Source organism: [Anoxybacillus] calidus (assembly GCF_013760845.1).
Lineage (GTDB): Bacteria > Bacillota > Bacilli > Bacillales > Anoxybacillaceae > Paranoxybacillus > Paranoxybacillus calidus.
The window spans coordinates 180,891-238,561 of sequence record NZ_JACDUU010000004.1 but is presented as its reverse complement, the minus strand read 5'-3'; the positions used below and the strand labels follow the sequence as shown (position 1 = coordinate 238,561).

The following is a 57,671-nucleotide window of genomic DNA, read 5'->3' as shown; positions in this document are numbered from 1 at the left end:
CAGCTAAATCCATTAATGTACGGGCGAAAGGAAGGATGCGTGCCAGTTTCATTGTTTCACCACTTCTTTTTTATAGAATTTTCCTTGATAGCTGTCGCGGCGCTTTAATTCCGCATCGATGGCGTTTAGCACTTCCCACTTGTTTACGCTCCACATCGGTCCAATCATTAAATCGATTGGTCCGTCGCCGGTAATGCGGTGAACGATCATTTCCGGTGGAAGAATTTCTAATTGATCGCATACAAGATTGACGTATTCCTCAAATGATAAAAATTGCAGCATTCCTTTTTCGTATTGTTTTACCATCGGTGTCCCTTTTAAAAGATGCAATAAGTGGATTTTAATTCCTTGTACGTCGAGGCTGGCGACCGTTCTTGCCGTCTCCATCATCATGTCGTAGTCTTCCAGCGGCAGACCGTTAATGATGTGCGAGCAGACGCGGATACCATGCTTACGAAGTTTGTTTACACCTTCTACGTAACATTCGAAATCGTGGGCACGATTAATTAATAAAGCTGTTCGTTCATGCACTGTCTGTAAGCCGAGCTCGACCCATAAATATGTCCGCTCATTTAATTCCGCCAAATACTCAACGACGTCATCCGGAAGGCAATCCGGACGAGTGGCGATGGACAAGCCGACAACCCCTTCTTGTTTTAATACTGTTTCATATTTTTCACGAAGTACATCAACTGGTGCGTGTGTATTGGTGAACGCTTGAAAGTAAGCGATATATTTGCCGTCTTTCCATTTTTTATGCATTTTTTCCTTGATTTTTTTAAATTGTGTTTCTAAATCATCGGCGCGGTCGCCAGCAAAATCGCCTGAACCTGCCGCGCTGCAAAATGTACATCCGCCATATGCCACCGTACCGTCACGGTTCGGGCAATCAAACCCACCGTCAAGAGCCACTTTAAATACTTTATGTCCAAACGTCTGGCGCAAGTGATAGTTCCATGTATGATAGCGTTTATTGTCATGTGCATATGGAAAGGGGTTTAACTGTTCCAAGACAGTTCCCTCCTTACTTTAAATAGTACCATCTTAACATTGTAACACGATTTTAAAACGAAACTCAATGAAATTGAAGATTTACCAATAATTCACGTGATAGAGGGGAAATAAACGAACAAACTATATGTTGATGAAGACATTTTTTAATTTGTTAGTTGGAGGGAACAATTATGGCTACGCGGCAATCAGTCGATGAATTTCTTCAGCGTTGCGAAGACGTAATTCGCTATGCAAAAGAGCAATATACGGAAGCACAAAAACAAGAACATTATAACGATACGGAATATACAAAAGCGCAACAAATGATCGAAGAGGCGAATAATGAGCTTGCACATTTAGCATTAAGCTGTAATGCGCAACAGCGTGAACAATTGCACCGTATGCGCTTACAATTGCAACAATTACAAAACGAAATGGTTTTATTAGACCATTAATAAGGGGAGAAAACTAATGAAGAAACGTTCTAAGCAAAACAATCCGGAACAAAAAACGCGAAACGGTGTCAATAATAACGACATTGAAATAGGAAAAGAGTTTGATCCTGTCAAACAGGCGAAAAAAGCATACGAGCAAACGGGCGGACAGCCGCAAAAATCGAAGCAGCGTGTCGAATAGCAATATAGAAAGAGTTTGTCGTAAGTGCGGCAAACTCTTTTTTATTAAAAATTGTAAAGAGATGTGTTTTTCGTTGCGCTTACCTATTCAAACGAATACAATTTATTTTGGAACTCGAAATAATTTTAGGAGGAATACATATGCCCCGTGCTCTTTGGGTACTTATTATCGGAATGACCATCAATGTAACAGGGTCATCTTTTTTATGGCCTTTAAACGCCATTTATGTCCATGAGCATCTAGGAAAATCAATGTCGATTGCTGGACTCGTATTGATGATGAATTCAGGGGCAAGTGTAATCGGAAATTTAATTGGCGGTGCGCTTTTTGATAAAATCGGCGGCTTTAAGTCTATGATGCTTGGAATAATGACTACTTTAATGACCCTAATTGCACTCGTCTTTTTCCACGATTGGCCGCATTATGCGATTTTTCTAACGATGATTGGCTTTGGCGTCGGCATCATTTTCCCTGTTTCCTACGCCTATGCGGGAGCGATTTGGCCTGAGGGAGGAAGACGCGCATTTAACGCGTTATATGTGGCGCAAAATATCGGCGTCGCTGTCGGTTCTGCGCTTGGAGGGGTGGTTGCGTCTTACTCTTTTGATCTTATTTTCGCGGCAAACGCGTTCATGTACATCATCTTTTTTCTGATTATATATTTGGGATTGAAGGATGTAAAATCGGTGAAGGTACATCAACAAAAAGAAACGCGGACGTTGGCGGCAAATGCAGGAAACTTGGCAAACTGGCACGCTCTTCTTACGCTTTGCATCGGCTATTTTTTATGTTGGCTCAGCTATGTGCAATGGTCGACAACGATTGCCGCGTATACGCAAAAGCTTAACATTACCTTAAAGCAATACAGCCTTCTTTGGACGGTTAATGGTGCACTTATTGTTCTTGCGCAACCGTTGTTATCATTAGTATTAAATCGTTGGATACGTCGGTTGAAGCGGCAAATGTTAGTCGGTTTTACGATTTTTGTTGTTTCGTTTTTCATTTTATTCTCGGCAAATTCGTTTTCGGATTTTGTGTTGGCAATGGTCGTTTTGACAATTGCGGAAATGCTTGTATGGCCCGCGATTCCGACTGTTGCCAGCAATTTGGCGCCGGAAGGAAGAGAAGGCTTTTACCAAGGGTTTGTGAACAGTGCAGCAACAGCAGGAAGAATGGTCGGTCCCGTCCTTGGCGGCTTTATCGTGGATATGGCGGGGATGAGACAATTGTTTCTGATGCTGATTGGCTTTTTGCTCATTTCTATTGTTACAACGGCGATATATGATCGCAAATTAAAGCGGGCTACAAAACAAGAAAAAGAGACAGCTACAATCGGATAAAACACTCGGTTCATCCGGGTGTTTTTTATTGTTGATGAATTGATTGACAAAAATTTTATATTAGATAATAATCTAATTAGATTTTTATGAAATTAGATAATTATCGAATTAATTGGAGGTTGTTATGCAATTAAACCGTCTCGTATCGTTTTATAAAACGATTGGCGATCCGACACGTCTTCGCATCATTAAATTGCTCGCAGAAGGGCCGCTGCATGGTCAAGCGATTGCTGGGAAGTTAGGTTTAACCCCACCAACCATTACGCATCATTTAAATAAACTAAGAGAGGTGAATATCGTTTATCAGCGGCGTGATGGCAATACGATTTATTTTTATTTGAATGAGTCTGTTGTAAAGCATTATGCAAAAGCATTAGCCGACTTAACGGAACAAAATGAGGTGAAAAAAGAAATGAAAGAGGCGATCACAGAGCGGCAAAAAGTGATTGAAAATTTTTTTACAAACGACGGTCGTTTAAAAAACATTCCTGCTCAGCGGAAGAAAAAGTTGATTGTGCTTGAACATATGTTGAAAGGTTTGCAAAGAGGCAGAAAGTACGAGGAAAAAGAGTTAAATGAGTACATTAAACGTTTCTATGACGATTATGCAACAATCCGCCGTGAGTTTATCATCAATAACTACATGTACCGTGAAAACGGCATTTATGAATTAAACCCAGAAGAAATGTGGGCGAAGATTTGAGATAACACTTATTCAAAGAATGTTCATATAATAAAAATTAACAAATCGTCATCTAGGCTTGTTTTGATGGTTGGAACGATTTTTTCTCTCTTGACTTGCAACAATCCGACAAATTTTTTAAAATAATATAAAAAAATACTGACAAATAACGGTGAAAAGGAGTAGTAGTGAACAAAACGGAATGCAGAGAGTTGACGGTCGGTGCAAGTCAACCGAAGTTTGTTCACGAACTCGCCTTTGAGTTGCGAACGTAAACGGCCAAGCGCCTAGTAATGTTCGCCGTGAATCTGCGTTAAGGATTCGAGTGAGCATACGCTTTTGTATGCTAAATAGGGTGGTACCGCGGGAAATTCAACCTCTCGTCCCTTTTTTAGGGCGGGAGGTTTTTTTCATTCATCTTTTTGTTAACAATGGTCAATAGAAAGAGACAGATAGGAGGAAAGAAAATGAGTTTCAATCACCGTGAGATTGAAAAGAAGTGGCAAAAGTATTGGGAAGAAAATAAAACATTTAAGACGACAGAAGATGACGGTAAGCGTAAATTTTACGCGCTCGATATGTTTCCTTATCCGTCCGGTGCGGGACTTCATGTTGGTCATCCAGAAGGGTATACGGCAACTGATATTTTAGCGCGCATGAAGCGCATGCAAGGGTATAATGTTCTTCATCCAATGGGATGGGACGCGTTCGGTTTACCTGCTGAGCAATACGCGTTAGATACAGGAAATGATCCTGCGGAATTTACCGAGAAAAACATCAATAATTTTCGTCGACAAATTAAATCATTAGGATTCTCTTATGACTGGGATCGTGAAATCAATACAACCGATCCGAATTATTACAAATGGACACAATGGATTTTCTTAAAGTTGTATGAAAAAGGATTAGCCTACATGGATGAAGTACCGGTCAATTGGTGTCCGGCATTAGGAACGGTTCTTGCGAACGAAGAAGTGATTGATGGCAAAAGTGAACGAGGCGGTCATCCGGTGATTCGCAAGCCGATGAAACAATGGATGCTTCGCATTACAGCGTATGCAGACCGCTTGCTTGAAGATTTAGAAGAGTTGGATTGGCCGGAAAGCATTAAAGAAATGCAGCGAAATTGGATCGGCCGTTCAGAAGGAGCGCACGTTCATTTTGCGGTTGACGGTCATGATGAAACGTTTACGGTGTTTACAACTCGTCCAGATACATTATTTGGCGCAACTTATACAGTATTAGCGCCTGAACATCCACTTGTGGAAAAAATTACAACACCTGAACAAAAAGCGGCAGTCGAAGCGTATTTAGAACAAATTCAAAGCAAAAGCGACCTTGAGCGCACGGATTTAGCGAAAGAAAAAACAGGTGTATTTACTGGTGCCTATGCGATTAATCCAGTCAATGGTGAAAAATTACCAATTTGGATTGCCGACTATGTATTAATGAGCTACGGCACAGGGGCCATTATGGCTGTTCCTGCTCACGATGAACGCGATTACGAATTTGCGAAAAAATTTAACTTACCAATCAAAGAAGTCGTTGCTGGTGGCGACATTTCAAAGGAAGCATACACAGGAGACGGAGAGCATATCAATTCTGACTTCTTAAATGGTTTAAACAAAGAAGAAGCGATTAAGAAAATGATCGAATGGCTAGAAGCAAACGGCAAAGGAGAAAAGAAAGTATCGTATCGTCTTCGCGACTGGTTATTCAGCCGTCAACGTTACTGGGGCGAGCCAATTCCGATTATTCACTGGGAAGACGGCACAATGACACCGGTTCCGGAAGAAGAACTTCCTTTAATGCTTCCAAAAACAGATGAAATTAAACCGTCTGGCACAGGTGAGTCTCCACTGGCGAACATTGAAGAGTGGGTAAATGTAGTAGATCCGAAAACTGGTAAAAAAGGACGCCGTGAGACAAACACAATGCCGCAATGGGCGGGAAGCTGCTGGTATTACTTGCGTTATATTGACCCGCACAACCCTGACCAGCTTGCTGATCCTGAGAAGTTGAAAAAATGGCTTCCAGTTGATATTTACATCGGTGGTGCGGAGCATGCCGTACTTCACTTGTTATATGCTCGCTTCTGGCATAAATTCCTATACGATATTGGAGTTGTGCCGACTAAAGAGCCGTTCCAAAAGCTATTTAACCAAGGCATGATTCTTGGTGAAAATAACGAGAAAATGAGTAAATCAAAAGGAAATGTTGTCAATCCAGACGATATTATCGAGAGTCATGGTGCGGATACATTGCGTCTATATGAAATGTTCATGGGGCCGCTTGAAGCATCCATCGCTTGGTCAACAAAAGGTTTAGACGGTGCTCGTCGTTTCCTTGATCGTGTATGGCGCTTATTCGTTGAAGAGAACGGGGAATTGAATCCAAAAATCGTTGATAATCCTGAAACGGACACGCTAGAGCGCGTATATCACCAAACGGTGAAAAAGGTAACAGAAGACTATGAATCGCTTCGTTTCAACACAGCTATTTCACAATTGATGGTATTCATTAATGAGGCGTACAAAGCCCCAGTTCTGCCAAAAGAGTACATGGAAGGTTTCGTAAAATTGTTATCTCCGGTTTGCCCACACATTGCCGAAGAATTGTGGGAAAAACTTGGGCATACGAATACAATTGCTTATGAATCATGGCCAGCATATGACGAAGCAAAACTAGTAGAGGACGAAGTGGAAATCGTCGTGCAAGTCAACGGCAAAGTGCGCGCGAAATTGCATGTGCCAGCAGACGCTTCTAAAGAGCAATTAGAACAAATCGCAATGGAAGACGAAAAAATTAAAGAACAAATCGAAGGAAAAACCGTTCGTAAAGTCATTGCCGTTCCAGGAAAACTAGTGAATATTGTAGCGAATTAACATAAAAAAAGTCCCTCACGATGATGAGTGGGGGACTATAATTAGAAAGGGGATTTCATAATGGAAGAAATCAAAGAAATTACAACGGAAGAACTAAAAAAGAAACTAGAGAGCGGAGAAAAATTAAATTTAATCGATGTGCGCGAGGATGAAGAAGTAGCACATGGCATGATTCCGGGAGCAAAGCATATTAAAATGGGCGATATTCCTAACCGTTTAGACGAATTCAACAAAGAGGAAGAATATATCTTCATCTGCCGTTCCGGCGCTCGCAGCGGAAATGTATGCCGCTATTTGCAAGAATTGGGCTACAACGTACGCAACATGGTCGGCGGCATGCTTGCATGGGATGGGGAGGTAACGAAATAGCTAAAAAAGCGACAAAATAATAAAAAGAGGCGATCTCATCATGTCGAGACGCCTCTTTTTATTTTGCATGAAGGAACTTTCGATGGGGATACAGAAAGATATTTTTAAAGGAGGATAGACAATGAAAAAGGACGAAACATTAAGGGTGTTTCTAAACATTTCTTTCCATCGTATGTACCATCATTATTTACCTAAGTTGTTGCAAGCTCTTCAAGCTTTAAATAAAGAAGAACTCTGGATGCGTGAAGCAAAGGAACTGAACACAATTGGTGGAGTAGTTCTCCATATATGCCAGCATATTCGAAGAAATACGTTGCAGTATACAGATTCAACGATCCAATTTTCTAAAGGGATTGAAGAATATTTTCCGCAGTTTGACTGGTCATCGGAAGAACTATGTGAACATGTTCAAATGACTTTTGATAAATGGAAAAACGAAATAATGAAGTGTATGGATAGCCTTGATTCGAATGTCGATATTCACCGCTTGTATCATCTCGTCGAGCACACTGCTTATCATCTTGGGCAAATTATTGACCGTGTAAAATCAATGAAATGTATATCCTTTCAGTTTTGCCAAAAAGGGTTGAATGAAAAAGCGCTCAGGGAGATGGTGGAAGAAAAATGTATAAAGTAAAAATATTTGATGAAGAGCACGAAAAAGATTTAGAAGCTGCAGTCAATAAGTTTTTGGCAGGTTTGAAAGAAGGTCAGCTGGTTGACATTAAATACGACGTTGCAGCAATGGAGTCGGAAGGGGAACAAGTTTATTGTTTTTCGGCAATGGTTATTTATCGTGGTTGACTCGACAGTAAAAGTGTCTGTCTTCTCCAACGCTGTATGAATATGTGATGGTCGGAGGGAGACAGACACGTATGGGCATCATTCTTCATTTAATGCTCGTTTGGCTGCATTTAAACCAGCAAGCCTTCCTGTTACAAGTGCGGCAGTAATGTTATATCCGCCTGTGTAGCCATGAATATCTAAAATTTCCCCGCAAAAATAAAGTCCCTTCATGAGCTTTGACGACATTTCTTTCGGATGAATTTCTTTGACGGAAACGCCGCCACCGGTGACAAACGCTTTTTCAAGCGGCAATGTGCCGTGTACATAGAATTGAAATTGTTTGCAGTCACGCACGAACGCGCGCAACTTTTCGTGTGATAGAGTGCTTGCGGTTGTCTGTGGATCGATATCGTTTTTCTCTAATAAAAACAGTAAGTATCGTTCAGGCAATAATCCTTTTAGCACGTTTTTTACTGCTTTTTTTGGCTCTGCTTTTAATAATTTCACAATTTCTTGGAAAATTTCTTCCGCATTTTTGTCCGGCATTGCATCAATGCTCATCGTCACCGTATTCGTTTTCGATTTTTTTAGCTCTTTCACAACAAATTGGCTGCAACGGAGCGCTGCTGGGCCAGAAATGCCAAAATGAGTAAAAATCATATCCATTCGGTGCGTAATAATCGCTTTTCCTTTTTGATTGAGTACACTTAACGCCACATTGCGCAAAGAAAGACCTTGCAAGGTTCGCTCTTTAATGAATCGTTCCTCTGAAGTAATGGGCACTTCTGTTGGAAAGAGCTCTGTAATCGTATGTCCCGCTTTCTCTGCCCAAGCATAACCATCACCGGTTGAGCCGGTCTGGGGAACCGATTTGCCTCCAACAGCGACAACAACGCTTTTAGCAGCGATAAATTCTCCAGTCTTTAGCGTAATGCCGACCGTTTTACCGTTTTCATACTCAACATCGGCGACGGGAGTATTAACACGAATATGAACGTTTCGTTTTTTCAATTCATTCACAAGCGCGTCAACGACTGATTGCGCGTTGTCCGTCATCGGAAACATGCGGCCATGGTCTTCTTCTTTTAGACGAATACCAAGACGTTCGAAAAAGTGAATAATGTCTTCATTGTTGAATACGGAAAACGCGCTGTATAAAAAACGGCCGTTTCCCGGGATATGCTTTACAAGTTCATCGACAGGAAGGCGGTTTGTCACATTGCAGCGCCCACCGCCGGAAATCGCCAGCTTGCGTCCGAGCTTGTCCCCTTTATCAACAAGCAATACTTTTGCCCCTTGCTCTCCGGCCGCAATTGCTGCCATTAATCCAGAAGGGCCGCCACCGACGACAATCACATCATACTTCATTTTTACATTCACCAACCTTTCAATCGCTTTCCATTATAAACGAATGAAGAAAATTTCTCGACTTGAACAGGAATATGGTAAAATACTATAGTATTTGAAAAGCTTTCGTGCTAAGGAAGGGATGTTATGTCATCATCAAAATTGTTGCGCGGAACGCTCATTTTAACCATTGGTGTTATGCTGTCGCGCTTGCTCGGATTAATCTATGTGTTTCCGTTTGAAGCGCTTGTCGGCGATCGAGGCGGTGCGCTATACGGTTATGGTTATGTGCCATATACGATTTTTATTAGCATTGCGACAATGGGGGTTCCGCTTGCTGTTTCTAAATTTGTATCTAAATATAATGCATTAGGGGAATATCGCGTTGGGAGAAGGTTGTTTAAATCGGGCTTGCTGCTAATGTCCTTCACGGGTTTTTTGTCATTCGCTATATTATATACCATTGCACCAATGATTGCACCATTGGTTATTAACGACGGCGGAAATGGAAATACAGTGGCAGATGTAACAACCGTCATTCGTGCCGTTAGTTTTGCCCTTTTGCTCGTCCCACTCATGAGTCTGATTCGCGGTTTTTTCCAAGGACACGAATCAATGGGACCTACGGCCATTTCGCAGGTCATTGAGCAGCTTGTTCGCATCATCTTTTTGCTTGCAAGCTGTTATGTCGTGCTGAAAATGCTAGATGGCTCTTTAGTAACAGCGATCAGTTTGTCTACATTTGCCGCATTTGTCGGGGCGTTAGGCGGTTTAGGGGTGTTAATTTGGTATTGGTTCAAACGAAAAGACGCTTTCGATCAATTGTTACAAAAAGATAAGGGACAGCTTCAACCATCACTGTCGGATATGTATAAAGAGTTGATTATGTATGCTGCGCCGTTTGTTTTTACCGGCTTGGCGATGCCTCTTTTTCAATTAATTGACCTATTTACATTTAACCGGGCAATGGCAAGCATTGGGCTCGCTGCTATTTCTGAGAAGGCTTATGCGATTTTTAATATATGGGTGCAAAAACTCATCATTATTCCTGTTACGCTGGCGACGTCTTTTAGTTTAACGTTAATTCCAGCCATTACAAAGTCATATATTGAACGTGACCAAAAGTTATTAAGAAAACAACTTAATCAAACATTCCAAGTAATGTTATTTTTAACATTGCCGGCAGTTGTCGGCATGGCATTATTAGCGGAACCAGTATATACCACCTTTTACGGTTATGATGAACTTGGGAGCGAAGTGTTGCGATGGTATGCACCAGCAGCGATTTTATTTGCGCTCTTTTCGGTTACCTCTGCGATATTGCAAGGAATTAACCAACAACGATTTACCGTCATTGGCTTAACAATCGGATTGTTTGTAAAACTCATTTTTAACTATTATTTCATTACCAAATTTGCGACAATCGGGGCTGTTTTGGCGACTACTCTTGGTTATTTCGTATCGGTGGCATTCAATTTATGGATAATTAGAAAGTATGCAAATTACCGTTACCGCCTCGTTTTGCGCCGAACGTTGTTAATGGGAATTTTTACAGCGGTGATGTGTATTGTAGTAAGTGTTGTTGTTCCTGTATTGAAGATTGCTTTACATTATAATGGCGGTAAGTTCGATTCGATTGTTATCGTTTTTATTGGTGCACTTGTTGGCGCAGCTGCTTATTTTTATATGAGCTATCGTTCCGAATTGCTTATGTATTTGTTCGGCGATCGCTTTGCGTTTTTAAGAAAGAAAAAAGAGAAGGCTGTTTCGTAACAGCCTTCTTTTGCCTTTAAAAACTATCAGAAAAAGGTAAACCGAGTTGACGCTCTACTCGTTGAAGACGGCGGTTTAAACGGTTTAAGCGTTCTGTATGACGCTCTAGTGTTCTTTCGATACGTTCAAGGCGTCGTTCGATATTTACAGGAGGTGGAGCAGCAAAGGTTCCTGGATAGCCACCAGGTGTTCCTGGATAGCTAGGTGTTCCTGGATAGCCAGGTGTTCCTGGGTAACCAGGTGCTCCTGGATAGCCGCCAGGATAAGTTGGTTGTTGCTGTTGTTGTCGATAGTCCATGCTTAGGAGCTCCTTTCTGTTGTTTCTTCTTAAGCAGTGTATGTGATAGTGATAAAAGCGGACTAGACGAATGCCTAAAAAAACAAAAATTTCACGAAAGGATGAAAGAAACATTGAGTTTGCGGATTGATAAGTTACTAGCAAATATGGGCTATGGAACGCGTAAAGAAGTAAAAAAATTGCTAAAGTCAGGCGTTGTAAAAGTAGACGATGTAATTGTGAAGGATCCGAAGATGCAAGTGAATCCCGATGAGCAGGTTGTAACGGTGTGGGGGGAAGAAGTTCAGTATAAAGAGTTTATATATTTAATGATGAACAAACCGCCTGGAGTCATTTCTGCTACTGAAGATGTCGCGCAAGAAACGGTTATTGATTTGCTTGAAGAAGAGGATAAAATTTTTGAGCCATTTCCGGTTGGACGCTTAGACAAGGATACGGAAGGACTATTGTTATTGACGAACGATGGACAGCTCGCTCATCAGTTATTGTCACCGAAAAAACATGTTCCGAAAACCTATTTCGCCGTCATTGATGGTGAGGTCACAGAAGCGGATGTTACAGCGTTTCGTCAAGGGATTGTTCTTGATGATGGCTATGAGACAAAACCAGCCGAGCTTGTGATTTTAAAATCGGGCATTCGCTCTGATGTAGAAGTGACGATTACAGAAGGGAAATTTCATCAAGTAAAACGAATGTTTCAAGCTGTCGGAAAACGTGTCGTCTATTTAAAGAGAATTCAAATGGGCCCCCTTTCACTCGATGAGTCGCTTGAACTTGGAGAATATCGAGAGCTAACAGATGAGGAAGTGGAATTATTAAAAAGCTTTCAACAAACGTAACGACAAAAAAACGGAACCTTTGCAGTAGGTTCCTTTTTATATCAATATTTTATTATTCACTGTTTGGCATGTTGAGGCTAACAGCTTGGCGTGTTGAATAACCTCTCACCTTTTTCTCTAGAGAATCCCAATTAAGATGACATTTTCACCCTCTTATTGGTTGTTGTCCATTTGCCCTTGCTTGGGCTGCGAACTAGGTCATTATATGCTAACACGTTCAAATCTCGTTGAATCGTTCTTGGGGTGATGCCAAATTCATCAACGAGTTCCTGTGTTGTTACTGTTCCACGTTCATTGATGAACATGTAAACAGATTTAATACGAGTTAGCATCCGATGAGTTGAAGGTTTCAAAAGACCACTCCCTATCATTCGTAATTCGCATGGCTCAACACACTTCAACCTAGATGAGAGATTATTTCTTAAGATGTCTCTTTTACTATCATTTTACACGAGCATAAGTGAAAAATGCCACAGACGTTGGACAATTAACAAAATATTTACATATTTCCAGCATTTCCTTATGCTGATGTTAAAATGATATTTACATTATAACAAAAATAAAGAATAATTTTAAAACTTTTCTTACTTTTTATTAAAAAATGTGTGAACAATTTTAGGAATTTGTCAAAGTGTAAGATAAATATATATGAAAGAAATGTAAGCTGTTCTACATACTTCTTCATTATTTTGACATTTTTAGGATGGGTATGATACGTTGGCAGTGGAAGAACTTTGAAGGAAGGGATTCATAATGAGAATTAATTGGATGGAAGAAGTGTTAAAGAGAAAAGAAGAACTCATTCGTGATACACAGGAGTTTTTACGCATTAAAAGCGTGTTTGATGAAGCAAGTGCTACGGAAGAAGCTCCACTCGGACAAGGTGTATACGAAGCGCTTCAATATTTGCTTCGCCGCGGAGAGGAAGAAGGTTTTACAGTGAAAAATGTGGACGGTTTGGCAGGGCACTTAGAGTTTGGACAAGGGGAAGAATTGATTGGGGTTTTATGCCATGTTGATGTTGTTCCGCCTGGAGATGGATGGACAAGTGATCCTTTTTCTGCGGAAATTCGCGATGGAAAAATTTATGCCCGTGGAGCAATTGATGATAAAGGACCAACAATGGCGGCTTTTTATGCGATGAAAATGGTGAAAGAACTAGGATTGCCATTAAATAAACGGGTGCGTATGATTATTGGCACGGACGAGGAAAGCAATTGGCGCTGTGTTGACCATTATTTTAAACACGAGGAAATGCCGACGATGGGATTTGCCCCGGATGCGGATTTTCCAATCATTTATGCAGAAAAAGGAATTGCTGATTTTGATTTGTGTCAGAAGCCTGTCCAGACAAATGAAGATGGTGACATTCAATTGCAATCCTTCCAATCTGGACGCCGTTATAACATGGTTCCAGATTTTGCTGAAGCGGTATTGCTTGTGAAAAACGGACGAAGTGATGAAGTCAAACAGCATTTCGAACAGTTTCTACATACGAACAGCCTAAACGGTCAGGCAGTGGTTAAGTCTGAAACAGTCACATTGCAGCTCGAAGGGATTTCCGCTCACGGTATGGAGCCGAACAACGGAAAAAATGCAGGGTTATTTATGGTGAGCTTTTTAGCTCAGATACCTTTAGATCAAAATGCACAAGCATTTATTCGTTTCATCAATGATTACTTTGTCGGAGATTCGCGCGGTCGTACTCTTGGTGTTGCTTATTCAGATGATATTACCGGTGATTTAACCATTAACGTCGGTATTTTATCGTATCGTCAAGAAACAGGCGGGAAGTTAGGGTTAAATTTGCGTTACCCGGTAACGAATGATATTGAACAAACGAAGAAAACGATTGAACAAGTTTGTGAAAAGCACGGATTTACGCTTGAAAACTTCAGCGATTCCAAGCCGCATCATGTTGATAAAAATCATGTCCTTGTAAAGACGCTGCAACGTGTATATGAAGAGCAAACAGGAGAAAGCGCGTCTTTAATTTCGATCGGCGGCGGGACGTATGCCCGTTCACTAAACGCTGGTGTTGCTTTTGGACCGCTGTTTCCAGGACGGCCAGATGTAGCTCACCAAAAAGATGAATATATTATTATCGAAGATTTATTAAAAGCGACGGCCATTTATGCCCAAGCGATTTATGAGCTTGCGAAATGATTTTATTTCCAATATATGTTTGATGATGTATAGTATTATATAGAGAGAGGCTGTCTCAAAAACAAAGACCCCTCAACCGCAATATATATGGGTAACGGAAAGAAAAAGCCCTAAATATTGTTATGGTTTGAGGGAGTCAGACCTTTATGAGACAGCCTCGTTTTTATGATGAAAGAATGTGGGGGAAACATCATGGAATTTGCGTTAAAACACGGAGAACAACAAAGCAAATGGACATTTCAATTGTTTTACTTTTTAACGTTCTTTGCTTTTGGCTCATTATTTCCGCTCTTGTCGGTTTATTTAAAAGAGACAGTGGGACTATCAGGGACAGAAATTGGTACGATTATGTCGATTAGCCCAATCGTGATGATTTTTGTTCAGCCGTTTTGGGGAATGATTAGTGATTATACACAAAAGCCAGTTACTGTTTTGACGATTACATTAATTGGGACAGCGTTAATCGGAGTGATTTATTCGTTCGTGGATCAATACATATGGTTTCTCATCATTGCTGCTTTATTAGCATTTACTCAAAGCGCGATTGTACCGCTGTCGGACAGTATTACACTTAATTATGTGCAAAAGTCGAAAGGAAATTATGGAGCGATTCGCCTTTGGGGAGCAATTGGTTTTGCTGTTTCGGTGCTTGTCGGCGGCTGGCTATCAGAAATGTTTTCTATTGATGTGATTTTTTATTTGTTCGCTTTTATTTTATTCTTAGCTGCACTGTTTGCCTGGAAGTTGCCGCGTGAGAGCCAAACGATGAGAGTGCGTGTTTTCGAAGGAATGGCGAAATTAATTAAGATTCCGAAGTTTTTATTGTTTTTGTTAACGACTTTTCTTGTGTTTGGACCTATTTATGCAAATAATTTTTATTTTGGTGTATTTATAAAGGAAATCGGTGGTACGTTAACTGGAGTTGGTATTGCTTTTTTATTGGCTGCGGGAAGTGAAGCACCGTTTATGAAAGTGGCAGATTCATTCATTCGCCGCTATGGCATGGTACCGATTTTATTATTTGCTGCTTCGATTTCGGCATGCCGTTGGCTATTTTATTTTTTTGAACCGTCATTAACACTTGTTTATGCAACAACGATGGCTCAAGGTTTTTCAGTTGGCTTGTTCATTCCCGCTGCCTTGCAGTATGTTCGTGATATAGCCCCTGATGGTGTGCGTGCTACAGCTGTTTCTATTTATTCGGCGGTTGGCAACGGATTAGGAAGTTGGTTTTGCACGTTTGTTGGCGGTTATATTCTCGATCGATGGCATGTCGGCGGTGTATATTTATTCTTTAGCATTTTAACGTTTATCGGTTTGTTGATTTTATTTACGATTATGACGCTAGATAGAAAAAAGCTCTCCGTTCATAATGATTGATTCCTTGGAAGATGTAATAGGCTGATGTGTCTATTATAAGGTGAGAGGAATTTATTATCGTTGTCTGTAAAAATGAACATGGAACGGTTGTTTATTTCAAAACTTTGAAGAAAACATGAAATTTGATAAAATTAGGAAACAATCCTATTCGTTTAAAAAGAAGGTGTCAAGGTTGTGAGAAAGAATCATTATTTTATCGCTGTACCGATTCCGATAGAGATTAGCGAGCATCTCGCATGGTTACAAGCTGAGCTGAAGGAATTACTTCCGTTTCGCAGCTGGGTACATAAGCAAGATTACCATATTACACTTGCCTTTTTAGGAGAGGCCTCCTCCGTCCAGCTAGAGCAAGTGAAGCAGGCGATGGAACAAATAGCAAAGTCACATTGTTCTTTCATGCTCACATTGGATAAAATCAGCACGTTTGGCAATCGTTTGGCACCAAGAATTTTATGGCAAGGGGTAAAGGAAGAGCCGAAATTGCGTAAACTTCGAGAGGATGTTTATCACGCTTGTATTGATATCGGCTTTTCTTTAGATCAACGTCCGTTTGCTCCTCATATTACAATTGCGCGCAAATGGCAAGGAGAGACAGAGTTTGCATTAGAAAAAATAAGAACGATGACGGCAGGAAAAGTGGAAAATGCCTCATTTCTTGCGTCTCATATTGTATTGTATCAAACTCATTTAGAGAGAGTACCGAAATATGAGCCGCTGTTAATATGTCCGCTTTCGCAATAACAGTAGAGGATTCGTGAAATATGGATTATATTAAAAGGGAGAATGCTCTTATTTTGGAGGGGACTTGGTGGGACAATTAATTAAGCTTCAAGATTACATTTCACGATATGAACAAGATATTTACCGTTATCCGGGTGAATTTATTCGTCTAAAGAAGGCACAATGGGAAAAAGTAAAATACGCATGGGAAAATGAGATGCTGGATGCTTTTTATTCATCTGAAGTGCAAATGCAGGAGCCAGAGGAATGGTTAGAGGAGAAAAAATCGTTCTTTTCCACGTTGAAAAATTGGTTTAGGCGCTCCTCTCAACCAGATGAAGGAACAAACGAGAGTACAACGGAGAATAACGAAGAAGATCCTTTTTCCTTTACCACTGAACCGAATACGTTAGATGATTTAAAAGCCTTGTTTCTTGAAAAACTATTCCATCTGCAGCTTCGGTGGGCAAGTTCTACATTAAGGGATACATCGATGATCGATCAAAAATATTACGATGATGAAGATTTAAAATACTTTTTGCAAAGATTTCCTGATACGTATTTATGTTTATATAAACCAGTATTTCGCTTGAAGAATGCTCCAATTGAATTAGAAGTTATTTTATTGAGCCCGGTGATGACGTGGTGTATCACCCTTGTTGAAGGGAAAGAGGACAATATTATCATCGGTTCGCATGAACGTTTTTGGACAGAATTAACGAATAGCCAAGAGAAAAAAATCGTAAATCCGCTTATTGCCTTGAATCGAACAGAAAATATTATTAAAAAAATTTATCAATCACATCATGTACAATTCCCGGTAAAAAAGGTGATTTTAAATCGAAAAGGATACTTAGACTATCAGTATGCTCCTCAGGATGTTGAATGGATTGACAAGCGCAATTATGAACAATGGTTTTCTTCATTAAGAAATTTGACTTCCCCATTAAAACATATTCAACTAAAAGCCGCTTCAGCATTATTGAGTTACTGTCAAAGTCAATACAACGAACGTTTAGAATGGCAGGAGATGAATAAAAATGAAGAACAAGGGGCTGACACTTTATTTTAGGTCAGCCCTATCAATCTATGTTCTTAGGAGATGAGGTTGCTTGTTGCAAGTGAAGCGAACATTTGAAGCGTATTTAGACGAAATGAATCTTATTACGATTTTAATTCCGAAATCGTATTTTCAAGGGGTGGCCAGTACATTTACATTAGAGAATGAACATGGTGAAAAACGAGATTTGCCGATTCATCGAAAAGTGGATTTGCCTTCTTTTTTGAAGTATGAATGCCGCTTCGATTTTCCAATTGAAATTGGCAGGCGATATATCATTTATGAGGAGCACGGAGCATTTACTGATTTGCAAATTGGTGCTGTCACTCGCACAACAGAATTTGATAACAACTATTACTATGATGGTAACGACCTTGGAATTACGTATAGCGAACATGAGACGATATTTAAACTTTGGGCTCCGACGGCAACTGAAGTAAAGCTGAAACTATGGAGAGAAAAAGAAGACGTACAAATGATACCAATGGTGCGTCATGAGAAAGGAATTTGGAGCATTTCGGTTGCGGAGAATTTGGAAGGGTATTATTATACATATCTTGTATGTGTGAATCTTGTTTGGCGTGAAGCGGTTGACCCATATGCCGTGGCAGTTTCTGTAAATGGTGAGTATGGCGTGGTTATTGATTTAGCAAAGACAGAGTTGTCCAAACCAGCTTTGCCCCCATTATCTTCACCAACAGACGCAATTATTTATGAAATGCATATTCGCGATTTTACGATTCATCCAGAAAGTGGAATTGTGCATAAGGGAAAATATTTAGGAATCAGCGAGCAACATACAAAAGGGCCAAACGGAACGAGCACGGGACTTTCGTATTTAAAAGAGCTCGGAATTACCCATGTTGAATTGCTTCCGTTTAACGATTTTGCTGGAGTCGATGAACGAAATCCAGACAAAGATTACAACTGGGGCTATAATCCATTGCACTATAATGTTCCTGAGGGGAGTTATGCAACGGATCCTTCCAATCCGTATGTTCGCATTCATGAGTTAAAGCATGCCATTAAGACGCTGCAAGAAAATGGAATCCGCGTTGTTATGGACGTTGTCTATAATCATGTCTACATTCGTGAACAATCTTCTTTTGAAAAGATTGTTCCTGGTTATTATTTCCGCCATGATGCCTATGGAATGCCTGCCAATGGTACAGGTGTTGGCAACGATTTTGCCTCTGAACGAAAGATGGCTCGCAAATTTATTATCGATTCAGTTCGATTTTGGATGCGGGAATATCATGTCGATGGTTTTCGTTTTGATTTAATGGGGATTTTGGACGTAAACACAATGAATGAAGTCCGTAAAGCGGCAGATGCAATTGACCCTTCGATTCTCATTATAGGAGAGGGTTGGGATTTAAACACGCCATTGGCACCTAAAGACAAGGCGAATATGCAAAACGCTGAAAAGATGCCACGTATTGCTCATTTTAATGATCGTTTTCGTGATTGTGTGAAAGGCAGTACGTTTAATTTATATGATAGAGGATTTGTGCTTGGCAATTGTCATTATCGGGAAGAGGTAAAACGAGCGATTGCTGGAAGCATTTGCTTAGGAACAGGAAAGAAAGGATTGTTTAAGGAGCCTGTTCAAACCATCAATTATGTAGAATCTCATGACAATCGTACATTTTGGGATAAAGCTGCTGTTTGCAATGCTTTTGAAAGCGAAGAGATAAGGAAAAAGCGGCAAAAATTAGCGACCTCTATTGTCTTATTGTCTCAAGGAATTCCGTTCTTGCATAGCGGTCAAGAATTTTATCGTACAAAGCAGGGAATAGAAAACAGCTATAATTCTCCAGATTCAATTAATCAACTGGACTGGGGAAGAAAAAGCGAGCATGAGAAAGATGTCGGTTATATTCAAGGATTGATTGCATTAAGAAAATATCACGGTGCTTTTCGCTTAGCGACTGCTGACGAAATACGAACACATATGAAATTTTTAGAAAATGTTCCTGAGTCAATGATTATATATCAGCTATGCCATGTCAATCAATATGGCCCATGGAAACATATTTTAATCATTCATCATAATGAAGAGAAGAATGAGATTTTTTCATTACCGGATACGGACGTATGGCATGTTGTATGCGATGGAGAGCGAAGCGGTATCCAATCTTTATATACCGTAAACAAAAATATGCAAATTTTTGGTATTGCGACGTTTGTCTTATATAAGGAATAGACTTATACTTGACGAAAAAAGCGTTTGAAAGATAAAATCTAGTAAGACAGCGATTGTCTGAAAATAAGCAGTCAGGTGATGCTGTCTTTTTATTTTTATGAGTTGAAGGTGAACTTGCTTGGAACAGTTATTGGGTAAGGAGTGGGAAATAACTCCTGCTGGCGGTGCTACTGGAGATGCATATTTTGCTGAATATGAAGGAAAAAAGCTATTTTTAAAACGAAATTCTTCACCGTTTCTTGCTGTACTGTCAGCGGAAGGAATTGTTCCTAAGCTAGTATGGACGAAACGGATGGAGAATGGAGATGTTATTACAGCTCAGCAGTGGCTGAATGCGCGGGAATTAAAGCCGCGTGATATGGGGAGCGAACAAGTAGCAAATTTGTTGCGGAAAATCCATCGCTCTAAAGAATTATTGGCGATGCTGAAGCGACTTGGGAAAACCCCGTTATTACCGGCGATGATGATAAACGAACTGAAAGTGTCCATCACTCCAGATTTGTTGGAGACTTATCCAATGATTCAGCATGCATTAAGCTGGCTAGAGCAAGAGCTTGCCTCTGTTGATCATGAAGAATTGGTCGTTTGTCATTGTGATATTAACCATAATAACTGGTTGCTTACAGAAGATAATCAACTTTATTTAATTGATTGGGACGGGGCGATGATTGCTGACCCAGCAATTGATATTGGCATGCTTTTATATTCCTATATTCCTGAAGAGCAATGGGAAGAGTGGCTGCGTATTTACGGCATTCACTTAACGGAGCATTTACAGATACGGATGAAATGGTATGTTGTATCGCAAACATTATTTTCGTTTCTTTGGTATAAAAAGAAAAATGAAGAAAAGGAAATACAACGGTTATTGCATTTCCTTGAAAGAGTTTTGGATAAATAGGTTTATGACAATTGGTTCATCCACTTTGTTAACTGCTGTTGGTGAGAAAGAATATGATTATCTAAATGAGCACTATATTTTCCAGTTTGTCCGTACGCATATATATCAGGCAGCACATTTTTTACTTGTTGCTGTACGTGCTCATTTGTCATTAATGATTTGACAAGCCGTTCGATTTGTTCGCATTCTGAAACGGTCCCGCAGCAATCTGTTTGATGATTCGATAAAATATCTTTAAGTATCGTCATTTGATGTTCATGGTTTAGCGGCATAAACACACTTCCTTTTTAAAATAAAAGTTAGGCTACTATTTAATTTGTACCATCGACATGAATTTATACGACATATTACAACAGTCGTTTGTGCGGCTGTTTTTTTGTTGATAGTATTCTTGCGCTTTCATTATGTTCATGATATCTTTTACAACGACAAAGAAGAAATTGAGGTGTCTATACTATATGCGCTTACGAAATAAACCTTGGGCAAAAGAAAAAATCGCCTCGTATCCACAATACGTTATACCAAATCCGGAGCAGTATAAAGGAAAATGGAATGAACTGTTTGGAAACGATCACCCTCTTCATATAGAAATCGGAACTGGGAAAGGTCAATTCATTGTCGGGATGGCGAAAGCAAACCCACATATTAACTATATTGGTATTGAGCTTTATCCAAGTGTCATCGTTTCAGCGCTTGATAAATTGCTTGAGAATGATTTACCGAATTTACGGCTGTTAAATGTGAATGCCAAAGACTTGGAAAGCTTTTTTGCCAAAGGAGATGTTGAGCGAATTTATTTAAATTTTTCTGATCCATGGCCAAAAAAACGCCACGAAAAACGCCGTTTAACATATAAAAGCTTTTTGCAGCTTTATGAGAATATCTTAGTTGATGGCGGGGAAATCCATTTTAAAACAGATAACCGAGGATTGTTTGAATATTCATTAGTCAGCTTTTCACAATATGGTTTATTGCTTCAATATGTCAGTTTGGACCTTCATAATAGTGATTTTGAAGGAAATATTATGACGGAATACGAAGAAAAATTTTCCGCAAAAGGAAGCCGGATTTACCGTTGCGAAGTAAAATACCCAAATGACAAAAAATAAGGCTGATCCATCAGTGTCTGACCTCACATATAACTCATAATATCTGATGGTTGTGGGGTCTGACACTTGCTTTGGATCAGCTTTATTTTTATTTTCGAAAAATTTATAAAAATGTTAGACTAAAAAGTGAGGTGAGAGGGATGGAGCAACTAAAAATAGGTGATATAACAATTACATGGCTAAGCGGAGGGGTAACGCATTTAGACGGCGGGGCAATGTTTGGGGTTGTGCCAAAGCCACTCTGGTCTAAAAAATATCCTTGCAATGACCATAACCAAATAGAACTGCGCACCGACCCGTTGTTAGTGCAGACAGAAGGGAAAAATATCTTAATTGAATCAGGAATAGGAGTAAACAAATTACCCGACAAACAAAGGCGTAATTTTGGCGTAACGGAGGAATCGAGCATTGAACAAGCGCTCGGACAGCTGGGATTAACGACGGATGACGTTCATTATGTACTAATGACGCATATGCACTTTGATCATGCGTGTGGATTGACAAAGTGGGAAGGAAATGAGCTTGTCCCGACGTTTAAAAACGCTTCGATTGTAACGTCGCAAATCGAATGGGACGAAATGAGGAATCCGAATATTCGTTCGCGTAATACATATTGGAAAGAAAATTGGGAAGCGATTATCGACCAAGTAGTTCCATTTGAGAAGGAGAGAGAACTTACTAGCGATGTGAAAATGATTCATACTGGAGGGCATAGTGATGGGCATTCCATTGTGCTCATTGAATCGAATGGAGAAACAGCCATTCACTTAGCTGACTTACTGCCAACTCATGCTCATCAAAACGTATTATGGGTGATGGCGTATGATGATTATCCGATGATGTCGATTTTTCAAAAACAAAAGTGGATTGGATACGGCTTAGAAAACAATGCATGGTTCACGTTTTACCACGATGCGTTTTACCGAGCGTTAAAATGGAATAAAGAAGGAGAAATAATGGAGAGTATAGAGAGAGAAACATAGTCAGTGATGATGAGGCTGGCTCTGTGGTCAGCCCCATTTACAGCTTGCGTGTTTCGAGAATCGTTCCTGTATAAGCGTCAATGATAAACTCATACTGTTCTGTTTCGCGGGAAATTCCACCTTTATATACGTCGTAAACGAAATGGTTTTTTTTGTACTTTTCCGGATTGGTTTGAATCCAAGACCCAACGATGGGCCCTGATTGTTTAAAGGCATTTTTTGCGATTGTCAGCGCTTTTTCTGAAGAAATCATTTTTTTATCTAACGATGTTTTTAATATGTAAGCTCCAGCCAATCCAACGCTGATACCGATCAAAAATTTTCGCCAACTCATTGTGTAACCTCCAAAGTTTTATTTGTTTTTTAGTATAACTAATTTTGCTAAACAATGTAAGCAAGTGGAAAGGTTTTCAAGTTTTCGCTACAATGATAAATGGCAAGGAAATGAATTTGGCAAAAGGGGATTTGGTCATGAACGTAGAGACGTTACAGTTGTTTAAAACATTGACAGAACTTCCGGGAGCACCGGGAAATGAACATGAAGTGCGTCAATTTATGCGTCAGGAATTAGCAAAATATGCTGACGAGGTTGTGCAAGATCGTCTTGGCAGCATTTTTGGTGTGAAACGCGGCGATGAAAACGGTCCAGTTGTCATGGTTGCTGGACATATGGATGAAGTAGGCTTTATGGTGACATCCATTACGGACAATGGTATGATTCGCTTCCAACCGCTTGGTGGCTGGTGGAGTCAAGTGTTGCTGGCACAGCGTGTACAAATTATTACCGACCATGGACCGGTTATCGGTGTTATCGGCTCGCTTCCACCGCATTTACTTCAAGAAGAACAGCGAAATAAACCGATGGATATTAAAAATATGCTAATTGATGTCGGTGCCGATGACAAGGAAGATGCGAAAAAAATGGGAATTAAGCCAGGACAGCAAATTGTGCCAATTTGCCCATTTACACCGATGGCGAACCCGAAAAAAATTCTTGCGAAAGCATGGGACAATCGCTACGGCTGTGGTTTGGCGATTGAATTGCTAAAAGAATTGAAAGATGAAACGTTGCCAAACGTTTTATATTCAGGTGCAACAGTTCAAGAAGAGGTTGGCTTAAGAGGAGCGCAAACAGCGGCAAACATGATTAAGCCAGACATCTTTTTCGCATTAGATGCAAGCCCTGCTAACGATATGACAGGTAATAAAAATGAATTCGGCCATATTGGTAAAGGGGCTCTCGTTCGTATTTACGACCGTTCAATGGTAACACATCGCGGCATGCGCGAATTTGTGTTAGATACAGCAGAAACGCATCATATTCCTTATCAATATTTCGTAGCGCCGGGCGGCGGTACAGATGCTGGTCGTGTTCACATATCCAATAATGGTATTCCATCTGCCGTGATTGGCATTTGCTCGCGGTATATACATACGCATGCATCGATTATTCATGTCGATGATTACGCGGCAGCCAAACAGTTGTTAATTGAACTTGTGAAAAAATGCGATAAGGCAACAGTTGAAGCGATTCGCCAAAACAGCTAATAACAGAGGGGCTGTCTCAAAAACAAATGGGTCTGCTCTTGAACGACATCAGCGTTCAAGGGATCAACCATGATGAGGCGGCCTCTTTTTCAATAAGAAAGTGGAGTGAAGGAAATGAAAAAAATTGCGATTGGTACAACAAACCCAGCGAAAGTTTCTGCCGTACAGGCCGTTTTTTCAGCCGAAAACTATATATTAGTACCAACAACTGTATCTTCAGATGTCGCGGCACAACCCTTTTCCGATGAAGAGACATTAGCTGGAGCAATCAATCGAGCAAAAAATGCCTTAAAAAAAGAAAACGCCGACATCGGAATTGGGCTTGAAGGCGGCGTTGTCGAAATGAATAAGAGATTATGGGTATGCAATTGGGGAGCGCTCGTTGACAAAGATGGCGTTGTTGTTTCTGCTGGAGGTGCGAGAATTCCGCTTCCGCCTGAAGTCGCACAAGGAGTGCTTGACGGTAAAGAGCTTGGTGATGTGATGGACGAATATACGGGAATGCGAAATATTCGTAAAAAAGAAGGTGCGGTTGGTATTTTTACAAACAGCTATGTCGATCGCGCTGAAATGTTTATTCACATTGTCAAGTTATTAGCTGGGCAATACGAATTTCAAACGAATTCTTTTGTCAAAACCGATGATTAACGTTATTATAAAAAGATGATGAAAGGAGATTGAGGCATGAAATCAATTGAAACCGTTGAACAATATAAAGAAGTCATTCAAGAAGGAAAGGTCATCATGTTGTTTACAGCGGACTGGTGTCCGGATTGCCAAGTATTAAAACCGGTTCTTCCAGAAATTGAACAGCAATTTTCTGATTATGCATTTTATTCTGTAGACCGCGACCAATTGTTAGATTTATGTATTGAACATGATGTTTTTGGTATACCAAGCTTTATTGCTTATGAAAACGGAAAAGAAATCGGCCGTTTCGTCAGCAAAGAACGCAAAACAAAAGAAGAAGTTGAGCAGTTTATTAACGGATTAAACCGCTAATTTTTCTGAAAATGGGGCAGGAAAGGAGGGAAAACTATGAAAATGGACAGCAAACAAATGCGAAAGGAAATTGAAAAAAGACTTGCACATTACGATTGGACGTTTCTGTTTGATGCGAAGAAAGATACCCTCCGTGTAGAAAATAAAGAAACAAAAAAGGGAGTAACCATTTCATTGCCGGGCATTATTGCAAAATGGGAAGAGAAAAAAGAAGCGGCGATTGATGAAGTGGTTTATTATATCGAGCAGACATTAACGATGATGAACGAAAACCATTCATTATCTGGTAAAGAAAAAGATATTTATCCTGTCATTCGTTCTACTTCATTTCCTTTAGAAACAAGCGAAGGTATACCGCTTATTTATGATGAGCATACGGCAGAAACGCGGATCTACTATGCTCTTGATTTAGGAAGTACATATCGTTTAATTGACAAAAAACTCGTCGAAAAAGAAAACTGGGATGAAAATCGTATTAAGGAAATCGCCCGTTTTAACGTTCGTTCGTTAGAAATGAAAGTAAAAGAAGATCGAGTGGCTGATAATGTTTTTTACTTTATTAATACAAACGATGGTTATGACGCAAGCCGCATTTTAAATGAGTCATTTTTAGCTAAGTTTTCCGAAAAAATAACCGGGACAATGGTACTTGCCGTTCCGCATCAAGACGTCCTTATTATTGCTGACATTCGTAACGAAATTGGCTATGATGTACTTGCACAGATGACGATGAGCTTTTTTGCCAGCGGACGCGTTCCGATTACCGCATTATCGTTCTTATATGAAGATGGGAATTTAGAACCTATTTTTATTTTAGGGAAAAATCGTACAAAAAAGTAAGAAAGGATGTTTGACAGATGAACGTATTTTACAATCGTGAAGGAATCGGAGACGTATTGCTTGTTTCATTAAAAACGATTAATCCTGAACAACGGGCATTCGAAAAAAAGGGAGATGTTGCTCGCATTTTTCATGAAGAAACAGGAGAAACGGTCGGATACAATGTTTTCAATGCATCAAAATACTATGAGTTTACAGAAAATGGTTCTGTTGAACTCAATGAAGAAGTCGTATCTGTTATCAATGAAATTTTAGCGAAAAACGGTTTTTCTGAACAACTAAAAGCCGATTTTTCACCAAAGTTTGTTGTTGGTTATGTGAAAGAAAAAGAGAAGCATCCAAATGCTGATAAGTTAAGCGTATGTAAAGTCGATGTCGGAAATGAAGTATTGCAAATTGTCTGTGGTGCACCGAATGTGGAAGCTGGTCAAAAAGTAGTTGTGGCTAAAATCGGAGCGGTGATGCCAAGCGGTTTAGTAATTCGAGAGGCGGAATTGCGCGGCGTTCCGTCATATGGCATGATTTGTTCGGCGCGCGAACTTGATTTGCCAAACGCTCCACAAGAAAAAGGAATTCTTGTTTTATCTGATGAATATGAAGTAGGTCAGCCATTTTTCAAGTAAAACGTTTAGTCAAAAAGTCACTAGATGTACATCTAGTGACTTTTTTGTAGAAAATTCTCGAATTATTGTTAAAATAAATTGTTGTAAGGTACATTAATGAAAGAGTGATTATTGATGAAATGGTTGAAAAAACTATTCAATTTTGTCAGAGAAGAAGAGGAAGAACGAATTTCTGTTGAAAAACAAGAACGAACGAAACAGCCGTCTTCTTTTCGAATAGAAACAAAAGTGACATACCAATATCCAACAGGGAAGTTTCGTTTTCCACTGATTCCCGATGAACCTGCGTCATCTCCGAAAAAAATATCTGCTGTTCGGAAGATGGAAACGACAGTGATAAATGAGTCAAGTGAGCAGGTGCAAAAAAAACCGTTTCGCCCTTCAGAAGTGCCATCTCCAATTTATGGATATAAACAACGTCCTAAAAAAGAAAAGGTGGAATTTGAGTTAACTTCTGAAGCATCACTATTCCTTCCAAAAGACGAGGAGCCCCTGTTAGAGGATGATAAAACACCGCTAGTTAATAATGAGAAAAATAGATTTAAAGAGGCAATCGATCATGTTGAGGAAATGCAAACGGTAACGCCTTTGACAACGGAAAACACCGAGCAGTTAGCAGACTCTGACTTAACGAAAAATGAAGAAGAAACATTAGCGGACAATCGTGAAGAAGCGGATGAAAAGTTGGTTGCCGAAGAAGAGCAACAAATAGAGCAAAATCAAGAACAAAATCAGCTTAGAGAGCAGGAGCAAAAAGAAAAGCAGCGCTCTCCGATTCCTTACAACGTTATTATGCTTAAGCAAGATCGGAAAAAATGGGAGGAACGAAAGAAACAAGAACAATCTCAATCATACCGCTTTCCTTCATTGACGTTGTTGAATCCACCCGTCGAAAGACAGGAAAATGATGAGCAATGGCTAAATGAGCAGCGGGAATTGTTAAATCAGACGTTTGAAAGCTTTAATGTAGGCGCGACTGTTGTCCATGTCACACAAGGACCGACCGTTACACGGTTTGAAGTGCAGCCTGAACGAGGAGTAAAAGTGAATAAAATTACAAGCTTGGCCGATGACATTAAATTGAGTTTGGCAGCGAGGGATATTCGTATCGAAGCGCCGATTCCGGGAAAAAGTACAATCGGTATTGAAGTTCCGAACTTACAAAGCCGTCCTGTGTTTATTCGGGAAATTTTGCAGAGCCCGGCTTTTACAAGAAATCCGTCACCACTTACCGTTGCTCTTGGGTTAGATATATCGGGAGCACCAATTGTAACAGATTTAAAGAAAATGCCGCATGGACTTATTGCTGGGGCGACAGGATCGGGCAAGAGTGTCTGTATTAATGCGATGCTTGTAAGTTTGCTCTACAAGGCTGCCCCTCATGAAGTAAAGTTATTGTTAATCGATCCCAAAATGGTCGAGCTTGCACCGTATAATCATATCCCGCATTTGGTGAGCCCGGTCATTACTGACGTAAAAGCAGCCACCGGTGCTTTAAAATGGGCGGTTGAGGAGATGGAGCGTCGCTATGAATTATTTGCTCATGCTGGCGTCAGGGATATTAACCGTTATAATGAATTAGTGAAGCGAGAGCAAAAGCTTGAACATCATATGCCATATATTGTTATTATTATTGATGAGCTTGCTGATTTAATGATGGTATCACCTGCTGATGTAGAGGAGGCGATTTGTCGCATTGCTCAAAAAGCGAGAGCTTGTGGGATTCATTTAATTGTTGCGACACAGCGCCCTTCTGTCGATGTCATTACCGGTCTCATTAAGGCAAACATTCCGACAAGAATTGCTTTTTCTGTTTCTTCTCAAATTGATTCACGAACGATTATTGATACGAATGGAGCCGAGAAGTTGCTTGGTCGGGGCGACATGCTATTTCTTGAAAACGGCACATCGAAAACCATTCGCATTCAAGGAAACTATGTTTCTGATGAAGAAATTGAACGTGTCGTTGCCCATGTAAAAAACCAAATGTCACCGTCATATTTGTTTCAGCAAGAGGATCTTATTAAGCAAAACTCATTGTCACATGAAGAAGATGAATTATTTTTGGAAGCGTGCGAATTTGTTGTTCAACAAGGCGGTGCATCAACTTCAAGCTTACAAAGACGATTCCGCATCGGTTATAATCGCGCTGCAAGATTGATTGAAATGATGGAAGAGCACGGAATTATTTCGGAAGCGCGCGGCAGTAAACCGCGTGATGTGTTAATTACAGAAGAAGAGCTGGCGAACTTACAAGAAACAATGTGACTTTTGTGGTTGGGTGAAGGGATCAAACGATTTACTGGATTCCATGGGAGTCCTTGTTCATGAAAGGCTAGTGTATCTTCTGTCTGCAGATTACAGAAGATACACTAGCACATGCCGACTTTCGTCGCGCAGAGGTTCAGAAGATATAGATAAACATGATATTCTTTAGTTTGACGAAAAATAAGATTATATTATATATTTAGCGAGGGAGCTTAAGGATGAAGGAGATCGAATTAAAGCTGCAAGGAAAAATTAAGAGATTAACAAATAAAACGTTTAAATTTGATGAGCGGGTGCGCGATGGTTGGTTTTCAGCTGTATATTTTTTGAAAACGAGAGAAATTGTACGTGAATTTCGTCCTGATAATATTGTGACAATGCAATTTTTCCAAAAAGAACATGCCGTTCTTTGCGGCACGGACGAAGTCATCGCCCTTATCAAAACGTTTGCTGATGATCCGGATAATTTGGAAATTTATTCGTTGAAAGACGGGGATAAGATTAGTCCTTTTGAAACCGTTTTAACGATTACCGGTCCTTATCAAAACTTTGGTTATTTAGAAGGGATTATTGACGGAATTTTAGCACGGAGAACATCCGTTGCGACAAACGTGTATAATGTAGTAAAAGCGGCTGCATTGTCAGGCGTGCAAAAGCCAATTATCTTTATGGGAGATCGCGATGATCATTTCATGATGCAGGCGGGTGACGGCTACGCTGCGTTCATTGGTGGCTCAACGGCACAAGCGACCCATGCGATGAATGAATGGTGGGGCAAAGAAGGAATGGGAACAATGCCGCATGCTCTAATCCAACTATTTGATGGAGATGTTGTCGCAGCAGCAAAAGCGTATCATGCCAAATATCCTGATGATGATTTAATTGTACTTGTTGACTATAACAATGACTGTATTACGGATGCGCTGCGTGTTGCCCGTGAGTTTGGCGACAAGTTAAAGGGTGTTCGTGTTGATACATCACGGACGATGATTGACCAATATTTTATCCGTCACCCAGAAGTGCTTGGTACGTTTGACCCACGCGGGGTTAACCCGCCTCTCATTTTCGCGTTGCGCGAGGCGCTTGACCGCGAAGGATTCAATCATGTTAAAATTGTTGTCAGCGGTGGATTTAACGAGCAGCGAATTATTGAGTTTGAAAAGCAAGGAGTTCCGGTCGATATGTACGGAGTTGGCAGCAGCTTATTAAAAGTTCATATCGGTTTTACAGGCGACAATGTATTGTTGAACGGAAAGCATCAAGCAAAAGCAGGAAGAAGATATCGCCCAAATCCACGGTTAGAAAAAGTCGATTTATCGTCGATATAATAGTGGTTTGCTGGGAAAACTGATAGAGAAAGTTCTATCAGTTTTCTTTTTCCTCGTAGTTTTTAACACAAAACAGTGATATAATGTTGAAATGTGAGATACATACGATTAGGCAAATAACAAATCTAGATGAACATCATATACTGTCTTACAGATAGACGATTGTTGGAGGTCTTCGATATGACTGTTTACCATTTCGTCGGTATTAAAGGGACGGGAATGAGCGCTTTAGCTCAAGTCCTTCACGATATGAAATATGAAGTACAAGGTTCAGATGTGGAGAAGCGCTTTTTTACACAACAAGCGTTAGAAGATCGTGGAATTCCGATTTTTCCATTCAGCAGAGAAAATATTAAACCCGGCTATACAGTGATTGCGGGGAATGCTTTTCCAGATACACATGAAGAGATTCAGGCCGCATACGAATTAGATGTTCCAGTGATTCGGTATCATCGTTTTTTAGGAGAATTTTTACAAAAATTCACAAGCGTTGCGGTGACAGGAGCTCATGGGAAAACATCTACAACTGGGTTGTTAGCGCATGTCATGCAAGGAGCTCAGCCAACGTCTTACTTAATCGGTGACGGGACCGGAAAAGGTGTTGAAAACAGCAAATACTTTGTGTTTGAAGCTTGCGAATATCGCCGACATTTCTTGGCATATTTTCCTGATTACGCAATTATGACAAACATCGATTTTGATCACCCTGATTATTTTGCCAATATTGATGATGTATTCGCTGCTTTTCAAGAGATGGCTTTGCAAGTGAAAAAAGGGATTATTGCATGTGGAGATGATGAATATCTACAAAAAATTCAAGCGAAAGTGCCGGTCCTTTTTTATGGATTTGGAGAAGATAATGACTTTCAAGCGCGCAATGTTGTGAAGACAACGGAAGGGACGGCATTCGATGTATTTGTGCGCAATACTTTTTTTGCTTCTTTCGAAATTCCGCGGCATGGCGATCATAATGTATTAAACGCATTGGCAGTGATTGCATTATGTCATTATGAAGAGATCGATGTTGCGGTTATTCAAGAACGTCTTAAAACGTTTCAAGGGGTTAAACGACGTTTTAGCGAAAAACAACTTGGAGGCCAAATCTTAATCGACGACTACGCGCACCATCCGACAGAAATTTTGGCGACGATTGATGCGGCAAAACAAAAATACCCTGATAGAGAGATCGTTGCTATTTTTCAACCGCATACGTATACGAGAACGCAAGCGTTTTTAAATGAATTTGCCGAAAGCTTGCAAAAAGCGGACCAAGTGTATTTATGCGACATATTTGGCTCAGCAAGGGAACATCACGGTAAACTTTCCATTACAGATTTACAGGAAAAAATCCCGAATGCCCGCCTTATTCAAGAGCATGATACGGCAGTATTAAAAGAGCATCCACATGCCGTCCTCATTTTTATGGGAGCAGGAGATATTCAAAAGTTTCAAGAGGCATACGAGCAAACCATTCGCTCATAAAAAAGCGAGGCAGGAAATTCCCTGCCTCGTTTGCTGTTTATTTTAAGTTCTCTGGATTTAATGGTTCCAACTCTGGAATGACGAAGCGGCCGTCTTTACGGATGAGCACATCGTCAAAGTAAATTTCACCGCCGCCGTATTCCGGGCGTTGAATCATGACCATGTCCCAATGAATGTTCGAATGGTTGCCATTGTAGGCATCATCGTAACATTGACCAGGTGTAAAATGGAAACTGCCGTCAATTTTTTCGTCGAATAAGATATCTTGCATAGGATGCTGAATATAAGGGTTAACACCGATGGCGAATTCTCCGATGTAGCGCGCTCCTTCATCTGTATCGAAGATTTTGTTAATGCGCTCTGTATCGTTCGCTGTCGCTTCAATAATTTTGCCATCCTTGAATGTAAGCTTGATATTTTCGAACGTAAAACCTTGATATGGTGAAGGAGTATTGAATGTAATCGTACCGTTTACAGAATCGCGAACAGGCGCTGTATATACTTCACCATCTGGAATGTTCATTTGTCCTGAACATTTGACGGCTGGAATGCCTTTAATGGAGAATGTTAAATCTGTGCCCGGACCAGTAATGCGCACTTTATCGGTCTTGTTCATGAGCTCAACAAGGGCATCCATTGCTTTATCCATTTTGCCATAGTCGAGATTACATACATTAAAATAGAAATCTTCAAATGCTTCTGTGCTCATTTTTGCAAGCTGTGCCATCGATGGGTTTGGATAGCGGAGCACAACCCATTTTGTTTTTGGTACGCGAATTTCACGATGGACTTTTTGTCCAATTGTTTTGCCGTGAATTTTCATTTTATCGTCTGGTACATCAGCAAATTCGTTAATGTTGTCGCCTGCACGCAAACCGATGTAAGCGTCCATATTTTGCATCACGTTTGCTTCAAATTCAGCCATCATCGCAAATTGCTCTTCTTGAGCGCCAAGCAGCAGTGCTCGATCTACTTGATGATCTTTTAACAAAACGAACGGATAGCCGCCAGCAGTGTATGCTTCGCGGACGAGGGCGATAACGAGTTCGCGTTGCAACCCAAAGTTTTCAATCAATACTTTTTCTCCTTTTTGCAGTCGAACGGAATAGTGAATTAAATTTTTCGCTAATTGCTCAATGCGCGGATCTTTCATTTGCTATGCCTCCAAAAGATCATAATTTTATGTACAAATTATATTGTAACCGAATGCTGAGGATTTGTTGAATACAATCTCTTGCAGGAATTTGTCGTTTAGAACTCGAATTATGTGATAGAGAAAATGGGTTGCAGCTAAGGAGGAGAACGATGAAAATTATTTTATATTTAAGTGTTGCGTTAATTGCTATCTCATTTTTTATTTTAGTTATATACATAGCCAAAACATTAAAAGCATTTCAAGAGACGATTCAAAGCTTAACAAAAACAATCAATAGCTTGGAAAAGCAAGTACAGGATATTACAACGGAAACGACGCAGCTATTACGAACGACAAATGCAGTAGCTGATGATATTCAAAGAAAGATAGAAAGTTTAAATTCCATTGTTCAGGCAGTAGAAAATGTAAGTTCTACTGTTGAGTCGTTTAATCAATCGCTTCACGATATTTCCGACACAGTAGCGAAAAAAATCGAACATCATCAAGAAAAAGTAGTTCAAGTGATGCAATGGGGAAATGCTTTTCTTGAAATATGGGAAAAATGGAGAGAAAGAAAACAACATAAACAGAAAAGTTGAGGAGGTTTTTTCAATGGCAGGAAATAAAAACGGAAACGGAGCATTTTTATTCGGAGCGATTGTTGGCGGGATTGTTGGTGCTGCGACAACTGTGTTTCTTTCAAGTGAAAAAGGAAAAAAATTATTGCAGGAAATCAAGAATACGGATATCGATGAGCTAAAAACGACAGCGATCGAATGGATGAAACTTGCAAAAGATAAAACAGCAGATTTAGCAAAATCCCCAATAGCTGTGAAAAATGAAAGAAATGTAAAGAATGAAGTTCTAGATGAACGCATGGATGATTCTTCAGAAGCAATGTCGATTCCCATTCCAACTCATTATGAGTCAAATGAGGGAAATAAAATAAATATTGAGAAAATGCTAAAAGAAGCAGAGGAAGCGTTGAACGACGCGGAAAATAAATTTAACCAACATTAAAATGACGAGGTGAACAAAATGGCAATGAAGAAAATCGACAGTGTTGAACAATTTCAAGAGGTATTGGAAAAAGGGAAATCATTTCTGTTTATTAAACATAGTTTGACATGCCCAATAAGCCTATCAGCTTTTGATGAATATAAAAAGTTTGTCGAAGCTCATCCGGAGGTAGATACATATTACCTTTATGTTCAAGAGGCACGACCATTATCCAATTACATTGCAGAAACGTTTGAAGTCAAACACGAGTCCCCGCAGGCGCTGTTATTTGAAAACGGATCTGTCGTTTGGCATACGTCACATTGGAATATTACGTATGATACATTAAGAAAAGAAGTAGTGAAACAATAAAAAATGGAGTTATCAGCTTTTATGAATGGATGGTCGTAATCGGAATAATAGTGGTAACGTTAGGAATAGAATAGGGCTGTTCAATTTCTCTTTTTTCAAATGCACACAGATATCAAATAATGAAAAGAACATAAAACGATATTTGACGTTTTAAATGGTTCAGCAGCATCTCCGATTTATCCCCTTTTTAGGTTCAGTGTTAGTGTATCTTCATTACCGATAATATAAGAAAAAGAGGCTGATCCAAAAAGCAAGTGTCGGACTTCACAGCATAATATATAGGACATAACATTAGATAAAGGGACTATATATTGTGAAAATGTACGTGAGGTCAGACGCTGATGGGTCAGCCCTATTTTCTTTCTGAGCTCGTTGCATATCAAACGATTTGTCATTCATCTCTCGATGCAAGCTTCCTTGTCACAAGAAGAGGGATTGCGAGTTCCCAGTGTGATCATATTCTTGGCTGATAGTATGAAATAGTTTACTACTCGCATCAGAAATGGCAACGGTTATTTCTTCGCGAGACACTTCTGCTTGAAGACATAAAATATCAGTAATTGTGACAGTTTCCTTTGTTTATAGTAAGACGGTATTTTTTTTAATTCGATAAGGATTTTAGCGACTGCTAGCACATCATGAATTTGCCTGTTCGTGATGCTCTTTCATGATCATATCTAAAATTTGATAAGAGCCGTCTTTTTCTTGTAAAATAACTCCAACAACAAAAAGTGTCTTATATCTAATGCAAAAATGGCGGCTTTATTGTTCGTGGACAGTTCAACTTATTTAAAGTCATATGATACTTTATTACTTAAAAGCGTTTAATTGTTAAAGTTTTTTGGTGACAAAAGTATCCATTTGCATTATAATAATTACTAATTACTAGCAATGTACCATATTTTTCAGTTTCTACAAACTAAGAAAGGATGAGAAGGATGAGCAATGAAAGATTAGATGAGTTACGGGAAAGAGTCGATGAACTGAATTTGCAACTTTTAAAATTAATTAACGAGCGAGGCAGGCTCGTCCAAGAAATCGGCGAAATTAAAAAAACACAAGGAACGTACCGTTATGATCCGGTTCGCGAACGAAAAATGCTTGATATGATCTTGGAACATAACGACGGTCCATTTGATACAGCAACATTAAAACATATTTTTAAAGAAATTTTTAAGGCTGGATTGGAATTGCAGGAAGATGATCATCGTAAGGCGCTGCTTGTATCGCGTAAGAAAAAGCCAGAAAACACAATTGTTGATGTGAAAGGCGAAAAAATTGGTGATGGCCGTCAATATTTTATCATGGGACCTTGTGCGGTAGAAAGCTACGAGCAGGTAGCTGCAGTCGCTGAGGCAGTGAAAAAGCAAGGACTGAAACTGTTGCGCGGCGGAGCGTATAAGCCGAGAACGTCGCCTTATGATTTCCAAGGACTAGGGTTGGAAGGATTGAAAATTTTAAAACGGATTGCAGATGAATATGATTTAGCGGTTATCAGTGAAATCGTTACGCCAGCTGATATTGAAACAGCGCTCGATTATATTGATGTCATTCAAATTGGTGCCCGCAATATGCAAAACTTTGAATTATTAAAAGCAGCTGGGCAAGTGAATAAGCCGATTTTATTAAAGCGTGGATTAGCGGCAACGATTGAAGAATTTATTAATGCGGCAGAATATATTATGTCGCAAGGAAATGGACAGATTATTCTTTGCGAGCGCGGCATTCGCACATATGAAAAAGCGACAAGAAATACGCTTGATATTTCGGCCGTACCAATCTTAAAGAAAGAAACGCATTTGCCGGTGTTAGTTGACGTCACTCATTCAACTGGGCGCCGCGATTTATTGCTTCCTTGTGCAAAAGCAGCCTTGGCAATTGGAGCGGATGGTGTCATGGCAGAAGTACATCCAGACCCAGCTGTCGCTTTATCTGATTCGGCTCAGCAAATGGACATTGAACAATTCCATGAGTTTATGGAAGAATTAAAAGCATTTCAAGGACAAATGGTAAAAGCGTAAAAAACGACGAGGCTGACCCAAAAGCAAAGTGTCAGACCCCACAACACAATATATAGGGCATAATGGACTATAGATTGTGAAATCGATGTGAGGTCAGACACTGATGGGTCAGCTTCGTTTTTATCCCGTTCTAATCGTCTGTAAGACTCTCACCTCTACAGGTGGGAGTCTTACAGACGATTAGAACCCGATAAGTTCAACTAACATCAGTAGGGATGAAGGCCCCACTGATGAAGTTTTACTTTATTTTTCCATATCGCTTCTGCTTTTCTTATAAATTGTGACAACATTTACAAAATGTTTGTAAATACGTTGCCATGATTGTATAAAGTGTCGTATCATATTCTACATAAATGGCCGGAGTCTGGGGGATAAAACCATGCAATAGATTTAAAATAATGAAAAAGGAGAGTGGATAATTGTGAACGTTACCATTTATGATGTAGCTCGTGAAGCAAACGTTTCCATGGCTACCGTTTCGCGTGTTGTTAATGGCAATCCAAATGTTAAGCCATCTACGCGAAAAAAAGTGCTTGAGGCTATTGAGCGTTTAGGATATCGTCCGAATGCAGTGGCGAGAGGATTAGCAAGCAAAAAGACGACAACAGTAGGTGTTATTATTCCAGACATTTCGAGTATCTTTTTTGCTGAATTAGCGCGCGGGATTGAAGATATTGCCACAATGTATAAATATAATATTATTTTAAGTAACTCTGATCAAAATAAAGATAAAGAATTGCATTTATTAAATACGATGTTAGGCAAACAAGTGGATGGTATTTTATTTATGGGTGGATATATCAGTGAGGAGCATGTCACAGAATTTAAAAAGTCTCCGGTTCCAATCGTATTGGCAGCAACGATAGAGGAGAATAACATTATTCCATCTGTGAATATTGATTATGAGCAGGCTGCATATGATGCAGTTGCGTTTCTCATTGAGAAAGGACATAAGCGCATTGTTTATGTAACTGGTCCGGCAGACGATCCGATTAACAATAAAAAATTAGCAGGTTATCGTCGCGCATTAGAACAATATGGGTTAACATATGATGAAAATCTGATCATTGAAGGCGATTACTCGTACGATTCCGGCATCGAAGCATATGAGAAAATTGCAGAATTAGACGAACAGCCAACCGCTGTATTTGTAGGAACAGACGAAATGGCTTTAGGGGTAATCCATAGCGCCCAAGACCATGGTGTAAACATTCCAGAACAGCTTGAAGTAGTTGGCTTTGATAATACGAGATTAGCGACAATGGTGCGACCGCGTTTAACAACGGTTGTCCAGCCAATGTACGATATTGGTGCAGTAGCGATGAGGCTATTAACGAAGTATATGAATAAAGAACATGTTGAAAATCATATCGTTGTATTGCCGCATCGAATTGAATATCGTCAATCAACGAAATAGAAAAAAGGCTGTCCCATAAGGGTCTGACCTCACACACTACTTACAGTTTGCCATGTACTGACCGAGCATTATGTACGATTTGTTGTGGCTGTGGGGTCTGACCTTTTGCTTTTAAGACAGCCTCTTTTTACTTTTCGTTAAAGGTTCATTTTTTGGCGGTTGCTGCGAATCGGATAAAGTGCCTTCATGACGGTTTGTGCATTTTTTTCTGTAATCTCTGCTTTGCGTGGAATAGGTGGATAAAGGTCTTCTGGATCGTCCCACTCAGTCGGCAATGGTACAGGAGAGTGCTTTTGCCATTTGTCAATCCATTCTTGTGGTATATTACCTGAAATATTCGATTGTTCTGTCATTTCGAGCCAGATTAACGCCCAAGCGCGTGGTACAACCCGCCAAATATCGTATCCACCGCCACCGACAGCAATCCAGCGGCCTTCACAATATTGATGAGCCATTTCATGAGCCAATTTCGGAATTTCACGGTAAATTTTCATCGTTGCAGACAAATGGGTCAGAGGGTCATAGTAGTGAGAATCTGCCCCGTTTTGCGTTAATATAATATCCGGCCTAAAAAAATCAGCAATTTCCCGAAATGCCTGTGTATATGCATCCAACCATGATTCATCTTCTGTAAAGGCATCAACGGGAATGTTAAAAGAAAACCCATATCCTTTTCCCTGCCCGCGTTCATTGACGTTTCCTGTTCCCGGGAACAAATACCTTCCCGTTTCATGAATGGAAAATGTACATACATTTGGGTCATCGTAAAACATCCATTGTACCCCGTCGCCATGATGGGCATCTGTGTCAACATACAGGACGCGAAGGTTATATTTTTCTTGTATATATTTAATAGCGACGGCACTGTCGTTATAAATGCAAAAACCTGAAGCTTTACCGCGAAAGCCGTGATGCAGTCCGCCTCCTAGGCTTAATGCGTGCTTTGCCTTTCCAGATAATACATAATCTACGGCTGTAAGTGTGCTGCCGACTAAAAGAGCACTTGCTTCATGCATGTTCGGAAAAATGGGGGTATCTTCCGTGCCTAATCCGTAATTTAAAGCAATTTCTTCCGGCAATCGTCCCTCTCCGGCTGTTTTGACGGCTTCAATATAGGCGCGGTCATGAACTAAAAATAATTCATCATCCGTTGCTATTCTGGGAGAGATAATTTGTGAATCATCAAGGGCGTTCATTGTTCGTAACAAATCATAGGTGAGTTTAACGCGAAGCTGATTAAAAGGGTGATGGTCATGAAATTTATATTTTTGGAAATCATCTGAATAGATGAATATGCAATCTTTTTTCATGATGAAACCCCCGGTAAGTTCGGCCATAGTACTGTATAACCTTCGCTTCGCAAGTCTTCAATAATGGCCATGGGGTTCATCGTTTGGATGCGAAAAACGAGAATTTGATATTGCTCATCTTTATCAGGGTAAACGAGAACGCTAGAAATGTTTACGTTTCTTTTTCGGAAAAAAGATGTAACCTCACATAACATTCCAGTGAGATTAGGGACTTTCACTTCTAATTGTGAACCAGGCTGATGAGCACCAGTTAACTGAACAAGTGTATACAACAAATCGGTTTCCGTGACAATACCGACTAACTTGTCATCTTTTACGATTGGCAGGCAACTGATGCGGTGTTCATAAAACAAAGCAGCAACTTCCTCGACAAAATCAAGTGGATGACCTGTGATCACGTTTGTTTTCATAATTGTACTAACAGGCTTTTGTAAGTCTTCTAAATGTTCATCTGCATGAAAAATAGAAGGGCTTGCATCGCGGATATCTCGGTCAGTTACAATTCCAATGACTTTGCTATTTTCATTGATGATAGGAATATGTCTAATTTTATGCTGTTTTATCATCTCTATTGCATCGGCAATCGTATGGGTTGGCGTGAGAGTAACTACATTTGCTTTCATAATTTGTTCAACAATCATTCTTTTTCCCCCTTTGTTGTCTAGAAAACGAATACAAAAGCTATTAGTACATAAAGCGGTTCATAAAGCGAAGGCGATCAAATTTTTGAATCGATTCATGATCAACTCTACTTCCGATTCTAGCCATCAAACAATTCGCGGGATGTGAGCATATTTCTGGGTCATCGGTGGCATACCAGATGAGTCCGCCCGCATTCATCATTTTTTCCATCATTTTACGGTATTCCCATATGTTTAATTCCGTTCTCTTTAAGTCCCAATGCCAATAGTATTCTGTTGTAATAATAATATAATCTTCCATGGCATCGTCCATCATCGAAACAATAAGAAGATTTTTACCAACTCCACATCCACGAAAATCAGGAATAACCTCAATAGCCCCGAGTTCAATTAAATTTTCCATCTTTCCTTCAGACCAGCGTTCAAGAGGATCGGGATAGAGGAAAGTCACATAGCCCACAATCGTTTGGTCATGTCTAGCGATAATAATCCTTCCTTCAGGAAGTTGAGCGATTTCGATTAAAGCTTTATGCTGCTGTTCTGGTTGCCGAAAAGCGGTTAAATCATGATGAAACTCATAGCTTGATAGTTTTTCCGGAGATATCGGCCCTTCAATAATTAATGTGCCTTTTGGGGTTTTTAATTCTTTGGCATTGTACGTTTTTTTATGTTCCATTCGTTCACCACCTGATTTATACCTTTTTACTCATTACCATATACAAAAAAAAATGTAACGTAAAGCGTTTTCACAAAAAGTTCGCAATTACAAATAACTACTGGGGATTATATCGGATTTTGTTGAAAAAAAAGTTGGGTTAGAATTTTTTTAAAATTGAGAATTTATGTTAGGTATAATATAATAGGATTATCATTATTTTACATAAAGGGGGAGTTTGGGAATGAAAGTGGAAGCGCTACCAGTCATACAAGGGGATTTCAACTTAAAAAACTATGAAGAAACATATAAAAATTTTGATTGGTCGGAAGCAGAAAAATATTTTTCATGGTCAGAAACGGGCAAAGTCAACATGGCTTATGAGGCGATTGACCGCCATGCTGAATCGTTTCGAAAAAACAAAGTAGCTCTTTACTATCGCGATGCTACGAGGGAAGAAAAATATACATTCAAAGAAATGAAAGAATTATCGAATCAAGTAGCTAATGTGTTAACGCAAGCGGCCGATGTCGAAAAAGGAGACCGTGTTTTCGTTTTTATGCCACGCTCTCCAGAGTTATATTTTACCGTATTAGGTGCAATTAAACTTGGGGCGATTGTAGGCCCGCTTTTTGAAGCATTTATGGAAGGGGCTGTGCGTGATCGATTAGAAGACAGCGGGGCAAAAGTCATTGTCACGACGCCGGAGTTGCTTCCTCGCGTTCCTGTGAATGAGCTCCCAGCTTTAAAATATGTATTGTTAGTAGGGAACAATATCGTTGAAGAAGGTCCTTATCTTGATTTAAAGAAACGAATGAAGGAAGCAAGCAAACATTTTGACATCGAATGGGTCGATCGTAGAGATGGATTAATTTTACATTACACATCAGGGTCTACCGGTAAGCCAAAAGGGGTATTGCATGTTCATAATGCAATGATTCAACATTATCAAACGGCCAAATGGGTGCTTGACTTAAAAGAAGAGGATGTATATTGGTGTACAGCTGATCCAGGATGGGTAACGGGAACATCATACGGTATTTTTGGCCCTTGGCTTTGTGGAGCATCAAATGTTGTGGTCGGCGGACGCTTTAGCCCGGAAACATGGTATCAAACAATTGAAGATTATGGAGTGACAGTATGGTATAGTGCTCCGACAGCATTCCGGATGTTAATGGGAGCAGGAGATGAACTTGTGAAAAAATTTGATTTAAGTTCCTTGCGTCATATTTTAAGCGTAGGCGAACCGTTAAATCCGGAAGTTGTTCGTTGGGGAATGAAGGTATTTAATCGCCGTATTCACGATACTTGGTGGATGACAGAAACAGGTGGACAACTTATATGTAACTATCCATGTATGGAAATTAAGCCTGGTTCAATGGGGAAACCAATTCCAGGCGTTAAAGCGGCGATTATTGATGATCAAGGAAATGAGCTTCCGCCTTACCGCATGGGCAATCTGGCGATTAAAAAAGGATGGCCGTCGATGATGCATACCATTTGGAATAACCCGCAAAAATATGAGTCTTATTTCATCAATGATTGGTATGTTTCTGGAGATTCTGCTTATATGGATGAGGACGGTTATTTTTGGTTCCAAGGCCGCATTGACGATGTCATTATGACTTCAGGGGAACGCGTTGGTCCATTTGAAGTTGAAAGTAAGCTTGTTGAGCATCCAGCTGTTGCGGAAGCTGGCGTCATCGGTAAACCAGATCCGGTTCGCGGTGAAATTATTAAGGCGTTTATTTCGCTTCGTGATGGTTATGAGCCTTCTGAAGAGTTAAAAGAAGACATTCGTACGTTCGTAAAGAAAGGATTAGCAGCTCATGCCGCACCGCGTGAAATCGAATTCCGTGATAAATTGCCAAAAACGCGCAGCGGCAAGATTATGCGCCGCGTCTTAAAGGCATGGGAACTCAACTTGCCGACGGGTGATTTATCGACAATGGAAGATTAATAATGAATAAGGCTGACCTATAAGTGTCTGACCTCACAGGTATTCACAATATACCGTTCATTTGTCTTATGTCCTGTATATTGTGTTGTGGGGTATGACACTTTGCTTTTGGGTCAGCCTCGATTATTATTGTTGAGAAGGTGAGCTTGGCAGGTTGATAGTTTCCTCTGGTTTTGTACCTTCTTTTGTTTCTGTCCCTTTATTGGTGTCAGTTGGTGCTTTTGGCTTTAGTTTTGGCACTTCTATTTTGCGAACAATATTGGATGGAGCGGATTCTTTTCCGGCAATATCAACCGCTGTTACATAATACATTCCATTTAGAACAGTAAATGAAAGCGGCTGTCCGGATTTAACGATTTGAACAATTCGAAACGGTTCTCCTTCTTTTTTGGCATAGTAAACTCGGTAGCCAATAACATCCGATTCATGGTGCGGTTTCCAGGACACAGTTTGTTTAGATAACTGTATAGTGATAGGAGATGGCCTTTTTCCGTTTTCTCCTAAACGATTGGTAAACTGAGTACTTGCTCCATCCCATTTAGGCAGAAGATCATTTAAATCAATAGGTTCTCCTTTAATTCCAAGCTCTTCAAGCAACTCTTTTTTGATCATAACTCCTGAAGTGATGAATTCTTGTGGAGTCGACTCTAGAATAGCGTATTTTTTGCCATTTACCTTTACAGAAGCGCTGCTTATTAAATAATGATCTACTTTCGTTGGCACAAATTTAGCATTATATAAATCGCTTTGAACGAGCCCCGCTTTTACGCACAAATCAGATGGCAACAGGCCTGAAATCGTACAATACGAGCGTCTTACAATTCCACCTGGCATGTTGAATCTTTTGTTTGGTGCGATTAGCTTAGGATTTACATCATAAGCAGCATTCATGAGACGAGCCCATAGCAATAAATTTCGCCTGCTGTATGTTAGGCCTTTGTATTCTTTTTGTAGCGGTTTTGGAGTATCATACCCCATCCATACTCCGAATGTAACATTCGGATTTGTCGCCACAAACCAAGCATCTTTATTATCTTGTCCTGTTCCAGTTTTTCCAGCCCAATCCGCTGAAAATTTTAAGTAACCTGATAATGCAGCCGCTGTACCTTGTCGAATGACGTCCCGCATCATATCGATTGTTAAATAAGCTGTTTGTCGAGAAAATACATTGACTGGTTGGCTTTTATGTTCATAAATGATTTCCCCATCTTTGGAAACAATTTTTTCAATGAGATAGGCATCGACAAATGTCCCATAGTTTCCAAACGTGGCATATGCGTTTACGTTTTCTTCAACGGTGACGCCTTTTGTTAAAGCACCTAGAGCCATTGATAAATTGCTTGTGTCATCTTTTGTTAAGCTTGTGAAGCCCATTTTTTCTAAATAGGCAATAGGACGTTGATTCACGATTTTCATATATGTGCGAACAGCCGGAATGTTATATGAATATTGTAATGCACGTCGGGCAGATACTAAACCGTGTGTTTTTCCATCGGCATTTTTTGGACTATATACGCCGCTTGCTGTTTTGACATGAAGTCTAATATCTGGAATAACGGAACCAGGCTGAACGATCCCCATTTCCATTGCAGGTGCATATACTAGCAATGGTTTCATTGTTGAACCGTTAGAACGGTATGCTTGAGTGGCGTGATTGAGCTGTTCGCGATGATAATCTCTTCCGCCGACAAAGCTAATAATCTTTCCTGTTTTATTTTCAATTAACATCGCTCCAACTTCAACTGGTTCCACTTTATTAACGATTTTTCCTGTTTTTTGATCTTTTTCTTTTGTGATAATATCGCTTCCAAAGTATTGATAATCACGAACGACTTGCTGCATGCGGTCGTAAATATTTTTGTCAATCGTCGTGTGAATTTTATATCCGTTTTGTCGTAAATTTTTTTCGGCTTTAGCAAGGTATTCATTATAAAGAGCATTGTTAAGCGTTAAATCTTTTTTCTCGTATCCATCTTTTTTGGCAAGAATGCCAGCTAAAATTTCTTTTGCTCGATTTTCAATTTCGATTGTTAGCCAAGGATATTTTTCCATTGGCGACGGTTTAGGAGAAGCGAAATCTTGGGCAATATTATATTGTAGAGCTTCTTTATATTCTTTTTCTGTAATATATCCAGCTTGTTTCATTCGTTGAAGCACGGTTTTCATTCGGTTTAGAGCTGGAGTAATATCTTCTTTGATTTTTCCACTGCTTGTAAATGGCGTATAGCGAAATGGACTTTGTGGCAATCCTGCTAAAAAGGCAGCTTGTGCAAGATTTAAATCTTTCGCATCTACATCGAAAATACCTTCTGCTGCTGATTGAATACCAGCAATTTGCCGGCCAGATGCATTTCTTCCAAAAGGAACTACGTTTAGATATGCTTCTAAAATTTCGTCTTTAGTGAAAAACTTTTCTAGACGAAGGGCGAGAAGCATTTCTTTTGCTTTTCGTTCAAAAGAAACTTCATTCGTTAATATTTGATTTTTCACTAGTTGCTGTGTTAAAGTGCTTCCGCCAGTGCGCACAGAAGAGTTAGTTGCTTCTTGAAAAAGTGCACGGATCACAGCCTTTGGCACAACCCCTTTATGCTCATAAAAGTACTCATCTTCTGTTGCAATAATCGCTTTAATTAAATAAGGTGATACTTGATCAAGTTTGGTTTCTTCGCGCTCTAAGTCAGAACGAAACTGTCCGAGATAGACGTTATTAGCGAAGTAAATATGTGTCGTTTCTTCATAATTATAAATATCTTTTTTCATTTCTTTATAGGAAGGGATATGCATGTCTTTAACTAAAGAAACAAAATAGCCAGCTCCCACTCCGAAACCAAAAAATAGTCCACAAATCAATGCAATGGTGAAGACGAGAAATAAGTTCCAAATGACATCATATGTAATTCGTAACTTGCGCAATGTCTTTTGAAGGGACAGATTATTCGTTTTGTCTGTCATTCGCTACATCCCTCCGGAATATGTATTTTTAAAAAATGACGGATAATTGCGAAAAAAGATCGTGCGCGAAAATTAGTTTTATTATAACATATACGATGTCTAATATTATGTTTTTTTGTCACTTTTCGTTGTCTTGTTTGACAATTGGATTTAATTATGATAAAAGATGTATATCAGAAAATTGAATGAGTAAGGCGATGAAAGGATTTAGTAGTGTTTATCTCCCTGTTTCAGAGAGCTAGTGGTTGGTGCAAACTAGCACAAAGATAAACATGAATTACCTCCTTGAGCTTCTTTTGCGAACAGAAGCATTCTAAGTAGCAAAAGACGGTGAATACCGTTATCGGAATGGAGTGAGAGGGCTTTATGCTCTCTAAGTAGGGTGGTACCGCGATGTTAACTCGTCCCTTCAGTGAAGGGGCGAGTTTTTTAATTTTAGGTAAAGAGGTGGAAGAGATGGACTTATTACAAGATTTACAGTGGCGTGGTCTTATTAACCAAGTGACTGATGAAGAAGGGCTTCAAAAGCTATTATCTGAAGAAAAAATCACTTTATATTCAGGGTTTGACCCAACAGCAGACAGCCTGCATATTGGACATTTATTACCAATACTTACATTAAGAAGGTTTCAACTAGCTGGTCATCGTCCAATTGCACTTGTTGGTGGAGCAACTGGGCTTATTGGTGACCCAAGCGGCAAAAAAAGCGAGCGTTCATTGAACGAAAAAGAAGTAGTACAGCAATGGAGTCAAAAAATTAAAGATCAATTATCTCGTTTTTTAGATTTTGAAACGACAGAAAATCCAGCGAAAATTGCCAATAACTATGACTGGATTGGCTCTCTTGATGTTATTTCGTTTTTGCGTGATATTGGAAAAAACTTTGGAATTAACTACATGCTTGCGAAAGAGTCAGTTCAATCGCGCATTGAGACAGGCATTTCTTTTACCGAGTTCAGCTATATGATTTTACAAGCGCTCGACTTTTTAAAACTTTATCAAAATGAAAATTGTAAATTGCAAATTGGTGGCAGTGACCAATGGGGCAATATTACCGCGGGATTGGAATTAATTCGGAAAACGGAGGAAGAAGCAAAAGCATTTGGTTTGACGATTCCGCTTGTTACAAAGGCGGACGGAACGAAATTTGGTAAAACTGAGGGTGGCGCGGTTTGGTTAGATAAAGAAAAAACATCGCCATACGAGTTTTATCAGTTCTGGATTAATACCGACGATCGCGATGTGATTAAATACTTAAAGTACTTTACATTCTTATCAAAAGAAGAAATTGAACAACTTGAAAAAGAATTGCACGAAGCACCGGAAAAACGTGCAGCACAAAAAGCATTAGCCGAAGAAGTCACAAAGCTCGTACATGGAGAAGAAGCGTTACGTCAAGCAATCAAAATTTCTGAAGCGCTATTTAGCGGAAGCATTTCGGATTTAACGGCCGATGAGATTAAGCAAGGATTTAAAGACGTTCCTTCTTTTGAATATGAAGGGGAAGAGATTGCGTTAGTAGAGTTATTAGTCATGAGCAAAATTTCACCATCAAAGCGTCAAGCGCGTGAAGACATTACGAATGGTGCCATTTATGTTAATGGTGAAAGAATACAGGACGTAAATAAAGTATTAACGAAAGAAGATCGGATTGAAGAACAATTTACAGTGATTCGTCGCGGCAAGAAAAAGTACTATTTAATTAAATACAAGTAATTTTTATTGTGGCTAACCCTGCAACTACAATGATGTACAATCATTATGGTTGTAGGGTTAAAACTAGCCGCTTTTAGAAAAAATAAAACCCTCTGGATTGCCAGAGGGTTTTTAAGATTAACGAGAGTAGAACTCAACGATTAATGCCTCGTTAATTTCAGCTGGTAACTCAGAACGTTCAGGTAAACGAGTGTAAGTACCTTCTAATTTGTCAGCATCAAGTGTTAAGTAGTCAGGCACAAAATTGTTCACTTCAAGCGCTTCTTTAATCACTTGAAGATTACGAGATTTTTCGCGAACAGAAATTGTTTGTCCAGGCTTTACACGATAAGATGGAATATCAACGCGACTGCCATCCACTAAAATATGACCATGGTTTACTAATTGACGCGCTTGACGGCGAGTGCGAGCAAAACCTAAACGGTAAACAAGATTGTCTAAACGAGACTCAAGAAGAATCATGAAGTTTTCGCCGTGTTTACCAGGCATTTTGCCAGCTTCATCGAATGTTTTGCGGAACTGACGTTCGTTTACGCCATACATGTGACGAAGTTTTTGTTTTTCTTGTAATTGTAAACCGTATTCAGAAAGTTTTTTGCGTTGACCTGGACCATGCTGACCTGGTGGGTAAGGACGTTTTTGTAACTCTTTACCTGTGCCGCTTAATGAGATACCAAGACGGCGGGAAATTTTCCACATTGGACCTGTGTAACGAGCCATGAATGCTCCTCCTTTTTGCTTTTATTTTGGGTAAAATAAAAGCAGACGTGCATCAACAATTATGGTCATTTTGTTTTCATGTATCCTCGCTCTAGCAGCTAAGAGTTACACGATACACCTCTTTACTAAGAGGAACAAAATGAATCCATAAAGGTGATCACATAGGCTGCTATATTTTACACAAAGGCTATTATATGATTTTTCCTACTTAAAGTCAATATTTCATGTTTAAAACTTTTTTATGTTTTTATTCTCTATCGTTTGTATGATAGAATGGAAAAGATAGTTTGAAAAAAATATTTTCTAAATATTAACTATTTTGGATAAGATGATAATGGGCCACAATTAATATTTAGGTGTAAAGAAGCAAAAGATGAGCGTGGTGAATTGGAACATGGAAGGTCAAGAAGAAAAATTGTATCGAACCTTTAAGGAAAAATTTTTTGATTGGTTTCTTACATATGATGATTATGAGGATATTTCACAAGTAATGCTGAATTTGCTGCTTCTTATAAAACAGGAACTTATGGTAAAAGAAGTTTCTTTTTTTATGTTTGATCCTTTAAAAAATGTTTTTTTCCTCGAAGTAACCACTGCGGAGAGAGAACGTTTAATAAATTCCACCATTTCTTATGATGTTTTCAAATTGGAAAATGGAGCGGAACTTCCTTTCAAAATTAGGGAAAGTTCGTTGGGGATAACAATTGAACTATTGCTTCGTACAACGGATGAATTGTTAGGTGTGCTGCAAGTCATCAACGATGAAAAGGAACGTTTTAGCGAAAAATTCCTTTTAAAAATCAGGGAAGACTGCATGTTGCTTTTTGAAAAAATGAAAAATCTTTCGCGAGGATTAAGTGAAGAAAAAAAATATGAACGGTTGCATCGATTCACTGCCAAAATCCATGCTTCGATGAAAATAAACGATGTATTAGAAGAAGTTATACGTACTTTACAAGAAATATATCCATCATTTACTTTCCACTTACTTTTGTCCCATGACAATCAAAATCATGATAACTTGCCGATTAAAATGTTAGCCTTTGAAGGCGATGAGGAAAACATGGCAGCTATGCAGGCGTATGTGACTGGACAAATTCAGATTGAAGAAGCTATTAAACCGCAACGATCGATTATATATGCTCCTATTAAAGGAGTACAAGGAGTTTACGGAGTGCTTGAAATCATTGCTCCTCATATTAAAATGTTTTCAAAAAATGAAATTAATTTTATTTCCTTACTAGCCAATACGGCTGGAAGTGCTCTTGAAAATGCCAAGTTATATGAACAGTCAAGACGTTTAATTGCTGATTTACAGCTCATTAATGAAACGATGCATCGGTTAAATACAAACTTACGCTTTCAAGATGCAATAGAATTTATGGTTGAACAAATTCAACGTTCTTTTGGAGCTGAGGAAGTTGGTTTTTTGTTGTTTGATGGGCAGAGAAAAAGAGTATTACAGGGAAGCACTCCTTTTTTTCATTCATCTGAATCGAAGAGCTATATCGATTTTGTTGTAAAGAGAATTCAAAATGAGAGAGAAATTGTATTTTTGGGCAATGTAAAAATTCATTCCTCGTCATTCATCCCGGCATTTCGATCATTAATGGCCGTTCCAATGGTACAAAGCAGCGTGTTGAAAGGAATCGCAATCGTGCTGCATCGGGAACCATATTATTTTACTTTTGAAATGTATAAACTCCTTCAATCATTAATTCATCATTCAACATTAGTGTTTACAAATGCAATGCTGCGTGAAGAGCTAGAGCGTCTCGTTGTAACTGACCGTCTTACCAACTTATATGCTCGTCACCATTTAGATGAACAGATTACTCGTTCAATGGAACAAGATAGTTACGGCTCATTTATTTTAGTTGATATTGATAACTTTAAAACAATTAATGATACATATGGACATCAAGTAGGAGATGAAGTTCTTATTCAAGTGGCAAACATCATTAAAGCAAATATTCGCGAGAGCGATATAGGAGCTCGATGGGGCGGTGAAGAATTAGCTATCTATCTTCCACGTGCATCTCTTACTGTCGGAATTTCAGTCGCTAATCGTCTTGTTGAAAAAATTCGCAAACAAACGAATCCAAGAGTTACTATTTCATGCGGCGTTTCTTATTGGAAGAAAAATCGTACAGATTCTATGATAGAATTATTTAAACGTGCGGACGAAGCGTTATATACTGCGAAGAAAACAGGAAAAAACTGTGTAGTTGTTCAAGATTATCACCGTCGATATAAAGTATAAGAAAAGGAATCCTTTTTTAAAAGGATTCCTTTTCTTATCGGACGGTTAGTCGATGGAGGCCACAAGCGCTTCTACAAATTTTTCTAAATACTTTTGATCAATTTCGTCAAAACGGTTTTTTATCGGACTATCGATATCTAGTACACCAATCACATTTCCATTTTTCACCATAGGCACAACAATTTCTGATTGAGAAGCTGCATCACAAGCAATATGGCCAGGGAAAAGATGTACGTCCGGAACGAGCTCTGTTTTTTTATTCTGTGCCGCTGTTCCGCATACTCCTTTGCCAAACGGAATTCTGACGCATGCTGGCAGCCCTTGAAACGGACCTAACACAAGTTCATTGCCATCAGTTATATAGAATCCGACCCAATTAATATTGTCAAGAAACTGGTTTAATAATGCTGCGGCGTTCGCTAAATTAGCAATGAAATTCGTTTCCCCTTCAATGAGCGCTTTTAGCTGTTTAATTACTAATTCATAATTTTCTTCTCTTGTACCGTTATATTGCAAAACATGAAACAACGATGTCTCCTCCTGTTCCATTTTATTCAATAGAAAACTGAGTGGAATTATCGCTTATTTTATGAGGATTAACGAGTGATGTCAAATAGAAAGTGCTTCTTTCATTATCGTATGCATTCCTTGGTGTAAATCTTTAGCGCAGTGAGCATCAGAACCGTAAATAATGCGAATGTTGCGCTGCATCGCTTCTTTAATCACCCAGTTAGGAGGATAAGGTTCCTGACAAAGCGGCTTATTGACTCCTGCTCCGTTATAGTCTATTTCTAAATTGTGCTTTTTTATTTCATCAAGAATATGAATAATGTAGTCATTCATCGGTTTAAGACAAGGAAATTTTTTTTGGAATTTATGAACGAGTGTAATATGGCCGACTCGCTTCGGCTTATATCGTCCAAGATTAGTAGTCACGGCGCGCAGTAAAGTATTGTAATATGTTTCGTATACAGAAGTGACAGAGCCGAATGTATGAACGATTTTTGCAAACATTTCTGGACTGTAATCTAAACAAAAATATTCATTATTGTAGTTTAAAAAATGGACTGATAAAATACTGTCATCTAAATGAGGACCTATTTCTTCCAGCAGGAGGGCCGTTTCGTCTTCATATCCGACAATAAAATCTATTTCTAATCCAACATTAATGGTAATATCGTTCGCATATTGTTTTTTTAGTTCATTCACAGTAAATAAATATTGGTCTAAGTCGTTCATTTTCATCGCGCTGTCCTGGTCGGGAGTAGGATCGGTAAATGTTAGTGGCAGCGGCGCATGTTCGGTAAAGGAAATTTCCGTATAACCTAGTTTAATTGCTGCCTCGATGTATTGTTCGAATGAATCCTTGCTTCCATGAGGACAAAAAGGGGTGTGAATGTGTCCGTCTTTCAAACAAATTCCTCCTTAACGCTTCATCTTATTTTGGGTTTTAGATAAAAATTTGCAGATTTCTGTAAAAAAAAATTAAAAATTTTGCTCAAAAAATGTCGTTAACATGGTATCATAAAAACATTGAAAAAACATTAATATGTTTGTTTTTTGCCTTCTAAAGCAACCATCTTCATTTATTCACTATAGGGGTACGAGGGGGCTCATTATGGAAATTGCAATGTTGCTTTTGCTCCTTATAACAGGAGTAATGATATATATTTATATGTACCGTAAAAAATTGTATAAAGAAATCGATCGTTTAGAGTCGTGGAAAATCGCGATTATGAACCGCCCGGTTACTGATGAGCTTTCAAAAGTAAAGCAGTTAAATATGACTGGACAAACTGAAGAATTGTTTGAACGGTGGCGAAGTGGCTGGGATGAAATTGTTACTTCTCAACTGCCAGATATTGAAGAAAAATTGTTTGATATTGAAGAATCTTTAGATAAACATCGTTACAAAAAAGCAAAAGAATTGCTGCGCCAAGTAGAGCAAATGCTGCGCAAAGTGGAAGAAGAGATTCAAATGATTCTTCAAGAGTTGCAGGAGTTGGTTGGCAGCGAGGAAAAAAATCGCATCGAAATCGAAGAGTTAAAAGGGATATACCGAAATGTAAAAAAGACGCTTTTAGCCCATCGGCACACATTTGGACAAGCTGGACAAAAACTGGAACAAAAAGTGGAAGAGATGAAAGAAAAGTTTCAATCGTTTGAAGAGCTCACGAAGTCTGGCAACTACTTGGATGCAAGAGAAGTTGTCCTGTCTTTAAGAAATGAATTAAACACACTGTCGCAAATGCTTGAAGATATTCCTGAATTATTAACGGAATGTCAAACTGTCATTCCAGCTCGATTTGAAGAAATTTTAGAAGGATATCAAGAAATGCTTGAAAAAGGTTATATTCTTGAACATATTGAAGTAGAAAAAGAAATTGAATCAAAGCGACAAAAAATCGCACAATATATGGAAATGATTGCTGATTTAGAAGTAGAAGAGGCTAAAAGCGGAATTCTGGAAGTAAAAGAAGATATCGAGACGCTGTACGATTTGTTAGAAAAAGAAGTGCTAGCGTATCAATATGTAAAGACAGAAATGAACCATATTGAAGAGAAGCTTTACAGTTTGAGTGACGAAACAAAAGAAACAAAAGAAGAAACGTTGTTTGTGCAGCAAAGTTATCGTCTTTCTAGCCAAGAGATAGAAAGGTACCGTCGTCTTGAAAAGCAAATTAATCAATTGCTAAAACGTTTTGCACTTGTTCAGGTAAAAGCGGAGGAAGAGCAGATCGCTTATTCGCTCATTAAAGAGGAACTCGAGGAATTGGATGCACAAGTAGAAGCGGTCAAGGAACAGCATTTACAATTTCGCGAGATGCTTCAAACACTGCGCAAAGATGAATTAGCTGCGAGAGAAAAACTGAACGAAATGAAGAAAAAGATGTCGGAAGCGATGAGATTAGTGAAAAAAAGTCGATTACCCGGACTCCCAGAGGCATATAAACTGCAATTAGATGAAGCAAAAGATTGTTTAATGAGAGTGGCCATGCGCCTTGAGGAAAAACCGCTGAACATGGAAGCAGTCAATCAAACATTAGATGAGGCAACCGTTCTAGTGCAACGAGTTTATGATTTAACAGTGGAAATGCTGGAGCAGGCTGAACTTGTGGAAAAACTGATTCAGTATGGAAATCGCTACCGGAGCCGCTATCGTTCCGTCAGTGAGGGGCTAGAGGAAGCGGAATTATCATTTAGAAGTTTTGAATATGAACTTGCTCTTGAACAAGCGGTTGCTACCATTGAAAAAGTCGAACCTGGTGCTTTTCAACGGATACAACAACTTTTACAACAGGAAAAGAAGAGAGAAGAATAAAAGGGGGCTGACACTTTGCTTTTGAGTCAGCCTCCTCTTTTTGTTGCTACGACACCTTATTCATCGCAGTCTTGCTGTTTGAACCTCTTATTTTAGAAACAATCCATCCGACAATCGCACCGATAACTGCTGGGACAAGCCAGCCGATTCCTTGTGAGAATAGAGGTAGGAATTTTTCGAAAATTTTCAGTACAAATCGCACGCTGATTCCAGCGTTGTTTAATCCGTCGAAAAGGCTTATAAAACCAGTTGCTAAAAGTGCTCCGCTGTATACTTCGCTTCTGCCGTTAAATTTTTCATGCAAGAATGATAAAGCAACTAGCACAATGGCTAATGGGTAAATGATAATTAATACCGGGACAGAAAATGTAATTAAATTCGTTAAGCCGACATTAGCAATAACTACACTAAATAAGCTCATAACAACCGTATATGTTTTATAGCTAATGCTTGGAGTTAATTTTGAAAAATAGCTAGCGCATGAAGATAATAAACCGATTGATGTAGTTAAGCAAGCTAATGTAATGATAGTGCCCAAAAGTATGTTTCCGACCGTGCCAAATAGATGATAAGCAGCTGCCGTTATGATTGTTCCACCGTTATCTTTATAACCAATTGCATCAACGCTTGATGCGCCGATATATGCTAAAGATACATAAATGAAAGCAAGTCCTGCAGCTGCAATGAATCCTGCTTTTATACAAAGGCTAGCGATCGTTTTATTGTCGGAAACTCCTTTGTCTTTAATTGAGTTTATGACAATAATCCCGAACACTAATGCAGCAATTGTATCCATTGTTAAATAACCATCAATAAATCCTTTAAAAAACGGTGATTGTGAGTACACATCTGTCGGTGCTTGAATTTCTCCCATTGGAGTGAAGATGCTTTTAAGAATTAAAGCAAAAAGTCCTATAAGTAATAAAGGTGTTAACAATTTTCCGATTCTGTCAACTAGCTTTGACGGATTAATGGATAGCCAAAGGTTTATAGTAAAGTATACAATCGTATAAATAGCTAATACGATATTCGAATTCTTTAATTCCTCGGGAAGGAAAGGAGTTACGCCAATTTCAAATGAGACTGTCCCTGTGCGCGGAATCGCAAAAAGCGGTCCGATCGCTAAATACATGACAATCGTAAAGATCATTCCAAATAATGGGTGAACGCGACTTGCAAGCGCTTGCAAATCACTGCCGGTGCGAGCGATAGCGCTTACAGCAAGAAGCGGCAAGCCAACGCCTGTGATTAAAAAGCCGCCGACGGCAACCCAAACGTTTTCTCCTGCTGCTTGTCCTAGCGCAGGCGGGAAAATCATATTTCCTGCTCCAAAGAAAAGGGCGAAAAGCATTAAACCGATAGCGAACTGTTCTTTGGTTGAAAACTTTGTTTCCATAACGATAGAAAAATCCTCCTTACATATTTTTTGCAACGTTATAAATACTATCATAATCAAAAAGAATATTGTTGTATTTTGCAAAAGTTATAATTTTAAAATTTTTTAAAAAATAACATGTATTATTTTGTTTTTGATATTAAAAATAGTGATAGTGTTATTTTTGTGCAAAATTAAACATGTAATTAGAAAAATGATGAAAGAAAATGAATTAAGAAATTTTCATTTTTGTAATAGTTATGGTAAGATTAAAAATTGCATGTTACTGTCTCTAATGGAGGCTGAAGCGATGATTTACTTAGATAATAGTGCGACAACAAAACCATTTCCAGAGGTAATTGATTCATTTGTTACGGTAGCAACAAAATATTTTGGTAATCCTTCGTCTCTTCATGAGCTGGGGCGGCAAGCAGAGCGGCTGTTGCAACAATCGCGGGAGCAAATTGCCAGATTGCTTCATGTTAAGCCGAACGAAATTATTTTTACTTCAGGCGGAACAGAAGCTAACAATATGGCGATCAAGGGAATTGCTCTTCAGTATAAAAACCGGGGAAAACATATTATTACAACTGCAATTGAACATCCTTCGGTAAGCGAGCCGTGTAAACAACTAGAAGAATTGGGGTTTGATGTTAGTTACTTGCCTGTTAATGAAAAAGGCTTTATAACGATTGATGATTTGATGAAAACTATCCGTGATGATACTATTCTTGTCTCAGTGATGCACGTGAACAATGAGGTTGGCTCGATTCAACCGATTAAAGAAATTGGACAACTGTTGAAAAATTATCCGAAAATTGTTTTTCATGTTGACAATGTTCAAGGTGTTAGCAAAGTGCCGCTTCATCTATACGAAGGGCGTGTCGATTTATGCACGATGTCTGCCCATAAATTTCATGGCTTACGGGGAGCAGGAATTTTATATATTCGTGAAGGAATAAAATTATCACCGCTTTTAGCAGGTGGTGAACAGGAAATGAAAGTGCGCTCCGGCACAGAAAATGTGGCAGCTATCGTCGCAATGACAAAAGCGTTGCGCATGTCGCTTGAAATGTATGAAGAGAAAATACATCATTTAATGAAAGTAAAAGAAGCGTGGATTGAACAGCTGTCAGCAATTCCAGATATTCAATTGAATACACCAATCGATCACTCAGCTCCACATATTATTAACTTTTCATTAAATGGATTAAAGTCGGAAGTATTCGTTCACGAATTAGCGAAACATAATATTTTTGTTTCGACCACTTCTGCTTGTTCTTCGAAAAAGAAAGCCCCAAGTAAAACGTTAATAGCGATGGGGGCAGAACCAAAGCGGGCTGAAAGTGCTGTTCGCATCAGCTTATCATTTAAAAACACAATTGAGGAAATTCCAATTGCGATAGATGTAATGAAAAACGCGATTAAAAAATTACAAGAAGTGACGAGGTAGGAATGATGAAGTACGATCATATTTTAATTCGTTTTGGAGAAATGTCGACAAAAGGAAAAAATCGTAAACGCTTTGTATATCGTTTAAAGCGCAATATTGAAAAAAAGCTGCGCGATTTTAAAAAGATTGAAATTGAGCAAACGCGAGATCGGCTCTATATCCGTTTAAATGGTGAATCACATGAAAACATTATTGAACAGCTAAAGCACGTATTTGGTATTCAATCATTTAGTTTAGCGATGAGAACAGAGAACGATCTTGAAAAAATTAAAGAGACCGCTTTAGCTGCGATTAAAGAATTGCCGTACGAAGGAAAAACATTTAAGGTGACTGCGAAACGGGCATATAAACAATTTCCAGTCGGAAGTAACGAGTTAAACTATGAAATCGGTAGTTATATTTTGCGAAATACAGAAAATCTCACTGTTAATGTTCATGAGCCAGATATTGATGTGCGCGTCGAAGTTCGTCAAGGAGGAACGGATATCACTTGCAAAGACATTCCAGGAGCAGGCGGACTGCCGGTTGGAACGAGTGGAAAAGCGATGTTAATGCTGTCTGGGGGAATTGACAGTCCGGTTGCCGGCTATTTAGCGATGAAACGCGGATTGGAAATTGAAGCAGTTCACTTTTTTAGTCCGCCGTTTACGAGCGAACGCGCCAAGCAAAAAGTGATTGATTTAGTAAAAAAACTAACAGAATATAGCGGAAAAATAAAACTTCATATTGTACCGTTTACCGAGATTCAGCAAACCATTCAAAAGCAGGTTCCCGATGGATATTCGCTTATTTCAACGCGAAGAATGATGTTGAGAATTACCGACGCTCTTCGCAAAAAGCATAATGGACTTGCCATCGTAACAGGAGAAAGCCTTGGACAAGTAGCAAGTCAGACGCTTGAAAGTATGGCTACGATTAACGATGTAACAACAACCCCGATCCTTCGGCCGCTTGTGGCGATGGATAAAACGGAAATCATTGAAATCGCTAAAAAAATTGATACATTTGATATTTCTGTTCGTCCGTATGAGGACTGTTGTACGATTTTTACGCCAAGCGCTCCAAAAACAAGACCGAAAAAAGAGAAAGCTGCACATTATGAAAGCTTTGTTGATTTTGAGAGTTTAATTAATGAAGCGGTTAACAAGACAGAAACATTAATCATTGATAAAAACTATAAAAACATTGAAGAATTCGAAGAGCTGTTTTAAAATATCAAAAATTACCAATCATATAAATGAATGATGCCATGTGTTTTAACACACTCTATAGTCACAAGGAGGTGAAAACACATGGCACGTAACAACAGCTCAAATCAATTATTAGTACCTGGAGTACAACAAGCTCTTGATCAAATGAAATATGAAATTGCTCAAGAATTTGGCGTTCAACTTGGTCCAGACTCTACATCTCGCGCTAACGGTTCTGTTGGTGGAGAGATTACAAAACGTCTTGTTGCAATGGCTCAACAACAATTAGGCGGCGGTACATTCTAATAACTGAATAAATGGCTACAAAGGCGGGTGTCAAAGCCCGCCTTTTATCCTGTTCTAAGCGTCCGTAAGACTCCCACCTGTATCAGTAAGAGCTAACGGATGCTAGAAGTGCGATAAGTTCAACTAACATCAGCGAGGAAGAAACTTCGCTGATGAAGTTGAACTTTATTATTTCAGAAAAATATACAAAATATTAAGATTATTTTGTATAATCAACTTGAATAGACAAAAAAGGGGGAAGGCAATCATGCGAAGAGAAGATTTGATTGCACCGGAGAAGTATAACTTAACTTCTGAGGT

Annotated in this window: 55 protein-coding genes and 2 other annotated features (2 of these 57 cut by a window edge); of the genes, 39 read left to right on the top strand and 16 right to left on the bottom strand. The window is 39.3% G+C overall.

What is annotated here, in order from left to right:
• Both HNQ85_RS10100 and HNQ85_RS10095 read right to left on the bottom strand, forming a co-directional pair.
• On the bottom strand, window positions 1-52 hold the 5' portion of the coding sequence (locus HNQ85_RS10100; RefSeq protein WP_181537622.1) for a class I SAM-dependent methyltransferase. It extends 521 nt beyond the left edge of the window; only the first 52 of its 573 coding nucleotides appear in the window; it begins with the start codon at window positions 50-52; its stop codon lies beyond the left edge, outside the window.
• The gene (locus HNQ85_RS10095; protein WP_181537621.1) at window positions 49-1,011 is read right to left on the bottom strand and encodes a TIGR01212 family radical SAM protein; all 963 of its coding nucleotides are present in this window, start codon (window positions 1,009-1,011) and stop codon (window positions 49-51) included. The genes HNQ85_RS10100 and HNQ85_RS10095 overlap by 4 nt, the downstream gene beginning before the upstream one ends.
• A gap of 173 nt (window positions 1,012-1,184) precedes the next feature.
• Between HNQ85_RS10095 and HNQ85_RS10090 the strand changes: the two genes are divergently transcribed.
• The 8 genes from HNQ85_RS10090 to HNQ85_RS10055 all read left to right on the top strand — a co-directional run bounded on the left by HNQ85_RS10090 (window position 1,185) and on the right by HNQ85_RS10055 (window position 7,709).
• Window positions 1,185-1,448: a YtzC family protein gene (locus HNQ85_RS10090; protein WP_181537620.1), complete on the top strand. Its 264-nt coding sequence runs from the start codon at window positions 1,185-1,187 to the stop codon at window positions 1,446-1,448.
• 16 nt (window positions 1,449-1,464) lie between these two features.
• Window positions 1,465-1,629 carry a glycogen biosynthesis protein GlgD gene (locus tag HNQ85_RS10085; protein ID WP_181537619.1) on the top strand — a complete coding sequence of 55 codons (165 nt, stop codon included), beginning with the start codon at window positions 1,465-1,467 and terminating at the stop codon, window positions 1,627-1,629.
• Window positions 1,630-1,769: 140 nt separating this feature from the next.
• Window positions 1,770-2,969, top strand: a complete 1,200-nt coding sequence (locus tag HNQ85_RS10080; protein WP_181537618.1) for an MDR family MFS transporter — start codon at window positions 1,770-1,772, stop codon at window positions 2,967-2,969.
• 124 nt (window positions 2,970-3,093) lie between these two features.
• The gene (locus HNQ85_RS10075) at window positions 3,094-3,672 is read left to right on the top strand and encodes a DUF2087 domain-containing protein (RefSeq protein ID WP_181537617.1); all 579 of its coding nucleotides are present in this window, start codon (window positions 3,094-3,096) and stop codon (window positions 3,670-3,672) included.
• 142 nt (window positions 3,673-3,814) lie between these two features.
• Window positions 3,815-4,042, top strand: a binding site (T-box leader).
• A gap of 76 nt (window positions 4,043-4,118) precedes the next feature.
• Complete coding sequence (gene leuS, locus HNQ85_RS10070; RefSeq protein WP_181537616.1) at window positions 4,119-6,536, top strand: leucine--tRNA ligase; 2,418 nt, start codon at window positions 4,119-4,121, stop codon at window positions 6,534-6,536.
• Between the two features lie 60 nt (window positions 6,537-6,596).
• The gene (locus HNQ85_RS10065; protein ID WP_181537615.1) at window positions 6,597-6,905 is read left to right on the top strand and encodes a rhodanese-like domain-containing protein; all 309 of its coding nucleotides are present in this window, start codon (window positions 6,597-6,599) and stop codon (window positions 6,903-6,905) included.
• A 121-nt stretch (window positions 6,906-7,026) separates the two neighbouring features.
• Window positions 7,027-7,542 carry a hypothetical protein gene (locus HNQ85_RS10060; RefSeq protein WP_181537614.1) on the top strand — a complete coding sequence of 172 codons (516 nt, stop codon included), beginning with the start codon at window positions 7,027-7,029 and terminating at the stop codon, window positions 7,540-7,542.
• Window positions 7,530-7,709, top strand: a complete 180-nt coding sequence (locus tag HNQ85_RS10055) for a sporulation protein Cse60 (RefSeq protein ID WP_181537613.1) — start codon at window positions 7,530-7,532, stop codon at window positions 7,707-7,709. Before HNQ85_RS10060 ends, HNQ85_RS10055 begins: the two co-directional genes overlap by 13 nt.
• Window positions 7,710-7,787: 78 nt before the next feature.
• Here HNQ85_RS10055 and HNQ85_RS10050 read toward each other — a convergent pair whose 3' ends face one another.
• Complete coding sequence (locus HNQ85_RS10050) at window positions 7,788-9,059, bottom strand: BaiN/RdsA family NAD(P)/FAD-dependent oxidoreductase (RefSeq protein ID WP_181537612.1); 1,272 nt, start codon at window positions 9,057-9,059, stop codon at window positions 7,788-7,790.
• Window positions 9,060-9,185: 126 nt separating this feature from the next.
• Here HNQ85_RS10050 and HNQ85_RS10045 point away from each other — a divergent pair, with 126 nt between their 5' ends.
• Entirely contained in the window at window positions 9,186-10,811 is a 1,626-nt protein-coding gene (locus HNQ85_RS10045; protein ID WP_181537611.1) for a putative polysaccharide biosynthesis protein, read from the top strand.
• A gap of 16 nt (window positions 10,812-10,827) precedes the next feature.
• Here the strand turns inward: HNQ85_RS10045 and HNQ85_RS10040 are convergent, their stop codons facing one another.
• Window positions 10,828-11,109 (bottom strand): hypothetical protein, encoded by a 282-nt coding sequence (locus HNQ85_RS10040; RefSeq protein WP_181537610.1) that lies wholly within the window; start codon window positions 11,107-11,109, stop codon window positions 10,828-10,830.
• Window positions 11,110-11,222: 113 nt separating this feature from the next.
• Here HNQ85_RS10040 and HNQ85_RS10035 point away from each other — a divergent pair, with 113 nt between their 5' ends.
• Window positions 11,223-11,948 carry a pseudouridine synthase gene (locus HNQ85_RS10035; protein WP_181537609.1) on the top strand — a complete coding sequence of 242 codons (726 nt, stop codon included), beginning with the start codon at window positions 11,223-11,225 and terminating at the stop codon, window positions 11,946-11,948.
• Between the two features lie 131 nt (window positions 11,949-12,079).
• On the opposite strand, the gene HNQ85_RS10030 is transcribed toward HNQ85_RS10035, so the two are convergent.
• A complete protein-coding gene (locus HNQ85_RS10030) occupies window positions 12,080-12,301 on the bottom strand; it encodes a DeoR family transcriptional regulator (protein WP_181537608.1) in 222 nt (73 codons plus the stop codon).
• Window positions 12,302-12,701: 400 nt separating this feature from the next.
• Between HNQ85_RS10030 and pepV the strand changes: the two genes are divergently transcribed.
• From pepV to HNQ85_RS10000, 6 genes are all read left to right on the top strand, one after another.
• Window positions 12,702-14,114, top strand: a complete 1,413-nt coding sequence (gene pepV, locus HNQ85_RS10025) for a dipeptidase PepV (protein ID WP_181537607.1) — start codon at window positions 12,702-12,704, stop codon at window positions 14,112-14,114.
• 192 nt (window positions 14,115-14,306) lie between these two features.
• Window positions 14,307-15,494 carry an MFS transporter gene (locus HNQ85_RS10020; RefSeq protein ID WP_181537606.1) on the top strand — a complete coding sequence of 396 codons (1,188 nt, stop codon included), beginning with the start codon at window positions 14,307-14,309 and terminating at the stop codon, window positions 15,492-15,494.
• A gap of 174 nt (window positions 15,495-15,668) precedes the next feature.
• Window positions 15,669-16,235, top strand: a complete 567-nt coding sequence (thpR, locus tag HNQ85_RS10015; RefSeq protein WP_181537605.1) for an RNA 2',3'-cyclic phosphodiesterase — start codon at window positions 15,669-15,671, stop codon at window positions 16,233-16,235.
• A 67-nt stretch (window positions 16,236-16,302) separates the two neighbouring features.
• Window positions 16,303-17,286 (top strand): NERD domain-containing protein, encoded by a 984-nt coding sequence (locus HNQ85_RS10010; RefSeq protein ID WP_181537604.1) that lies wholly within the window; start codon window positions 16,303-16,305, stop codon window positions 17,284-17,286.
• 40 nt (window positions 17,287-17,326) lie between these two features.
• On the top strand, window positions 17,327-19,480 hold the full coding sequence (gene pulA, locus HNQ85_RS10005; RefSeq protein ID WP_181537603.1) for a type I pullulanase: 2,154 nt from the start codon (window positions 17,327-17,329) through the stop codon (window positions 19,478-19,480).
• A 118-nt stretch (window positions 19,481-19,598) separates the two neighbouring features.
• Window positions 19,599-20,381 carry a phosphotransferase family protein gene (locus tag HNQ85_RS10000; protein WP_181537602.1) on the top strand — a complete coding sequence of 261 codons (783 nt, stop codon included), beginning with the start codon at window positions 19,599-19,601 and terminating at the stop codon, window positions 20,379-20,381.
• A gap of 2 nt (window positions 20,382-20,383) precedes the next feature.
• Here the strand turns inward: HNQ85_RS10000 and HNQ85_RS09995 are convergent, their stop codons facing one another.
• Window positions 20,384-20,653, bottom strand: coding sequence for a YtzH-like family protein (locus tag HNQ85_RS09995; protein ID WP_181537601.1), 270 nt, complete (start codon window positions 20,651-20,653; stop codon window positions 20,384-20,386).
• A gap of 186 nt (window positions 20,654-20,839) precedes the next feature.
• Here HNQ85_RS09995 and trmB point away from each other — a divergent pair, with 186 nt between their 5' ends.
• Together trmB and HNQ85_RS09985 are read left to right on the top strand one after the other, a co-directional pair.
• Window positions 20,840-21,490: a tRNA (guanosine(46)-N7)-methyltransferase TrmB gene (trmB, locus tag HNQ85_RS09990; RefSeq protein ID WP_181537600.1), complete on the top strand. Its 651-nt coding sequence runs from the start codon at window positions 20,840-20,842 to the stop codon at window positions 21,488-21,490.
• A gap of 140 nt (window positions 21,491-21,630) precedes the next feature.
• Window positions 21,631-22,473 (top strand): YtnP family quorum-quenching lactonase, encoded by an 843-nt coding sequence (locus HNQ85_RS09985; RefSeq protein WP_181537599.1) that lies wholly within the window; start codon window positions 21,631-21,633, stop codon window positions 22,471-22,473.
• Window positions 22,474-22,510: 37 nt separating this feature from the next.
• Here HNQ85_RS09985 and HNQ85_RS09980 read toward each other — a convergent pair whose 3' ends face one another.
• Window positions 22,511-22,807, bottom strand: coding sequence for a PepSY domain-containing protein (locus tag HNQ85_RS09980; protein WP_181537598.1), 297 nt, complete (start codon window positions 22,805-22,807; stop codon window positions 22,511-22,513).
• 137 nt (window positions 22,808-22,944) lie between these two features.
• Here HNQ85_RS09980 and HNQ85_RS09975 point away from each other — a divergent pair, with 137 nt between their 5' ends.
• The 8 genes from HNQ85_RS09975 to murC all read left to right on the top strand — a co-directional run bounded on the left by HNQ85_RS09975 (window position 22,945) and on the right by murC (window position 31,564).
• Window positions 22,945-24,021, top strand: coding sequence for a M42 family metallopeptidase (locus tag HNQ85_RS09975; protein WP_181537597.1), 1,077 nt, complete (start codon window positions 22,945-22,947; stop codon window positions 24,019-24,021).
• 114 nt (window positions 24,022-24,135) lie between these two features.
• On the top strand, window positions 24,136-24,669 hold the full coding sequence (locus HNQ85_RS09970) for a DUF84 family protein (protein ID WP_181537596.1): 534 nt from the start codon (window positions 24,136-24,138) through the stop codon (window positions 24,667-24,669).
• 36 nt (window positions 24,670-24,705) lie between these two features.
• Window positions 24,706-25,023: a thioredoxin family protein gene (locus tag HNQ85_RS09965; protein ID WP_181537595.1), complete on the top strand. Its 318-nt coding sequence runs from the start codon at window positions 24,706-24,708 to the stop codon at window positions 25,021-25,023.
• Between the two features lie 42 nt (window positions 25,024-25,065).
• Window positions 25,066-25,863, top strand: coding sequence for a DUF1444 domain-containing protein (locus HNQ85_RS09960; RefSeq protein ID WP_181537688.1), 798 nt, complete (start codon window positions 25,066-25,068; stop codon window positions 25,861-25,863).
• A 17-nt stretch (window positions 25,864-25,880) separates the two neighbouring features.
• Window positions 25,881-26,486: a YtpR family tRNA-binding protein gene (gene ytpR, locus HNQ85_RS09955; protein ID WP_181537594.1), complete on the top strand. Its 606-nt coding sequence runs from the start codon at window positions 25,881-25,883 to the stop codon at window positions 26,484-26,486.
• Between the two features lie 114 nt (window positions 26,487-26,600).
• Window positions 26,601-28,754 carry a DNA translocase FtsK gene (locus HNQ85_RS09950; RefSeq protein WP_181537593.1) on the top strand — a complete coding sequence of 718 codons (2,154 nt, stop codon included), beginning with the start codon at window positions 26,601-26,603 and terminating at the stop codon, window positions 28,752-28,754.
• 218 nt (window positions 28,755-28,972) lie between these two features.
• On the top strand, window positions 28,973-30,082 hold the full coding sequence (locus tag HNQ85_RS09945; RefSeq protein WP_181537592.1) for a nicotinate phosphoribosyltransferase: 1,110 nt from the start codon (window positions 28,973-28,975) through the stop codon (window positions 30,080-30,082).
• 180 nt (window positions 30,083-30,262) lie between these two features.
• Entirely contained in the window at window positions 30,263-31,564 is a 1,302-nt protein-coding gene (murC, locus tag HNQ85_RS09940) for a UDP-N-acetylmuramate--L-alanine ligase (RefSeq protein WP_181537591.1), read from the top strand.
• A 37-nt stretch (window positions 31,565-31,601) separates the two neighbouring features.
• Here the strand turns inward: murC and HNQ85_RS09935 are convergent, their stop codons facing one another.
• Window positions 31,602-32,717: an aminopeptidase gene (locus tag HNQ85_RS09935; protein ID WP_181537590.1), complete on the bottom strand. Its 1,116-nt coding sequence runs from the start codon at window positions 32,715-32,717 to the stop codon at window positions 31,602-31,604.
• Window positions 32,718-32,869: 152 nt separating this feature from the next.
• Here HNQ85_RS09935 and HNQ85_RS09930 point away from each other — a divergent pair, with 152 nt between their 5' ends.
• The 5 genes from HNQ85_RS09930 (at window position 32,870) to ccpA (ending at window position 37,508) form a co-directional block, all read left to right on the top strand.
• The gene (locus HNQ85_RS09930; RefSeq protein ID WP_181537589.1) at window positions 32,870-33,298 is read left to right on the top strand and encodes a DUF948 domain-containing protein; all 429 of its coding nucleotides are present in this window, start codon (window positions 32,870-32,872) and stop codon (window positions 33,296-33,298) included.
• A 13-nt stretch (window positions 33,299-33,311) separates the two neighbouring features.
• On the top strand, window positions 33,312-33,719 hold the full coding sequence (locus HNQ85_RS09925; RefSeq protein ID WP_181537588.1) for a YtxH domain-containing protein: 408 nt from the start codon (window positions 33,312-33,314) through the stop codon (window positions 33,717-33,719).
• Window positions 33,720-33,737: 18 nt separating this feature from the next.
• Complete coding sequence (gene ytxJ / locus HNQ85_RS09920; RefSeq protein WP_181537587.1) at window positions 33,738-34,070, top strand: bacillithiol system redox-active protein YtxJ; 333 nt, start codon at window positions 33,738-33,740, stop codon at window positions 34,068-34,070.
• Window positions 34,071-35,008: 938 nt separating this feature from the next.
• The gene (locus tag HNQ85_RS09915; RefSeq protein ID WP_181537586.1) at window positions 35,009-36,091 is read left to right on the top strand and encodes a bifunctional 3-deoxy-7-phosphoheptulonate synthase/chorismate mutase; all 1,083 of its coding nucleotides are present in this window, start codon (window positions 35,009-35,011) and stop codon (window positions 36,089-36,091) included.
• Between the two features lie 421 nt (window positions 36,092-36,512).
• Window positions 36,513-37,508 (top strand): catabolite control protein A, encoded by a 996-nt coding sequence (gene ccpA / locus HNQ85_RS09910; protein ID WP_181537585.1) that lies wholly within the window; start codon window positions 36,513-36,515, stop codon window positions 37,506-37,508.
• 137 nt (window positions 37,509-37,645) lie between these two features.
• Here ccpA and HNQ85_RS09905 read toward each other — a convergent pair whose 3' ends face one another.
• The 3 genes from HNQ85_RS09905 to HNQ85_RS09895 are packed head-to-tail and all read right to left on the bottom strand — an operon-like array spanning window position 37,646 to window position 40,135.
• Window positions 37,646-38,818, bottom strand: a complete 1,173-nt coding sequence (locus tag HNQ85_RS09905) for an acetoin utilization protein AcuC (protein WP_181537584.1) — start codon at window positions 38,816-38,818, stop codon at window positions 37,646-37,648.
• The gene (locus HNQ85_RS09900) at window positions 38,815-39,459 is read right to left on the bottom strand and encodes an acetoin utilization AcuB family protein (RefSeq protein ID WP_181537583.1); all 645 of its coding nucleotides are present in this window, start codon (window positions 39,457-39,459) and stop codon (window positions 38,815-38,817) included. Before HNQ85_RS09900 ends, HNQ85_RS09905 begins: the two co-directional genes overlap by 4 nt.
• Before the next feature lie 43 nt (window positions 39,460-39,502).
• Window positions 39,503-40,135 carry a GNAT family N-acetyltransferase gene (locus HNQ85_RS09895; protein WP_181537582.1) on the bottom strand — a complete coding sequence of 211 codons (633 nt, stop codon included), beginning with the start codon at window positions 40,133-40,135 and terminating at the stop codon, window positions 39,503-39,505.
• A gap of 223 nt (window positions 40,136-40,358) precedes the next feature.
• Here HNQ85_RS09895 and acsA point away from each other — a divergent pair, with 223 nt between their 5' ends.
• Window positions 40,359-42,074 carry an acetate--CoA ligase gene (gene acsA, locus HNQ85_RS09890; protein WP_181537581.1) on the top strand — a complete coding sequence of 572 codons (1,716 nt, stop codon included), beginning with the start codon at window positions 40,359-40,361 and terminating at the stop codon, window positions 42,072-42,074.
• 126 nt (window positions 42,075-42,200) lie between these two features.
• Here the strand turns inward: acsA and HNQ85_RS09885 are convergent, their stop codons facing one another.
• A complete protein-coding gene (locus HNQ85_RS09885; RefSeq protein ID WP_181537580.1) occupies window positions 42,201-45,026 on the bottom strand; it encodes a transglycosylase domain-containing protein in 2,826 nt (941 codons plus the stop codon).
• Window positions 45,027-45,214: 188 nt separating this feature from the next.
• Window positions 45,215-45,438 (top strand) — a binding site (T-box leader).
• Window positions 45,439-45,482: 44 nt separating this feature from the next.
• Between HNQ85_RS09885 and tyrS the strand changes: the two genes are divergently transcribed.
• Complete coding sequence (gene tyrS / locus HNQ85_RS09880; RefSeq protein WP_181537687.1) at window positions 45,483-46,742, top strand: tyrosine--tRNA ligase; 1,260 nt, start codon at window positions 45,483-45,485, stop codon at window positions 46,740-46,742.
• A gap of 117 nt (window positions 46,743-46,859) precedes the next feature.
• Here the strand turns inward: tyrS and rpsD are convergent, their stop codons facing one another.
• On the bottom strand, window positions 46,860-47,462 hold the full coding sequence (gene rpsD, locus HNQ85_RS09875) for a 30S ribosomal protein S4 (RefSeq protein WP_111644479.1): 603 nt from the start codon (window positions 47,460-47,462) through the stop codon (window positions 46,860-46,862).
• 394 nt (window positions 47,463-47,856) lie between these two features.
• On the opposite strand from rpsD, the gene HNQ85_RS09870 reads away from it, so the two are divergent.
• On the top strand, window positions 47,857-49,725 hold the full coding sequence (locus HNQ85_RS09870; RefSeq protein WP_181537686.1) for a sensor domain-containing diguanylate cyclase: 1,869 nt from the start codon (window positions 47,857-47,859) through the stop codon (window positions 49,723-49,725).
• 45 nt (window positions 49,726-49,770) lie between these two features.
• Here the strand turns inward: HNQ85_RS09870 and HNQ85_RS09865 are convergent, their stop codons facing one another.
• Together HNQ85_RS09865 and hisJ are read right to left on the bottom strand one after the other, a co-directional pair.
• Window positions 49,771-50,253, bottom strand: coding sequence for a GAF domain-containing protein (locus tag HNQ85_RS09865; RefSeq protein WP_246326840.1), 483 nt, complete (start codon window positions 50,251-50,253; stop codon window positions 49,771-49,773).
• An 81-nt stretch (window positions 50,254-50,334) separates the two neighbouring features.
• Window positions 50,335-51,138: a histidinol-phosphatase HisJ gene (gene hisJ, locus HNQ85_RS09860; protein ID WP_181537579.1), complete on the bottom strand. Its 804-nt coding sequence runs from the start codon at window positions 51,136-51,138 to the stop codon at window positions 50,335-50,337.
• 205 nt (window positions 51,139-51,343) lie between these two features.
• Here hisJ and ezrA point away from each other — a divergent pair, with 205 nt between their 5' ends.
• Complete coding sequence (gene ezrA / locus HNQ85_RS09855) at window positions 51,344-53,047, top strand: septation ring formation regulator EzrA (protein ID WP_181537578.1); 1,704 nt, start codon at window positions 51,344-51,346, stop codon at window positions 53,045-53,047.
• 46 nt (window positions 53,048-53,093) lie between these two features.
• Here ezrA and brnQ read toward each other — a convergent pair whose 3' ends face one another.
• Complete coding sequence (gene brnQ / locus HNQ85_RS09850) at window positions 53,094-54,443, bottom strand: branched-chain amino acid transport system II carrier protein (RefSeq protein ID WP_181537577.1); 1,350 nt, start codon at window positions 54,441-54,443, stop codon at window positions 53,094-53,096.
• A 289-nt stretch (window positions 54,444-54,732) separates the two neighbouring features.
• Here brnQ and HNQ85_RS09845 point away from each other — a divergent pair, with 289 nt between their 5' ends.
• The 4 genes from HNQ85_RS09845 to mbcS form a co-directional block, all read left to right on the top strand.
• On the top strand, window positions 54,733-55,875 hold the full coding sequence (locus HNQ85_RS09845) for a cysteine desulfurase family protein (RefSeq protein ID WP_181537576.1): 1,143 nt from the start codon (window positions 54,733-54,735) through the stop codon (window positions 55,873-55,875).
• Window positions 55,876-55,880: 5 nt separating this feature from the next.
• Window positions 55,881-57,086, top strand: coding sequence for a tRNA uracil 4-sulfurtransferase ThiI (gene thiI / locus HNQ85_RS09840; protein ID WP_181537684.1), 1,206 nt, complete (start codon window positions 55,881-55,883; stop codon window positions 57,084-57,086).
• A gap of 81 nt (window positions 57,087-57,167) precedes the next feature.
• A complete protein-coding gene (locus HNQ85_RS09835; RefSeq protein WP_181537575.1) occupies window positions 57,168-57,371 on the top strand; it encodes an alpha/beta-type small acid-soluble spore protein in 204 nt (67 codons plus the stop codon).
• Window positions 57,372-57,618: 247 nt separating this feature from the next.
• On the top strand, window positions 57,619-57,671 hold the beginning of the coding sequence (mbcS, locus tag HNQ85_RS09830) for an acyl-CoA synthetase MbcS (protein ID WP_181537574.1). The gene runs 1,537 nt beyond the window's last position; the window shows 53 of its 1,590 coding nt (coding positions 1-53); the start codon lies at window positions 57,619-57,621; the stop codon falls past the right edge of the window.

Bases quoted from the DNA above. Each gene is read 5' to 3' on its own strand.
- HNQ85_RS10090 (WP_181537620.1), top strand. From the start codon at position 1,185: ATGGCTACGCGGCAATCAGTCGATGAATTTCTTCAGCGTTGCGAAGAC.
- HNQ85_RS10085 (WP_181537619.1), top strand. From the start codon at position 1,465: ATGAAGAAACGTTCTAAGCAAAACAATCCGGAACAAAAAACGCGAAAC.
- HNQ85_RS10080 (WP_181537618.1), top strand. From the start codon at position 1,770: ATGCCCCGTGCTCTTTGGGTACTTATTATCGGAATGACCATCAATGTA.
- HNQ85_RS10075 (WP_181537617.1), top strand. From the start codon at position 3,094: ATGCAATTAAACCGTCTCGTATCGTTTTATAAAACGATTGGCGATCCG.
- leuS (WP_181537616.1), top strand. From the start codon at position 4,119: ATGAGTTTCAATCACCGTGAGATTGAAAAGAAGTGGCAAAAGTATTGG.
- HNQ85_RS10065 (WP_181537615.1), top strand. From the start codon at position 6,597: ATGGAAGAAATCAAAGAAATTACAACGGAAGAACTAAAAAAGAAACTA.
- HNQ85_RS10060 (WP_181537614.1), top strand. From the start codon at position 7,027: ATGAAAAAGGACGAAACATTAAGGGTGTTTCTAAACATTTCTTTCCAT.
- HNQ85_RS10055 (WP_181537613.1), top strand. From the start codon at position 7,530: ATGTATAAAGTAAAAATATTTGATGAAGAGCACGAAAAAGATTTAGAA.
- HNQ85_RS10050 (WP_181537612.1), bottom strand. From the start codon at position 9,059: ATGAAGTATGATGTGATTGTCGTCGGTGGCGGCCCTTCTGGATTAATG.
- HNQ85_RS10045 (WP_181537611.1), top strand. From the start codon at position 9,186: ATGTCATCATCAAAATTGTTGCGCGGAACGCTCATTTTAACCATTGGT.
- HNQ85_RS10040 (WP_181537610.1), bottom strand. From the start codon at position 11,109: ATGGACTATCGACAACAACAGCAACAACCAACTTATCCTGGCGGCTAT.
- pepV (WP_181537607.1), top strand. From the start codon at position 12,702: ATGAGAATTAATTGGATGGAAGAAGTGTTAAAGAGAAAAGAAGAACTC.
- HNQ85_RS10020 (WP_181537606.1), top strand. From the start codon at position 14,307: ATGGAATTTGCGTTAAAACACGGAGAACAACAAAGCAAATGGACATTT.
- HNQ85_RS09995 (WP_181537601.1), bottom strand. From the start codon at position 20,653: ATGCCGCTAAACCATGAACATCAAATGACGATACTTAAAGATATTTTA.
- trmB (WP_181537600.1), top strand. From the start codon at position 20,840: ATGCGCTTACGAAATAAACCTTGGGCAAAAGAAAAAATCGCCTCGTAT.
- HNQ85_RS09985 (WP_181537599.1), top strand. From the start codon at position 21,631: ATGGAGCAACTAAAAATAGGTGATATAACAATTACATGGCTAAGCGGA.
- HNQ85_RS09980 (WP_181537598.1), bottom strand. From the start codon at position 22,807: ATGAGTTGGCGAAAATTTTTGATCGGTATCAGCGTTGGATTGGCTGGA.
- HNQ85_RS09975 (WP_181537597.1), top strand. From the start codon at position 22,945: ATGAACGTAGAGACGTTACAGTTGTTTAAAACATTGACAGAACTTCCG.
- HNQ85_RS09970 (WP_181537596.1), top strand. From the start codon at position 24,136: ATGAAAAAAATTGCGATTGGTACAACAAACCCAGCGAAAGTTTCTGCC.
- HNQ85_RS09965 (WP_181537595.1), top strand. From the start codon at position 24,706: ATGAAATCAATTGAAACCGTTGAACAATATAAAGAAGTCATTCAAGAA.
- HNQ85_RS09960 (WP_181537688.1), top strand. From the start codon at position 25,066: ATGGACAGCAAACAAATGCGAAAGGAAATTGAAAAAAGACTTGCACAT.
- ytpR (WP_181537594.1), top strand. From the start codon at position 25,881: ATGAACGTATTTTACAATCGTGAAGGAATCGGAGACGTATTGCTTGTT.
- HNQ85_RS09950 (WP_181537593.1), top strand. From the start codon at position 26,601: ATGAAATGGTTGAAAAAACTATTCAATTTTGTCAGAGAAGAAGAGGAA.
- HNQ85_RS09945 (WP_181537592.1), top strand. From the start codon at position 28,973: ATGAAGGAGATCGAATTAAAGCTGCAAGGAAAAATTAAGAGATTAACA.
- murC (WP_181537591.1), top strand. From the start codon at position 30,263: ATGACTGTTTACCATTTCGTCGGTATTAAAGGGACGGGAATGAGCGCT.
- HNQ85_RS09935 (WP_181537590.1), bottom strand. From the start codon at position 32,717: ATGAAAGATCCGCGCATTGAGCAATTAGCGAAAAATTTAATTCACTAT.
- HNQ85_RS09930 (WP_181537589.1), top strand. From the start codon at position 32,870: ATGAAAATTATTTTATATTTAAGTGTTGCGTTAATTGCTATCTCATTT.
- HNQ85_RS09925 (WP_181537588.1), top strand. From the start codon at position 33,312: ATGGCAGGAAATAAAAACGGAAACGGAGCATTTTTATTCGGAGCGATT.
- ytxJ (WP_181537587.1), top strand. From the start codon at position 33,738: ATGGCAATGAAGAAAATCGACAGTGTTGAACAATTTCAAGAGGTATTG.
- HNQ85_RS09915 (WP_181537586.1), top strand. From the start codon at position 35,009: ATGAGCAATGAAAGATTAGATGAGTTACGGGAAAGAGTCGATGAACTG.
- HNQ85_RS09905 (WP_181537584.1), bottom strand. From the start codon at position 38,818: ATGAAAAAAGATTGCATATTCATCTATTCAGATGATTTCCAAAAATAT.
- HNQ85_RS09900 (WP_181537583.1), bottom strand. From the start codon at position 39,459: ATGATTGTTGAACAAATTATGAAAGCAAATGTAGTTACTCTCACGCCA.
- HNQ85_RS09895 (WP_181537582.1), bottom strand. From the start codon at position 40,135: ATGGAACATAAAAAAACGTACAATGCCAAAGAATTAAAAACCCCAAAA.
- acsA (WP_181537581.1), top strand. From the start codon at position 40,359: ATGAAAGTGGAAGCGCTACCAGTCATACAAGGGGATTTCAACTTAAAA.
- HNQ85_RS09885 (WP_181537580.1), bottom strand. From the start codon at position 45,026: ATGACAGACAAAACGAATAATCTGTCCCTTCAAAAGACATTGCGCAAG.
- tyrS (WP_181537687.1), top strand. From the start codon at position 45,483: ATGGACTTATTACAAGATTTACAGTGGCGTGGTCTTATTAACCAAGTG.
- rpsD (WP_111644479.1), bottom strand. From the start codon at position 47,462: ATGGCTCGTTACACAGGTCCAATGTGGAAAATTTCCCGCCGTCTTGGT.
- HNQ85_RS09870 (WP_181537686.1), top strand. From the start codon at position 47,857: ATGGAAGGTCAAGAAGAAAAATTGTATCGAACCTTTAAGGAAAAATTT.
- ezrA (WP_181537578.1), top strand. From the start codon at position 51,344: ATGGAAATTGCAATGTTGCTTTTGCTCCTTATAACAGGAGTAATGATA.
- brnQ (WP_181537577.1), bottom strand. From the start codon at position 54,443: ATGGAAACAAAGTTTTCAACCAAAGAACAGTTCGCTATCGGTTTAATG.
- HNQ85_RS09845 (WP_181537576.1), top strand. From the start codon at position 54,733: ATGATTTACTTAGATAATAGTGCGACAACAAAACCATTTCCAGAGGTA.
- thiI (WP_181537684.1), top strand. From the start codon at position 55,881: ATGAAGTACGATCATATTTTAATTCGTTTTGGAGAAATGTCGACAAAA.
- HNQ85_RS09835 (WP_181537575.1), top strand. From the start codon at position 57,168: ATGGCACGTAACAACAGCTCAAATCAATTATTAGTACCTGGAGTACAA.